The sequence below is a fragment of the Ruegeria sp. AM2 genome (genome assembly GCF_056540685.1).
Genome location: NZ_JBQFXE010000009.1, coordinates 115,344 through 171,415, shown reverse-complemented (window position 1 = coordinate 171,415; position 56,072 = coordinate 115,344). Strand labels below are relative to the sequence as shown.

Below are 56,072 nucleotides of genomic sequence, written 5' to 3'. Positions count from 1 at the left end.
CTGATGCGGCACAAACGCCTTTTTCTTTCGGGCATTATCTACATCCGATTTGGAGCAGGGGATGCCAAAACCATCATTTAGAATTTCCGCCAGTTGCTGCGCCCTGAGCTTGTAGGTTGGGAATATCTTCTTGTTCCCCATTGCGTGTGGCTTAAGCTCATGCGTACCCGCTTTCCGCAGCTTGTGCGCTATGATCAGGTCTCGACGCAGGCGTTTCAGAATACCATCTTCTTTAGCGATGTAAGCACCAGCCGGACCCTGAGCGGCCAGCTTGCCCTCAAAGTACTCCGCCCATGCTTGGTAGTCGTTCACAGTTTTCAGACAATGCCCAGCCTGCTTATTGTAGTCTGCCCAGATCGCCCGAGTGGTGTTGAACTGATCCACTGTGTCCCACGGCTGCGTCGAAAATGCCAAGTGCGTTTGGGTCTGGCCGTCTTCGGTTGTTACAGCGACATCACCAGCAGCTTCTGGCCTGCGCTTCCAGTCGAACTCCATGGACAGACGTTTGGTCATCGTCTTGTCAACGAAGTCCATACCCTGTTCGTACATCTCCCGAATGCCAGCCCCCATTGTGACGGTCAGCGTGTCGGTCGGTTTGCGGTCAAAGAACAGATCGACAATTTTGTTGTTCTGCTCAGCCTTCGACAGGATGGCGTCCAGTTTAATACCGCCCTTGGCCAGTACAACCGTCTCATCCTCTTTGGGCACCATGCCGGTTCCTTCCCAGTCTTCGGGTGCGGACGACACCAATGTGGCCTGCCCCCGTGTACGCCAGCCAACAGGCTGACGGATGATATGCTTGACCTCATAGATGCTCCACTGCGCGGCCAACCCAATTCGGGAGTTCAGGTACTTCCGGCCCAGCGTTCCTTTTGCAGCCTCCCGCATTTGCCCATCCGTGGCGGTCGTCAGAAAGCCATCGGTCGTGACACTGAAGATTTGCACGTCCCGAGGCAGAGCATTCATAATCTCACTCAGCACCCCTCGGCAGAAGGCCGTGATGAAGGCAGCATAGACCGGGTTGGTGATTGGGCTGGGCTCTAAGCGTTTGGTGTCGGCATCCCGTAAATCGTATATCCGGCGCTCCCGCAAACCCTGAGCGGTCTTGCCGTATGTTGAATTGACCAGTTCCTTCCAGAACAGATTGTGCAGGGTCTTCTTCGGATGTTTGGCACGCTCCTCGATGCAGTGACGGGCAAACTTCAAAAACGGTTTCTCAGCAGGGCCATATTCCCTGCCACCATCTTCCCTACGGCTGATAACACGGTCAGAGTTGATCCGCCGCCCCTCCACCAGTTCGATCTTTGCCCCCAGTTGCTTGGCCAGAAGGATTTCACTGATATGGGTGGTGCTGTTGCCCTTGCGGGGGAACAACAATCCATTCTCCGTACGCACCGGCAGAACCGGATATTGCACGTCATCCGGAAACTCAAAGTCTACATTGGCAAAGGCTAGGTCTTCGACAGTCAATCCACCGCCAAGCAATTCATCAGTACTGGTGATGTGCGTGATCGTATCCCAATCCGGTTCACCGATGAGCGCCATTGCCGTTGGATACGCACTGGTCAGATCGTAGTCATACCAGACACCCTCGGGTGCTGGACCAAACCAAAACTGCTCATTGCGGCCACCGTGATAGCATTCCGTGAAGAAGTCTTCGCTCCAAAACAGTTTTTGAACCGTCTTGGCTTCAGTTTTTGTCACATAGCGACTTCGTTTCTTGCTCCAATACTTCTCAGTCACGTTCTCCTTCCCGACGATTTCCAGCGGATCGAGCCCTTGGGACAGCCAATGCTTTTGAATCAGGTCAACACCAATCGAAGTCAGTGTGACGGGCAGCTTGAACTTACCCGTCTTCTCAAAATAGAGCCGGATCATGAGAACCGTGTATTGCGCACAGACCTCCGCATCACGAATGGCATAGGCTCGGAACAGCGGCCAGTTGGAGTTCAGAAGCTCCCCCATATGTTCCTTGTAGTACTCTTCCTGCTTGGGATCGTCCGACAGCTTCATCTTCTCATAGCCAAGGATTTCTCCCAGCTTGGCAAGACTTTTGGCTCCTGCGGGGGCCAGTGCAACCGTGTCCCGGATTGCCACATGCAGCTTGATTGGCCGGAGCTTGTCACCGCGCTTCAGATTGACCTTGATGTCCTTTTCGACATTCATGAACAGGTTGCGGACATTCTCCAGATTCATGGCTTTCCGGGTCTTCTCCTCCTTGAAGTCAGAGAACCCCGGCACGTCTGCACGAGTGAAGTGAGCGACCAGATAAACATTCACTGGTACTTTCAGATTAGGGTGCTGGGTAAACCCATCCCGCAGCGCATGTTCCACAAACCCGGCCAAAGTCAGCCGGTCGTCATCTGCTGGCCCTTTTGGCAACACAATGCCTGACCAGTTCTGTTCATCCCCTTCGTTGTCCGGCGTGATGACGTGACAGCTATATTGGTAGGACAGGACCTGATTGCGAACCTCGGCAAGCCCGTCGCCGTTCACAATGGCCTCCCGCTGGTACTCCGTGTCAAAGCCAATGACGAGGTAACGAGGCGAAGGCATGCCCTTTCTATTCTGAGGATAAAACTGATCAGGTCGAAAAGTGAGTTTGGCTTGCATGGAACCCCAAGTTCAGATCAAAATGCTGGAACGCGCCACGCTGCCATAGCGGCAAAAATGGTAATTGTTAATGCCCAACACCCATACGGTACTTTTACTATTTTTCCCTGTCACCAATTCAAATTGATCAACCAATCCTTGACTGCTTTCACTGACACACGGTGCGCATGATCGCTGTGGGACAACAGCCAAACATCCCTTACCATCGCAGCGGAAACGGTTGGCGTAGCAATCAAACGAAAACGGCTATCTCCTTCGCAAGCTATTTTCGGCAGTAGTGATTTTCCATATCCATTTGCCGCCGCTTCAAGTGCTGACTCGAGGTCCGAAACACGTAAATTACTCAATCGTCCACCGGATTGACGTCGGAGTGCTTCTGTCCAAGTGGCCTGCGGAAGCGATGCTGTGGCATCGTCATAACCAATCCAATCCTGTGTTTCTTCTTCGTCGGGTGAAATACAAGATGCACAGAACACAGCAAATTCAAGCTCGGCCAGTTTTTGGGCCTTTGTCGACAACCCACCCTGCGCAGGTCGTGAAAACCTGACAGCAAGATCAGCATCACGTTTGGTCAGATCAATGTTACGAGCCTCCGGCACCAGTTCAACAATCAGATGAGGGTGCTGTCTCCTCAACTCTGCAAGACCGGACAGAAGGATGCGCTGTATGATCACGGGGACGGAACTAACCCGCACTGTCCCTGCAATACGGTCAGACACCTGACCGATACTATCCAGCAAGGCCACGTTTTCCCGCTCCACCGCCTCAGCGTGATCAAGAATAAGCTGCCCCGGCTCGGTCAACTGGTACTTTCCAGCGTCGTTTCTGATGAACAAACATATACCAAGCGAACGCTCCAGACGCTTCACCCGCCGAGCGACGGTTGTTTCGCTTACACTGCTTCTTCGACCGGCTTCGGACAAAGTCCCTGCCCGCTGCAGAGCAAGCAAATACTTGAGATCATTCCAATCATACTCCTGCATAATTGCAGTTTAGATCGACAAAATTGCTGGGACAAACAGCAATTTTGCTGTGGCATGTTATTCTGGAATCCACAAATTGAGGAATTCCCATGAAGTTTATCATCCTGTTTGAAGACGCTGCGGACGCCGATCCCGATGTTCGAAAAAAGCATATGAAAAAACACCTCACGTTCCTTGAAGCAAATGCAGCATTCATTGATGCCGCTGGACCACTCAATGACACAGAAGGAAGAGGCCGGGACGGATTGTGGATTGTGGATGCGAAAGACGAAAACCACGTGCAAGAATTGATCCGACTGGACCCATTTTGGCCAACAGGACTCAGAGCATCATTTTCGATACTTCCGTGGAAGCAGGTCTTTCGTGACGGGAAGCGATTGATCCACCCATGAGCATTCAGGTGGAGCGACGAGGGGTACGAATTACCCAAGCGGGTCGGTCGCTCTAAGCATATCCATACTTGCAAAATGTTCCCACCAAGCATTGAGGGCAGGATATTGCAAAAGCAATGCCTGCCCTTCATCAGCCCGAACAAAGTAATCGACCACCGGAGCCAGATGACAATCCGCCAGTGTAGTGGAGTACCCAGCCAAGACTTTCCCTTCAGCAGCAATGTTATTCAAAGCCATCAAAACCCGTTTCGAAGCCTCCACACCCGACGCAACTTCTTCCTCGTCAGGGGTCTCTCCCTCAAAAGGCCGAAACACACGTTGAGCAAAAACCTGACGAACCATTGGCCAATAAGCATAGTTGTCGATTATCGAGATAACCTGATCCATCCGAGCCAACGCACTTGGGTTTTTGGGTTGCAACGGCACCCCATCAAATGAACGATCAACATATCGAGTTATTGCCCCGATTTCGTAAAGGCTGAACGATCCGTGTGTTAGTACCGGGACACGACCGAATGGGTGAAGCTTCAAATACTCTTTCGGAGTGTCTTCGAACGGATTAATCTCACGGGTATCGTACTCAACATCTTTGCAATGCAGAGCCAGTCGTGCGATCCGATTGTATACGCTGTACCGATAACCATGTAATTGTACTTGCTTATTCATCGTTTCCGTCCAGCATCAGTTTGCGGCGTAGGGTATTGGGAACAGCCAACTGACACAATGACGCTGGGTGCCATCAGACATGCTGAGCGGCGCTAGAGAAAATAGTAATTGTTATTACCTCACACCCATACGGCACATTTACTATTTTTTTTCTGATACCCGACTGCACGGCTGTGGGAGAATTTGCCCCGATTCCCGTAGGACGTGGGACACTCTCCCTAATTTGCTATTAGCCCGTTTTAATTACGATTTCACGATCAAACATCGATCTGTGCCCCCTAAATAGACCATACGCAGACACACACCGCACACGACAATACACATCGCCACAATGAACACAGCTCGTAGCTCTCTTGCATCAGGAACGCGATGCAAACCACATATAGACAGCCCGAAGCGTCATGCGATCAGAAGGTAATTTCCGCCGGATGGTGACGAACCGAATTCAGTAGGCCAGCAGACATGACGTCATCGAATAGTAGGGTCAGGAAACAGCGAAAGCGGGGGAAGGATGAAAGCCCCCATAAGAGAGCCAGAGCAAAGTAATTGTCATCACGAGACGGGGAAGTGCCGTCGCCGAGCTAGTCAAGCTGCCGTCCACGCAAAGCTAGCATATCGGTCCGCTGTTTAAGCAGCACGTAGGCTGAGACCGGATAACCGCCAGCCGTGCTTTGGGAAAGCAATCGTGTGTGGATGGTATGACAGAACCAACGGGTTCGTCGGACTTCTCCTCAACGGATAGGAGAAGTATGTCCAAAATCCAAATTGACCAAAAAGGGATTAACATTCGCGAAGCGAATGTCTTGCAAAGCAAGCGATTGATCAATCATTGCCCGACGATAGCCAACAGATAGCCACCTGCTTCACTGCGTGAAGTGCTTCGCATGTGCTAGCTTGTTTCAACCGGTTGGTTGGGCTGGCCGGGGAAAGTATTTGGCTCCATGGCGTTCAATCTGGTGGCTGTCAGGACCATGATGGAGTGATGATTGCTACCTATTGCCATCCACCAGCAAATGGATAGCCATCAATTTCACTTCGTGAAATGCTTCGCATGTACTTGGTGATCTTGGTTCGACCATTGGGCCGTATGGTTGATCTTGTTGATCCCATTGCCATTCATATTGGACCTGACAGACCTCGATAGGATCAACACTTGCCACTCATTGCCAGCAGCCAGCAATTGATTGGCTATCAACTTCACTTCGTGAAGTGCTTCGCATGGTTTTGTCGCTCGTGGTTGACACAAATCAGAAAGCAATAGGTCCCATCGCGTTCAATCCGAACCCAACGGGACCATGTGAGGGTTCCAAAAAACCGGCTGATGTCACTTTCCGAACCGGCTGCGGATGGCTGTTGCAGCCGTCTCAAGGACCGCATCCAACTTGCCATCACTCGTGAGGGTTTTCAGCTTTTCGAGGTTTTGCACCACGTCTTCTGCATCCGTGCACTTGATCGCCGACAGGCCCGGAGCCAGTTCGAGCGCAGCTTTGCCGTACCTCGGCGAGATGAACCACTCCCCTTTGCTTGACTGCCAGACCCAAGTGCTTTTCGCTGGGTTGCTGCCTTCCCCTGCCACCATTCCGGCCAACTGCTTGTCGATGGCGGTGATGAACTTCTGACGACGCTGATGGGATGGCTGGGTCGTCTTGGGCTTTTCCGCTGCTTCCAGATTAAATTGCTTCTCAAGTGCCATTGGGATCTCCTTTGCTACTCCAGTGGCGTCCCTTGGTTCACGATTGTAGACAACGGTTTTGGAAGTTAACTTTTGGTTTCTTGCTGATACTTCTAGCTTTGACGATACTCAGGACAGGCTTACTTCGCGAATAGGAGACGCAGCTTGTGAAGGTCAAAGCATACTTAGGCTTGGGAAGCCGCTACTCGTATCTCGCATCAACACAACTTGACCGAATTGCAGAGAAATGTGGCATTAAATTTGACTGGATACCCATAAATTCAATTGATTTGATAAGACGTGCCAGAACCGACGGCTCGCCATTTGACCAGCAAATATTGGCTGGACAATACGATCCCGAGTTCAGAGAACGAGACGCAAAACGATGGGCAGTGCATTATCATGTAGCGTTCAATGAGCCTGACTTATCTTCACTCCCTCCCAATGCACTGGCGCTAACTTGCTGGTGTCAGCCGGACCCGGACCTACGGCAAAAACTTATGGAAGATATTTTCAGTGCCATTTTTTCCGAAAGTGAGACGATGACCATCAACTCTCTAGAACTTGTTGCCAGAAACTATGATGTGTCACCCGCCGAAATTGCAGATGGTCTCAACGGCGGTGAAGCTGCTTCATTGCACGAGCTAGCGATCCAGAATGCCCTTAAAGACGGTGCGTTTGGAGTGCCAACTTTCGTTGTAGATGGGGAGCTATTCTGGGGAAATGATCGGTTGCCACTGTTGGAAACCTACCTCGAGGCACTTTGATTTCGCCATGTATTAGACCCTGAACAGCAACTTCACCGCTGGGTCGATCAGCTTGTCTCGACCAAAACTCACTCCCTGTGCTGCAAGTTCTCAATGAGTTCTTTCGTGGGAGCCATGTTCCTCAGATAGAACCGCTCCAACTGGTCAACCGACGTTCCAGCATTCTTAGCCAAGATGTAGTGTCCTACCTTACCGTTAGACGACCTCAACCTAGCTTGGAATGCATAGTGCCGAAGTGAATAAGGTGCTAACTTTTTATCTTGGTCTACCAGACCGGCTTTTTCCAGAATATGGTCGAAGACAAAGCGAGCTTTGTTTATCGCTGTTTGTCGATTTGGATATTCAGGCATCCAAACATAGTCGTCTCGGTCAGGTTTCTCATCACCATTGAAAGGAAGCGTTGACAGATAAAGCGGCACCGCAATGGGCATAGTCACACTGACACGTTTCCCAGTTTTTCCACTTCGTATGTTCAACTCCAGATACGAAGGGTCGGTCCGAACCTGAACATCCTTGTGCTTTAGCCCGAATAATTCACCTCGGGTGGGACGAAGAAAGCTATGGACAGCGAACCGAAACATCTTAGCGTGATGACCGGTGATCGTGACACCTTGAACCCTGTCGCCACGTCTAACACACTCACCGGCGGCTTTAAGAAAGCGGCGATATTCCTCATCAGTGAAAGCGTGCCGGGGTGAATCAACTGTTTTTTGTCTTGGCAACACTGGCAGCACATTCAACAAGCCATCTTCTACGGCCAGCGTAAGTACCTTGCGGATGATGATTGTGTGCTTCGCTTTGGTTGACTCAGCCAACGGCTTCGACCGGTTCTCGTCTAGATGAATCAGATAATCCCGAACCATCCCCGTGGTAATCTTGGTGACATCGTATTTCCCAAAATAGCAAATCAGCCCATCCTTGGATCGGTTCAGCAGTTTGTTGTCACCATGCGACCACTTGGACTTGCCCTTTTGCACAGCCATCAGCTTTTTGGCGTAATGCTCGAAACTCGTTGCCTTCTTCTTGGCGTAGTCGCTGTTGGCTTTGCTTCGGAAGGTTTCAGCAAATTCCTCAGCCGCCTCACGAGCTTCGACCCGTGATGTTTCTTTCGTTGAACGTAGAACATAACCACCCTTTATCGGGTCTCGAAGACGAACATACCAATAGGGGCTTCGGGCATACATTAGGATGGCCAGCCCTTTTCGCAGATGTTTTATTTTGAGTATTCGATTTTTGGAATCTTTGGTCATGTCAGAACCGTTCGAGGAGTGCATACCCGTGCATAGCTTTTACGGTCGAAAATCCAAAGGCTCAACGATCAAAATTCATCAAGCATTTCAGTGAGTTAATGGTGCCCGGGGGCGGAATCGAACCACCGACACGAGGATTTTCAATCCACTGCTCTACCCCTGAGCTACCCGGGCACGGGAACGGCGACTGCCGTTGGGTGGAGGCGTTCTATGACTTGCCACCGGTGGTGTCCAGAGGCTTTTTGACATTTTTTCAGTGCGGTCGCTGCAACTGTGTTTCTTCTTCGGAAACGTCCGTGTCGGTGTCCTCTTCCCGCTGGGACGCAACCGCATAGGACCCGTTCAGCCACTTGGCCAAATCGATGTCCGCACAGCGCTTTGAGCAGAAGGGGCGGTACTTGGCCAGAGGGTTCTCGCCGCAGATCGGACAACTCATTTCAGCACCTCAGACAGCGGAAGACGGGCGCGTTTTCGCTGCAATTCGAAATGACCCAACGGGGTCCACCCGGCCAGCGTTGTTTCAATTGCGTCGGACTTGAAAGCCGATCGTAAGGCAGCCTCGAACCCCTTGCGATCCTTTTTTGGCATTGGGGCAAGGTCCAGGGTCACCTGCCCGCCCAAACCCCGAACGCGTAACGCGCGGGCAAGAATTTTGGCACAAGCGAAATTCGCCTTGGTTCCAGCGGCAAGGGACGTGTCCGCACCCGTATTCACATCTACAGCAACCAACGCGCGGGTTGGTTGAATATAGAGGTGTCCGCCGCCCGGCAACGGTTCGGAAATCCCGCATGCCGTATCCAGTGCATCCAGAACGCCATGGGTTTCGAAACAGCCGTCTCGCGTCACAACCTCGGCGGGTTCCGTCCAGTCGCGCCACGCCAAGACGTGAGGACCGTCACCTTCCAGCAGCAGTTCAGGCTCGGTGCCTGGATCATTCATGACCTGATGGGCATGGGCCAGCATGGCGCTGATATCCTCGGAGATGTCCGCGGCATCCTCACCGGCGCAACAGGATCTCAGGATCAGGCCGTATTCACTGCCGTCCATGGCCTCATGTGCGATTTCAAGCAGGCGGTCGCGCTCATCTTCGTCGCGGATACTGCGCGAGATGTTCAGGCCCGGAGCATCCGGCGTCACTATAGCGTAGCGGCTTTTGAACAGGATACGGTCCGTGACCGGCAGCGCTTTACCCGGCTCGGCATAGCCTGTGACTTGCACCAGCTTTACCGCCCCCGGCGCCAGGCCTTTAACCTGCCGCAGAAACGCGGGTCCGTCGGGTGTGGACAGAAACATCCCACCTTGCCCTTTGACAGGCCGGTCCGCGCGTGCGCGATAGATCGTTCCGGGTGCGGGAGCGTCCGCTGCGATCCGAAAATCGTCAAGCTTTCCGTCCACCATCAACGCCGCCGCTTCGCGGTCGTTGATGTGATCCAGAATGATGGTACGGCCCTTCATGATGCCTCACGGTATAGCGGATATCCGATGCCTTGCAAAAGCGCCGCCGTTTCGGACAGGGGCAACCCTACGATGCCGGTGAATGAGCCGGAGATCCACGGGATAAACGCACCTGCGGGGCCCTGGATGGCGTAGGCGCCGGCTTTCCCCTGCCAGTCTCCGGTCGCCAGATAGGCGTTGATTTCGACATCCGACAGGCGCTTGACTTTGACTTGGGAAACCACGTCGCGTTGCAGGATGCGGTCCCCACGCCGAACAGCGACCGAGGTAATCACGCGGTGCCTGCGCCCGGAGAGGGCGTGAAGGAATTCAGCCGCCTGTCCGGCATCGTCAGGCTTACCAAGTATTCGACGACCCAGAGCCACCGTGGTGTCGGCGCACAGGGTGACATCGTCTCTATCTGCCTGAACTGCCTGCACTTTTTCCCGCGTGATACGGTTGCAATACGGAACTGGCAATTCCCCTTTCAGGGGCGTTTCATCAATGTCTGGAGCGCGGATCGCATCTGGCTGCACGCCAAGCTGCACCAGCAGGTCCAGCCGCCTTGGGCTGCCCGATCCGAGGATAAACGCCATGTGTTTGGCGTTACTTGAAGCGATAGTTGATCCGACCCTTGGTCAGATCATAAGGGGTCATCTCGACCTGAACCTTGTCGCCGGCCAGAACACGGATGCGGTTCTTGCGCATCTTGCCTGCCGTATGTGCGATGATCTCATGGCCGTTTTCCAGCTCGACCCGAAACGTCGCATTAGGCAGGAGTTCCTTCACGACACCGGGAAATTCGAGCGTATCTTCCTTGGCCATGTTGTCTCCACACTTACGTTGCACTCGCAGAATCTGCGAGGATGTGCGCTTAAATGAGCCTATTTCTGCCTTATTTCAAGGCCCCATTCGCCTAAAGGCGGGATATTGTGACTGAATCGACTCGCGGCACTTGCTCATCCCAATGCGCACGGTTCAAAACATGGCCATCGGCGCGAACCTGGGCAATGTCACTCAAGTCAACCTCGGCGTAGGTCCAGCCGGGCTGATTCAATTGCCCTTCAGCCAAAACGCCTGTCGCCGGAAACCCTTTGTCAGGCGGTCCAAAGATACCGCCGGTACCGGTGTTCTTGTCCACCGCTTCAGACCAAGGATTATTTCCGACCAAAGACGCCATCACCGTAACGCATTGGTTTTCCAAGGCGCGTGACATCGCCCCGATCCGCACGCGCCAATACCCCGAAAGAGCCTCGGTGCAGGACGGCACAAGGATCAGGTCGGCCTGCCGCAGGGCGCGACCCAACAAGGGAAACTCGCTGTCATAGCAGATCAGAACGCCGATTTTGCCCAGCTTGGTGTCAAACAGTTTCAGGGGGCCACCTGGGGCAATGTCCCAAATATCGCGTTCGAACCGGGTCATGATCTGTTTGTCCTGATGGTCCTGCCCGCCGTCGGGTGCATACAGAACGGCACGGTTCACAGGGCGACCCGGCCCATTCGCGACCGGGGTCGAGGCACCCAGAATATAGGTACCATGCGCAACGGCCAGTCGTTGGTGCAGCGCTCGCACCTCATCCATCCGCTTGGATACCGCGTGGATCGAGCGTTCCAGATCGCCCGCGACTTCGGCCCCATCCAAGGTCGATAACTCCATCGCGCCGTATTCCGGAAACACCAGAAGTTCGGCCCCCTGCCCGGCGGCTTCGGCAACCCAGCGGTCCAGCTTGTCTTCGTATTGTGCCCAACTATCGAGCCAGTCGAGGTCATAGGCGGCGGTTGCGATTTTCATGCTTAAACCCTCAAGTACCGGTGACGGTCTGACCAAGCATTCCGCTTGGCCTGGACGGTCGCGCACGGATTATTCAGACACCCAAAGCTGCGTTTGCGCATCAATCACCGACTGATCACAGCCCTCTTCCCAAGGAAATAACCCCTGCTGGGCGCCAGGCCACACCAATTGATAAACCTCAGGAACATCAGAATTACCAGTTTCTCTCCAGAACCATCGTGCTGAGACGGCATAGTCAGTAAATAGGTCCGCTCGCGTGGCTTTTCGGCTAATGCAGTCGAACCCTTCCAAAAGACCTTGCCAGCGCATGTTGTCGGCAGGCACAGCACCGTCTTTGATTTGCCGATAAACCTCCCACAACATGGCGTTGATCAGTTCGCGCCGCAAACCAAAAACAATGAATTCCGGCGCATCCAGGGACGTTGAGAAACCGATCGAATATCCAAAGTCTGGTGTTTCACCATCCGGATCAAAAACATACGTAAACTGCCACCCATGCGCTTTGACGTTGGCAAAAAGCTTCGCTTCATAGTCGGAATTCTCTGTCATGGCGGCTGGTCCTCCTGAACATGTTTCAGACACAGATCGACTGGCTTCTCTTCGTCGTATTGGAAAAGGAACCTTACAAATCCCTGATCCAGAATTGCAGAGGCTTCTGGGTCTCGCCCCTTTCCCCGACATCCTTCCACGAAAACTGCGCGATCACACCGGGCAGGGGCGCATAGCCCCGCGCGCGCCAGAATGCGTCAAGCGGGCGATAGGCGGCGGGCTTCATAGGATGATCAGCCGGGCGTTGCACACCGCAAAAGACGCATTTGGAAAAGCCCAGGGCGCGGGCATGGGCCTCGCGCTGGTCAAAAAACCTGTGCCCGACCCCTTGCCCGCGGTAATCAGGCAGCAAGACGGATTCGGCGCAGTAGAAGATTTCGGACAGGTTCAGCCCTGTGCCGTCAAAGGCCGCCGCGAAATCCTCGGCGTGATCTTCAAGCGGAGCCCCGGTTGATGCACCAACAAGGCGGTTGCCGTCAAAGGCTCCGACAACGATTGCGCGGTCACTGTCGCGGTAGGGTTGCAGGTATTTGCGCTCATATTCCAGATCACCGTCATAGAGGTACGGCCAGTCATGAAACACCGCGATCCGCAGTCGCGCCACATCGTCCAGAGCTGCGTCCAGCGCCGCACCGGCAAGGGCTCTGACGGCGGTGACTTCAGCCACCGGACACCTGTTTGGTCCAATCCGCAAGATTATAATAGGTCGTCACGCGGGTGATTTTTCCGTCTTTCAGATCAAAAAACGATCCGGCGGGCAGCCGATAGGTCTGACCGTGGGCGTCAGGCAGGCCGGTATCGGTTTCCAGATAGGTGCCATTGACGGTGAACTCGGCCGCCGCGCGCGCACCGCTTTGGGCTTCAAACACCACAATATCGGTCAGGTTCTCACGGTAGCAGCGGTTCATATGCGCGCAAAACGCCGCAAACTTTTCTTTGCCTACGCGGACCTGGCCTTCGTTAACATGATGGGCCACGTCTTCGGACAGGCAGGCCAGCATGCCCTCGACATCTCCGGCATTGAAGGCCTCGAAATAGGATTTGACGGTCTGGTTCATGCTCACTCCGTTGGATCTCCCCAGCGATCTTTCAGATGGCTGATGATCTGATCGCGGGTCTGTCGGTAGTGAATTAGCTTGTCCGCGCGGGTCTCGCCCAGCCCGGTAGGGTCCATTATTGGCCAATAATCGACATCGAGGTGAAAAATCCGCGTCAGATCCAATGCCCGGCGCTGGCTGGCGGGCGACAACGCGACAATCAGGTCGAAGGAGCTGAGGTCATCGCCCCATTCCTGCATCTCGTCAAACGAGCGCGAGCGGTGGCGCGATAGTTCCACACCAATCTCCTGACAGACCGCGACGCAAAAGCCGTCGATCTCAAGATCGTTGTGAACTCCGGCGGACTGGACATAGGTGCCGGTGCCGTAAAACTTTTTCATGATGCCTTCGGCCATCGGGGACCGGACCGAGTTGTGGTCGCAACAGAACAGAATGGACTGCGGCAGTGGCGTCACCCGTCAGCCTCCGAAATGCAGCACGCAGATCAGCGTGAACAGGCGACGGGCAGTGTCTGTGTCCACATCGGCTTTCCCTTCCAGCCGTTCCTGCAGGACACGACTGCCTTCGTTGTGGATGCCACGCCGCGCCATGTCGATGGTTTCGATCTGGCTGGGCGGCAGGGATTTCACCGCGTCGAAATAGCTTTCGCAAATCTGGAAATAGTCTTTGACCACTTGCCGGAAGGGTCCGAGCGACAAATGGAACTCGGCGGCTTTCTCTTCTGCCTCGGTGGCAATGTCAAAAACCAGCCGTTTGTCGCGGATCGAAAGCTGCACATGGTAGGGGCCATCGGGCACCGAGCGGTCATCGCGTTTGGGCAGGGCAAAGCTGTTGTCTTCCAGCAGATCATAGATCGCCACTTTGCGCTCCTGCTCGATCTCTGGGGTCGGTGGAGGCAGGTTTCGGTCGTCCAGTTCAATATGCGAAATGCGGGTCATGAGCACGTGGTCCCTTCGGGTCGGAACAGACCTATATCAAGGAATTTGGATCGGCAACGTCTGCGTCCTACAGACCTAGCGCGAAGTTAATCATTGAGGCGTTTGAGCCGCGCCGTGACCGACAACCCGTGCGCTTCAAGGCTTTCGGATTGTGCCAGCTGTTCGGCGGCGGGGCCAATTGCGCGCAACGCGGCGGGGGTCATCTGGCTAAGCGTCGTGCGTTTGAGAAAGTCCATAACACTTAAGCCAGACGAAAACCGCGCCGACCGCGCCGTGGGCAACACATGGTTTGGGCCACCGACATAATCGCCAATGGCTTCGGGGGTATACTGCCCCAAAAAGATTGCGCCCGCGTGGATGGTTTTCTGGCTCAGCGCGACAGGATCGGCCACGCAAAGCTCCAGGTGTTCCGGCGCGATGCGATTGGACAGCAGGGCTGCTTCATCCAGATCGCGCACTGTGATCACCGCGCCGAAATCGCGCCAGCTGGCTCCGGCAATCGCGCGGCGCTGCAGGGTTTCAAGGCGTTTGTCGACCGCTTCCGCGACAGCCCGTCCAAATGCGGCATCATCCGTAATCAGGATCGACTGCGCACTCTCATCATGTTCGGCCTGACTGAGCAGATCCAACGCGATCCAATCCGGGTCATTGTCTTTGTCGGCAATCACCAAAATCTCTGATGGGCCTGCGATCATGTCGATGCCCACTTTGCCGAAGACACGCCGTTTTGCCGCGGCGACAAAGGCGTTGCCCGGCCCGGTGATCTTATCCACCGGCATGATGGTCTGGGTCCCGTAAGCGAGCGCCGCAATCGCCTGCGCACCTCCGACACGATAGATCGTGTCAACGCCCGACAACCGCGCCGCCAGCAGAACCAGCGGATTCACAACTCCGTCCGGTGTCGGTACAGTGATGGCCAGCCGTTCAACCCCCGCCACCTTGGCCGGAATCGCATTCATCAAGACCGAAGACGGGTACGATGCCAATCCACCCGGAACGTATAGCCCCGCAGCCGAAACAGCCGACCAACGCCAGCCCAACCTGGCCCCGGCCTCGTCCGTCCACTCGTGATCAGAGGGCAGCTGCTTTTCGTGATAAGCCCGAATCCTTTGGGCCGCCAATTCCAATGCGGCGCGATCTTCATCCGACACTTGTGCGACAGCCGCATCAATTTCGTCAGCCGAAAATGCCAGCGTCGCGGGCGTTAGCTCCAGCCGGTCGAACTTGGCGGTCAGCGCGATCACGGCCGCATCCCCGCGCGCACGCACGTCCTCAATGATGTCTGCGACGGCTGCGTCCACATCCGGACTGTCCTCGCGCTTGGCCGAGAGCAATGCCTGAAAGGCAGATTCAAAGTCGGATGAGGTCGTATCCAGGAAAACGGGCATGTTGGGCACTCCGAGGCATTTCAACCGGACATATCGCCGGGATCAGATGGCCTCAACCCTTCGTCCGCCGGGTGCAGCGATTTGCGCATGGGGTATTGCGCAATGCCGTTCCAATCACCGGGAGCGCCGTCGTCTTGCCATCCAAACCTTCGATAAAACTCACGCGCGGTCGCGGTGGCGTCCAAATGCGCTTCGGCACAGCCTTGGCGGGCCAGTTCTTCCTCTAGCCGCGCAAGCAGCGCCCGGCCAACACCCCGCCGGGAATGCAATGGATCGACGTATAGCAGTGAAACTTCAGATCGGTTGCGCAACCCGCCAACACCAGCAACGTGCTCATTGACCTCAGCCAGCCACAGTTCGGCCCCCGCTTGTATCCATCCCCGGATCGTCTTTGGGTCCTTGTTCGCAGTCCAGAGCGCGACCAGAGCACCATCCCCATGATGGTCCGCGGCACAAAGATGGGTAATGGACCGCAGCAAGACCCGGCTGATTTGAAACACGTCAAAAACAGTCGCGCGCCTCAGGACCAGACCCTTGGGACGCCCTGAGAACGCCTGCGATATGCCGCGTTTATTCCGGATGATGCGGAGCCTGCCCGGATGGGGCCTGATAAGGACGGGTCACATCTTTTAGGGTCACGTCCAACGCCTCGACCGACAAACGGATCGCACCGTCACCGGCCAGGGTCAGCACGATATGGCCTGCACCGTCCTCGCCCGCTTCAAAATCCACCGACAGCAGCGACATGACCATGTCCTTGTCACTTCGGTCGATCCCCTGACTGGCAACAGACAACACCGAGTCGAAGACCAACACCGATTGCACCCGCTCAAATGGTCGTTCACGGCGCGTGGCGGCGTCCTTGTCCTCCCACCGGAACCGGTTCAGTAGCAGACCAAAGCGGCGCTGCGACGGTCGCCAGGTCATCTCGGTGACCGGGAAAACCGCGTCCTGCGTCAAGGTGGCAATGACCTGTAGGTCATCGATATCCTCAGCCCCCAGATTCAGCGGGGCCTCGCGCCCGTCGTGAAAGCTTGCGTCAGTCATAGCCCCTTGATCCGTTCAATCTTTGCGCCCACGCCTTCCAGCTTGCGCACCACATGTTCATATCCGCGATCCAGATGATAGACTCGGCTGACTGTCGTCTCGCCTTCCGCAGCCAACCCGGCAAGGATCAGTGACACCGAGGCCCTCAGGTCGGTGGCCATAACCGGCGCACCTTTCAGGCGTTCAACGCCCGTTACTGTCGCTGTGCCGCCATGCACCTCAATATTCGCGCCCATGCGCACCAGTTCCGGCGCGTGCATGAAGCGGTTTTCAAAAATACGCTCTTCCAGCACCGAGGTGCCTTCGGCAGTGCACATCAGTGCCATCATTTGCGCTTGCAGGTCAGTGGGGAAACCGGGGAAAGGTTCGGTCACCACATCGACCGAGGACACCCGCCCGTTCTTGCGAGCCACTTTCAGGCCTCTCTCGGTTTCCGTGACATTGATCCCCGCGGCGTCCAGCTTTTCGGCAAAACTTTCGACCAGACGCATCCGGCCACCCAGCAGTTCAACCTCGCCGCCGCAGATCGCGGGGGCCAGCATATACGTGCCCAGTTCAATCCGGTCGGTCACGACCTGATGGGTCGCGCCATGCAGCCGTTCGACGCCCTGAATTTCGATGATCGAGGTCCCCTCGCCCGAAATCTTCGCGCCCATCTTGCGCAAGCATTCCACCAGATCGACGATCTCGGGCTCGCGCGCGGCGTTCTTCAGCACGGTCGTACCCTTGGCCAGCGTGGCGGCCATAACGATATTCTCGGTCGCGCCCACAGATGCAAAACGCATCTCATGCACCGCGCCTTTCAGACCCCCCGGAGCGTTGGCGTGCAGATAGCCGTCTTTCAACTCGATTTCGGCGCCCAGCGCTTCCAGCCCTTCGACATGCAGATCCATCGGCCGCGCGCCAATGGCGCAGCCACCGGGCAGCGACACCACCGCCTGCCCGAACCGCGCCAGCAGAGGCCCCAGCACAAGGTTCGAGGCGCGCATCTTGCGCACGATATCGTAGTCGGCCACATGGCTGGTCAGATCGTGGCTGGACATGGCAATCACCTGACCATCCTGCAGCGCCGAGACTTCGGCCCCCAACGATTGCAGCAACGCGGTCATGGTCTTGATATCGCTCAGTCGCGGCGCATTGGTCAGCGTCAGCGGTTCTTCGCTGAGCAGCGTTGCTGGCATCAGCGTCAGACACGCATTCTTGGCCCCCGCAATCGGGATCTGCCCGCTCAGCGGGCCGTTGCCCGTCACCAGAATCGAATCCATCTGCTCTTATCCCTCGTCCTTGCCGGTCTTGTCATCCGAGGCCGCCCGCGCCTTGGCCTGCGCCTTACGCCGCCCCATGTTCGCTTTCAGCGCCGCTTTCAGGCGGTCTTCGCGCGTTGCCCCGGATTTGCCGTGTTTTTTAGGTGTATTTTTGTCTGCCATTGCCTTTCTCTACAGGAGACACAAAAAACCGTCCAGACACCCTTGCGCCGCGTTTCGTTTGAGTCTAATCACCCGCCCACGATGCTGCTGTAGCTCAGAGGTAGAGCACTCCCTTGGTAAGGGAGAGGTCGAGAGTTCAATTCTCTCCAGCAGCACCATCTTTTCGCTTTGAGCTGCGATTTCCTCTAACACCGCAAAAGGAAAGGTTGTTCGGGGAGTTCCATACGCCTCGTTGGGGCAGTATGTGAGTGGCTCTGCAAAGGCCAACCTCAGCACTGTTTGACGCACTGCATGGCTACCATTTTTGTAGATAAGCCAAGGGTTTGCCAGAAATTCGAGCGAGAGTTCCATACATTCGCTCTTGGTCTGTCTTGTCTCAACTGATTTTGAGGTTTTTTCTGAGAGCAGAGCCTTCTCGCGTTCGAGTTTGTCGATGCGCTTTTCCAGGGCACGCGAAACCGTGTCGCTTTCGGTCAGCACGATCTTGTCGAGAGCCTGCTCAATTTGTTTTTCAGTGTCCTTGAGTTGACGCTTCCACTCCGCTTGCTGCTCCTTGGCGGATGCCTCGCGCATCGTCCACGCATCATCGAACATGAGCTTGGCAAGTCCTATCAGCTTTCGGGACGGCGTCAGGCGCTGCATGATTTTATCGAAGCCCGCTTCTAGCTTGGCACGTGGCACAGACTTGCTCTTGTTCTCGCAGCCACGTGTTTCACAGCGGTAGTAGGCGTAGCGACGGTACTTTCCCTTGGACCAAGCAGCGGTCATGGCATTGCCGCAGCTCTTGCAGGTGACAAATCCTCTAAGAGGGAAATCCTTGTTGTAGTCCTTTCGGGCAGCCGGAGCGCGTTTCCTGCCTTCGAGTACGTCCTGAATCCTCTGGAAGGTTTCGAAGCTGATCAAGGCGTCATGCTGGCCTTTGCGCAGGCTCACTTCGTAACGCTCGGACTCTACATATCCCGCATATGTTACCTTCTTCAGCAGCCGGGTGACCGTCATCGGGCGGACGCGGCCATTCGCAACTTTTGGGAAATGCGGGTTTGCCTCTAAGAAGCGCTGCACTTCAGCCTGGCTCGCAAAGCGCCCACTAGCAAAGCCTTCCATTGCCTCTGTAACTACAGAGGCAAGAGGCTCGTCGGGCACGAGGACCTTGCCACCACCGACCGGAGCCTTGATGTATTTGTAACCGTACGGAGCGCGTTTGACTTCGTACCCGGCTTCAAGCCGTGCTTTAGTCTTCTGGAAGTTCTGACGGGCAATTTGTTGGCGCTCGAAATGGCCATGGGAAGCCATAATTGATTCAAAGAACTCGCCTTCCGGTGTATCATCAAATTCAAAGTTTGGACATTTCGGAATGGCACCGCGTTCGCTCAAAGCGTCGCGCAGCTTCCAATAATAGACCCTGTCACGCGAGAACCGCTTCAAGTCGTCAAAAATCACAACATAAGGTTTGCCGCATTGGGCATCGAGATAGGCAAGAAGTGCCTTCATGCCGGGACGGTTCATGTAATCACCGCCGCCGCTGACATCGTCGGGAAAGACTCCGTCGACCTCTAGACCATGATCTGCCGCGTACTGACGACAACGATGCTCCTGCGTGTCTAGACCCGAACCTTGCGTACGTTGTTTGGTTGAGGACACACGGCAATAGATCAGCGCGCTTGGCGCGGAAGTGCTATGTTTTATGGCATTTTTCATGACTCCTCCTTGTCTGGCAGCTAGCGCTCTACTCAGCTGCATTTCGGTTGAAAGTTTCACTCAGGGTGGTTGCCTCGTACTCTAGCAGGGCTGAATCGGAAGCGCCGCTGCTATCTTCGCTTTCGGTGAGTTGTCCACAGGCCTGCTGAAGCGGCGAGATACCGTAACCCAGATCAACAAAGCAGATCATGAACTTGAAGAGCGTTTCGAGGAGCTGTTCTTTCTGTTCGTCTGTCAGGCCCTCGTTATCCAGATATCGCACCCCTTGGAACCCACTCGCACCGTTTGGCCGATGCAACACCAATCAGGGGAGCCTTCGAGCTCCCAACCGATACCCCCATGAGGACTTCATCCAGACCACTTCATGGAGACCAACCGTCCGCCGTTTGGATGCCGCCATGTCATGGAGACGACTTCATCGAGACCAGCTTTCCGCTAGCTGGGGAGCGCCACCTTGCCGAAGGTGGATCACGGTTTTCGTCCGAAAATTCGGCCAGCCTTGGCGCTCAAATAGCACCGAATCGATGCTGTCAGATCGTATGTAGGCTTTAATTTAGCAGATTTATGGCGCTCTCAACTCGTTTTTCAGGGCCTCTGTGACTTGCGTATGGGAAGCTACTCAGCGCAATTAGAATCACAAGAAAAGATACTTTTTGCCAACGGCTTATCCCCTCGTAAGCTCACATTTGCAGCCCTGAAATTTATAGTTTAGCTGCTAAATTACACGCTCTAGCTTGACATATGGGCGTAAAATCCCCAGCTCTAGGATGTCTTAGCCAGCACTGGAGACCCGATAGATGTCCGAGCCAGCCCTCAAAGTCGCCGATGATGCGCAAGCATCAGCCAAAACATCCAAGCGCGAGAAGTTCGTCAAGCTCGCCGAAAGCCGTACAGTGAGTGCGATAAAGGCTATCAGGATCATCGGAAAGCTAGGCAATCGTAATGCATACGACTACGATGATGCGGATGTTCGGAAGATCGTGAAAGCCTTGAACGACGAAATTGAAGCCCTGAAGAACCGCATGAAGACAACCAAGTCTTCTGATGGTGTGGATTTCAAACTGTAAATTATTCCATAGATTGGACCATCCCACATGAGTGATAACCAAAAGCTCTGCACGGCCCTGCTGCATGCTGACAGTGAGGGAGAGATCATCACGCTCCTCAAAAAGCATGGCTACTGGGACAAGCCAGCCCTATGGCGTCACTATGGGGATGTTGAGAATAATTGGGGCCAAAGCGGCAACCAGCAAAGTTTAGCTGAAGCTGCGCTCGCGGAAAAAATCGTCAACTCTGTTGACGCGCGGCTCATCAACGAATGCCGGATGCGCGGAATTGATCCGTCGAGCGCTGAAGCGCCGCAAACGATCCGCGCCGCCGTGGCCCGCTTCTTTGAAAACAGCACAGGCGAGAAGATTGCTACTGGTGGCTATATCGAGGATTGGGGCGCGCAGAAAACCCGCCAGATTGCAGATGGAATTACACTGACGGCAACGGGCACGCGCCCCCAAGGCCTTAACATCACGATTTCGGATTGCGGCGAGGGTCAAAGCCCGGACAAGCTGCCCGATACGATCCTGTCGCTGTCCAAGAGCAACAAGCAGTACATCCCCTTTGTCCAAGGCCAGTTCAATCAAGGCGGCACTGGAGCGCTACGCTTCTGCGGTAAAAATAACCTTCAGCTTGTTATCTCTAAGCGTAATCCTGCTTTCTTGGATGAAAGCGCCAGCCCCCGTGACCACGAATGGTGCTTCACTATCGTCCGCCGGGAATTTCCGAGCGGTAAGCCAGGCGCGCCGAAAAACTCTGTCTACACCTATCTGGCCCCAGTCGGGGTGGGCGAAAGTGCTCAAGATCGCCATGGCGGCGTCTTGTCGTTCGCCGCAGAGAGCTTTGGCATCTACCCGGATGATGAAAGCCCGTATGGCAGACAAGCGCCTTATGGAACAGCCATCAAGATGTTCGACTACAACTTCCTCGGGGAACGCTCGAACATCTTGCGCGGCAAGAGCTTGTTGAGCCGACTTGATCTTCTTCTTCCAGAAATCGCACTTCCTGTGCGTTTCTACGAATACCGCATAAATAAGGCTGGCAAGTATCTGGATGTCGGCAGCCGCCGTACAACAGTTTCAGGCCTTCTTCGCCGGATCAAAGATAGCGACAACGTCGAGGGCGGTTTTCCTGTCCGTATTCCTTTCCAGCCCGGAGGCGAAAAGCTCATCGCGAATGTCTTTGCCTTTGTTCAGGCGGGTTCCACAAAAGAAACGGACGATGATGATGAGGACACGCCCGCAAACGCCAAGAAGCTTGGCGGGGTGCGCGGCTATCGTAAGCGCGAAGGCATCGTCTTCTTGCGCAATGGCCAGACGCAAGGGAGCTTGCCCAAGGACTTTTTCCGCAGAGAGGCTGTGAAGATGAAGCCGCTCGCTGATGATCTTTTGGTCTTTGTCGAGTGTGATGATCTTTCGAGCGTGACGCGCGAAGATTTGTTCATGCCGAGCCGCGACAGGCTAGCTGAGAATGAATTCAAGCACGAGCTTGTCGATTCATTGGAAAAGGCCATCCGTGATTGCCATGAGCTTAAAGAGCTGCGCAACAAGCGCCAGCAAGAGCGCATGCAAGAGCGCCTTCAGGACGATCAACCGCTTACCGATGTCCTGCAATCTCTGATCAAGAGCTCACCCAACCTGACCACGCTCCTAAAGCTGGGCCAGAGGATATCTGCACCGTTCAAGACCGTGAACACGGGCAGCGATCCTAAAGAAGACTTCAAAGGCGAGGTCTACCCGACCTTTTTTAAGAATAAGGGCGTGGAATATGGGGAGACGCTGAGCCGCTCTTGCCCCATCAACAATCGGATGCGCCTTACCTTCGAGACCGATGCGCGCAACGACTACTTCACCCGCGCAGCAGAGCGCGGCGCTTTCGATCTGACTTGGAAAGGTAGCGATGGAGCCGAGTTTAAGGCCAGCCCTGTTGGTCCTAACCTCAAGAACGGCATTGCAAGCGTGATGGTCGATTTGCCAAGCGGGGCCAGCGTGGGCGATGAGATTGAGTTCATCGCACGCACCCATGATGCGCACCGCCTCTTTGAAAACCACATCCAGGTGACAATCCAACCCAAAGCCGAGAAGCACACAGGCGGTGGCGGTGAGCGTAAACCTCCTAAGGATAAGGACGGTGCAGAGCGAGAGCGTCCCAGCGAGCTGGAATCGCCCAACATCAAACGCGTTTATCGCGACGATTGGGAAAAAGAGGGCTTTGATGAGTTCACAGCGATGAAGATTGAATCGCTGGGCTACTCAGAGGATGAAACCTCGGAATTCTATGAGTTCAAGGTCAACATGGACAACATGCCCTTGGAGAGCGAAGCCAAGCTGAAGCGATTGTCCAAGGAGGCCACAGCGCTTCTGCGTGAGCAGTTCATGTACGCCAATGTATTGATCGGCCTGTCGATGATCTTGGAAGACAAGCGCGCCAAGAAGACCGAAAACGGCGATGAGGATGCTCCGTCTGAGACCATTGAAGATCGTGTTGAACGCACATGCCGGGCTCTCGCCCCATTCGTTCCGGCCCTAATCTCGTTGGGCTCAAGCGATCTGGAGACCGATGATGTGGTCGAAGGCCTCGAAGAAAGCGCTTAATTCGTTGCCTTGCGGTGTATCAGAACAACCTCACGCGCTCCCGGCGCGTGGGATTTCTGATGGGCATGCCAGCGCCGCGAAGGAACATCGCGCCAGAGTCTGCCATCCTCATCATCCAAAGGCGTCTCCCACGGGCGATGTTCTTCAAGGCCGCAGTCTTCCATGACTTCCAAATATTTCGGAAGCTGCCAATCTGGTTTCGAGAAGGCCACCATTTGTACGATGGTGGTCTCCTCACCCGAGATAGCAGCCACTGAGTTGAAGGTGGATTTGAGATTGTCGAAGTAGGTCTGAAGGCCGGGGTTCTTGCGATCCCCTAGCGTGTAATAGCTTGATCCTGCCCCATCGAGCTTGCCAGCAATCCAGAACGGCGCGGGCGCTTCTTTGCGGCCATCCACTTGCCAGCGATGATACAGCACATGGATGCCCGGATAAGGCGGCGAGGTTACAACTAACTTTGGCGGGCAGACCTCGGACACGAGGCTTTCGTTTTCCACGCCAGCCGTTGTCCTGTTCAGACTAATCGCTCTTGGCTGCGCTTCTAGTTTGAGGTTCCTAATCTGATCCCGAAATTCTAGCGCCGCATCCAGCATGAGCCCGGCTTGTTTAAACATCTGGGCTTTGAAGGCTTTCACGCTTGGGCGCGTCTTTCGCGAGTCCAGCGCCCATTGTGCGGTTCGCAAGACAACGCAGCGCGCCAGAACATGGGCTTGGCGCAGCCTGATACGCTCGACAGAGCTGAGCGCTTGTTCAATCGCCTTGCGCAAGCGCCAGAACTCTGGACCATCTAGGTTGCGGTAGTAGCCTGCATCCGCGTAATCATCGTGGCGCTCACTCGGAGCGTGCATGTTGATTGTATCGTCAATGCGGCCCATCCATCGCTTGAATGCGCTGACATCTCGATCTTCGAGAATCTGCGTCTTGGCCTCGCACAAGAATGATGAGAGAGAGCTGATATCGATTCCAAGAGCGTTGCGGCCCATGGCCATGGCCTCAACGAGCGTGGTTCCACCGCCCGCAAAGGGGTCCACCACCCAATCGCCGGGCTTGGTGAAAGCTTCTATCGCGCCGCGCACGAATGTGGGCGAGAAGCGCGCCGGGTAACGGTAGAATTCGTGGGTAAGACCTTTGACGCGGCTTTGATCGCGCGCAGCTTCAATAAGGCGTTGTGAGAATCCTGCTTCGAGGCCCAAATTGGGGCTGAAATTGTTCATATTGATCGCCTGTCTCGTGCAGGTAAGCCCTGCTATTGCTTAAGTATATGAATCGAAACACAGAATTGATGCAAGGGGCTTGTCTAAGGCGTTGATACTACCTGGCTATTCCTGGCCGGGCCGGAAGAGCCGCCTTTCAGCGCCCTCAAAATTGATTCGAAAAGCAAGGGAAACGGCTGGCCGGGGCGGCCAACCGCGAGGGTTAGAAGCGCGGGCCGCGTGTGGACAACTCGGCTTCCACAACCTTGAGCGAGGCCATCGCATTGCGGCGCTCATGGGAGCCGCGCGGAGCGGCAGCAAGAGCGTTGAACGCCTGACGCAGCAAACCATGCAGTTCGTCGAGACTGAGCCTGGACGCTTCAGATCGTGTGATAAGTTTCATCGTATCCTCCTTGATGTAAGGAGGCCCCGACCATCGGAGCCTTGATATTCTTCTCGGGAGTAGTTGAGCGGATTACGCAAGGAACGATCCAACATCCCCTTTGGCATCTCCCATCCGTTCTCCAGATAGAGGTCGCGGGATACGTCCATCAGCTTTTGTTTGTAGAAGGACATGTTCTTGGCCCGCATCTCTTCTGAATCGATGCGGCTCCACACAGCATGGGCGTGACGTCGGCCTTCCTTTTCATGGAAGATGATGGCGCGTTGATGGTCGGTCAGCTCTAACTTGCGCTCTATCCGCTCAATAGCCGCTTCAAAATCGTTACGATCCACCTGTTGATCTTGCGGCGGGTTCAAACTTATAGAGAAAAGATGCTTTTGGCACTTTGTTCCCTTGGCGAGGCTTTCTGCTTCTTCAAAAGCCGCTTCCAGATCATCGCTAACGAAGCCGCGTAGCTCATACAGCTCGACATGCTCGTTGTCGCGCATCGAGAGCAGGTACTTTGCGAGCTGAGGGGCATTGCCGCGTTCTTTGGCTTTCAGGATCATGAGCGGCCTCTATTCTGGAGGGCACGCATCAGATCAGAGCGCATAGCCGCAATATCGGCGCAGGCTTGCTTGATCTCGTCTTCGGTTTCCGGCGTTACAGGCAAAGCGCCCATATTGGAGGCCTTGGCGAGCTGGTTCATGTTCTGAGAAAGGCGCGACTTGCCGAGTGCCCCTAGAACACGGCCCAAGGCTTCAGGATCGCTAACTTTTGACTTGCCTGGCCGCACTGGCTTGTGCGGCGCATCATCAAACAAGACAGCCTTGATGTATGCCCCAAGGGGCATATCCCGGTGTGATTACCCGGTGTGATTCCAGTGGGGGCATGTGACGAATGATGCACTTGGTTCAGTCTTGTTGAGAAAAAACATCGGCCAATAAATCGCAGGGTTTCCCAGCCAGTCGCGGCAAGTGCCGAAAATCAACTTTTCTAAGCCTTCAACCCCTCTCTAGATTTTGCAGGACTGTTTGAAATGTCCGCGCGCCTTCCCGGTTCCCTTCATTCCAAACGTCGCGATTTCAGCACCGGTCGGCGCTGTCAGGCTGAGTTTTGCGCCTTGTCGGAATTCTTCCAGTACGAAACCCGACACTACAAAACGACCGACAAACGCCCTGTCCGGAGCAAAATAGTGGCCGTCTATCGGGTGCCGTGCCGTGCGCCCATCCGGCAATTCGATCCACATCATCATGGACTCACTGCCGTCGTCGATGTTTTGCATTCCTTCGAACGGCCCGCCGATAAGGACAAAAAGGAAGTTCGGATCACTCGGCGAACAAGAAATTCGAAGGCTGAATTGCCCTTCCTGGATCATTGTCCACGCGCCGTTGGACGCTTCACCGCTCTGCCATTCAGCCGCCTGCGCTGGCACCATGAACACCATCAGAGCGCTTGCAAGTCCAGAAATCACTCGAAAAATCATCTGACTATCTTTCATCTGAAAAAGAACAGCATAGCACGAACGGGTTTATCCGCGAAATTTCGACACCGCCGAACGCTGCGCGCCCTCGTGCACCGGGACAAACCGCGACAGGCGCACGCCGGTAACCCGGTCGTGTTCCCGAAAGAGGCGGCCGGTGCTGAACCGGGCCATTCTGTTTTAACTGCGAAAAACGCCTCATTCACCCAGTTGAACAACAAAGGAGAGAAAAATTTGTTTTGCCTGTCGCGAGGTGTTTTTGCTTAAATTGGCGGCAGATCGGAATCTACCGTTACATCGAACGGTAAATCAGAAGCCAAAGGTGACATGTATCATTTTTCAACACCTCTGAAGGACCTTGGTCTGGATGCGCGCGAGCGGATAACCTTTGGTTTTCTGACATATCCGGGGTTTCCGATGGCTTGCCTGACCTCAGTGATCGAACCGCTTAGGGCCGCCAATGAGATCGCCGGGCGTGACGTGTTTTCCTGGAAAATCGTTTCCGAAACTGGCGCGTCGATCCTGTCCAGCGCCAAGATCGCTTTCGAATCTGACACGTCCCTGCAAGATGCCTGGGGTCTGGACATGCTATTTCTGTTGTCCGGCCCGAACGGCAGATTTGAAAATCCCACGGCGGCAAATGGAAAACTCAGGTACCTCGCGCGCCACGGGACAAGCATCTGTGCAATCAGCGGAGGGATTTTCCCGCTTGCCCGCTCGGGCATTTTGGATGGGCAAACCTGTTCCGTTCACTGGTGCTACCAGACCGCGTTCGAGACAGAGTTTCCAAATATCAAGACAACGGATGATGTCATCGTTTTGAATCAACGCAGCTGCACCGCTTCTGGTGCCGCTGCAGCCTTTGATCTGGCGCTTCATCTTATCGAGCTGACGTTCGGCGAGACGGTCATGACCGAAGTGGCTTGCTGGTTTCAACACCCGGCCATTCGCAGCCCCGGCGTGCGACAAAAAACTCCTGCGTTCGAAACCGATGACACTTCGGACCAGTTGCCGGGGATCGTGGCCCGAGCTGTCCGGATGTTTTCGGAAAATCTTGAATTTCCTTTGACGACGCGCGAAGTGGCGCGTCGTGTCGGCGTGTCTGCCCGTCATCTGGAACGCAGTTTTCGCCAAGCCACAGGGCAAAGCCCCGGAAGCTACTATCGGATCGTGCGATTGCGGGCCGCGCGACAGCTTGTGCTCTATTCGGGCGATCCGTTCTCAACCATTTCGAACGCAGTCGGGTATACCAACCCGACTACGATGTCGCGAAATTACGCTGAGCAATTTGGCCGTTCTCCCCGACAGGACCGACAAGAGCGCAATCGGTTTCGGATAACCCGAAACGCGCCGGTTATTTAGCGTTCTGACGCGCTTGACTGATTGTCCGGGCGGCCTCGGTCAGTGCGTGATGCAGTGATTTTGCAGAGGATCGCGGACCAAGAATTGAGAATTCTGCCCCAGACCTGCCACACCAAATGTAGCAACCGATGTGGTGGAGCGCGCACCGGGTCGCGTAGTCTGTTTTCATCGCGCGAATATCGACGTTGCAAAGCCGCTCGAACAGGTCACACGCGGCGTCTCCGGTGACGTCGAACCGGCACCATCCATCACTTTGTTCAACCACAGAAGCCGTTTCCTGCAATGCGTCCTTGATGTCGTATGCGATCCTTTCATGGGTCTTGTAATCCGCGTCGATCATCCAACTGTCCGGCCCGATCCAGAACGCTGAAAAAGCAGTGCCAACCGCTGCGCCTCCGGGCTGCGGTAAATCGAACCCAAAAGTGGCGGCTGCGCGCCTGAAAAACTCGGCTTCCTGCCCAAGCCGCATGGATACCGAGGCAAGCGCCCGGTCTGTAACTTCCGCGATCGAAAGATCCGGAAACGTTTCCGTAACCGACTTGGTTGATCCAAGCGGGCTGATGGCTTTCAACTTATGCACGCAGACGGTCTCCCTCCGGGTCAACGAAATGGGCGCTGACAACTTCCACCTCGACGCTTGACCCTTCCAGCGGGTTTGCCAGCCGCAGGACTTCACCCATCCGGTTGGCGCCGTTTTTTAGAAAGGCCAAACCGATGGAAGACATCAGGATGGGCGAGTACGCCGCCGACGTCACATAGCCCTGATCATGTGCCGCATCCACTGGGCCGTTCAAGCTCATCAAATGCCCTCCCGCGGTGACAGCCTGACTGTTGTCAAGCGGTCTCAACCCAACCAGACGCAAGGCATCGTCTTCGTTCAACCCTTCGCGCTTGCTCAGAGTGTTCCCGATGCAGTCTTTGTTCTGGTTCACCATACGACCGAGACCAAGGTTCCCCGCCGTCGTTGTTCCGTTGATCTCATTACCCGTGGCGTGGCCCTTTTCGATACGCATCACGCCAAGCGCTTCGGTTCCATAAGGCGTAACTCCGAACTCTTCCCCCGCCGCCATCAACGCACGGATCATCGCATCACCATATCGCGTGGGAACCGCAATTTCATAAGCAAGTTCGCCACTGAACGAAATCCGGAACAGCCGCGCCCGGCATCCCTGGCACACCGTGATTTCTGCGCAAGCCATGAACGGGAAAGCGTCGTTGGATATGTCGTACTCGGTATCAACCACCTTTTGCAGCAGCTTGCGCGCGTTTGGACCTGCAACGGCAAACTGCGCCCAGGCTTCCGTGGTCGAGATCAGTTGCACATCCAGATCCGGCCACAGGCATTGCCGCGCAAACTCCATCCGGCGGTAGACAACAACCGCGTTCGCCGTGGTGGTCGTGACGACAAAGTGGTCGTCGGCAAAGCGCGCTGCGGTGCCGTCGTCGTATGCGATGCCATCCTCGCGCAGCATCAGGCCGTAACGGACTTTGCCAACAGGCAGTTTGGCGAATGCGTTGGCGTAGATCTTGTTCAGGAACTCTGCCGCATCCGCGCCCTGCACGTCGATCTTGCCCAGCGTGGTCACATCACAAATACCCACCGAATTTCGGGTCTGAAGAACTTCGCGATCCACGGATTGACGCCAATGCGCCTCACCTTTTTGCGGATACCACTGCGCGCGCAGCCAATCGCCGACCTCGGTGAAAACGGCCCCCTGCTCGGTCGCCCATTTGTGGCTAGGGGTTTCGCGGACGGGATGGAATTGCTGACCAACCGCGCGACCGGCCAATGCGCCCAGGGCCACCGGGGTGTAAGGCGGGCGAAAAATGGTCGATCCGGTTTCCGGGATCGACGCTCCGGTCAATTCAGCCATCACGGCCAGGCCAAGCATGTTGGATGTCTTGCCCTGATCGGTTGCCATTCCAAGCGTCGTGTAGCGTTTCAGATGCTCAACTGACACATAGTTTTCCTGATGTGCCTGCTTCACGTCCTTGACGGTTACATCATTCTGTTGGTCGATCCAGGCCCGGCCTGATCCTTCTTTTACGTACCAGAACGGTTGCAGGTTGACCGGCGCGTCCTCGGCGTCCGGCAGCGTGTCTTGCGTTGCCCGGAGACCCAAATCAGATAGCGCTTCGACCGCGCGCGCAGCACCGGTGTGCAGGGCGGCGTGGGTGGACATCGCCCCCGCCGCAGCCCCGGCAACGGTCATGCCAACTGGTAGTGTCTGTCCGGGAACGAAAGCGGCCAGCGTTTCGTCCCATTGCGGTCGGCCCCGCTGATGACAGGTCAGGTGCACATTCGGGCTCCATCCCCCGGACACTGCCAAGGCACCGCAATCGATGTCGCGCGTAAAGCCACCAGCGGTTCGGACCGTGACGGTTTCCAGCCCCAAGCGTCCCTTGCTGCCAATGACTCGCGCCCCGGCGACCAGTTCGGTTCCGTCAACCACCGGCGCATCAGGGCGGGTGTCGATGACAGCAGCAACCTGAACGCCCTTGGCTATTAAATTCGCAGCAGTGCGGTGCCCGTCATCATTGTTGGTGAATACCGCTACCCGATCATGCGGTGTGACCGCCCAACGGTTGGCATAGGCGCGCACGGCACCGGCCAGCATGATCCCGGGACGGTCATTGTTTGCGAAGGCGATGGGCCGCTCGGTCGCGCCAGCGCACAATACGGCGCGTTTCGAATAGATGCGCCAGAATATCTGGCGTGGTTGTGACTGTGCGGGTTCGGGTTTGTGGTCCGCGACCCGCTCGACCGCGCCATAAGTTCCGTGGTCGAACGCACCGACGACCGTAGTGCGAAGCAAGAGGCGAACATTGTCCATTGACGCAAGTTCGGCTGCTGCCTGCGCGGCCCAGTCCGAGCTTTTCCCGCCTCCGATGACCAGGCTTTCGCTGGTCAATCGCCCGCCGCAGACAAAGTCTTCGTCCGCCAGTATGACCCGCGCCCCGGCCCGACCAGCGGTAAGCGCAGCGGACAAACCGGCAGGACCTGCACCAATGACCAGCAAGTCGCAATGCAGAAACCCCTTGTCGTAGGTGTCCGGATCATCTTGGCCTGAAACACTGCCCAGCCCCGCAGCACGGCGTATGACCGGTTCATACAGTTTTTCCCAAAACGCCTTGGGCCACATAAACGTCTTGTAATAAAAACCCGCGGTCAGAAAATTGCTGAACAGGTCATTGACCGCCAGAAGATCCCTGTTCAGAGACGGCCAGCGGTTTTGTGACTTTGCCTCAAGCCCGTCGTACAATTCGGCCACGGTTGCGCGTGTGTTGGGCTCTTGACGTGCGCCAACACGCAGTTCCACAAGGGCGTTCGGTTCTTCCGAGCCGGATGCCAAAGGCCCGCGCGGACGATGATATTTGAACGACCGGCCCATTAGCCGAACACCATTGGCCAGCAGAGCCGACGCCAGCGTATCGCCGGGATGCCCCTGATAGGTTTGCCCGTCAAATGTGAAGCCGAGGGTTCGCCCCTGGTCCACCAGACCGCCCTTCAAACGGTTGACCTGTTTGCTCATCTGCCGCGCCCCCTGCCCCTGGCCACATCGCGCGCCAGGACCACATCCGTAATCTCGTGTGTCAGCGTGTTACGCGTCACGACCAGCCACGAGCGGTCGCCTTGCTCATGATACCAAAGCTCTTGATGCTGGCCCGCCGGATTGTCACGCAGGTACAGATAGTCGTGAAACGCCTGATCGGCATTTTCGGCCTGCCAGTCGGGGCGATCTATCAGGGTGGCATCACCCAGGTAGACAAATTCCTGTGCGTCACGCGGGCCAAGAAGGGGATGGTTGATAATCATCTGGCCACTCGCGATTTGCTGAACCACGCGAACGGTTTCCACTTTTGCAAACAGATGCGCATACGTCCTCCGTCAGTGCAGGTTGGGCTGGGCGCCCATGCCCTTTTCATCAATCATGTGACCGGTCCGGAACCGGTCCAGGCGATAGGCTGTGGCCGTTTCGTGCGGGCGATCTGTGGACAGAAGATGCGCAAAGCACCAGCCCGAGGCCGGCGTCGCCTTGAACCCGCCATAACACCAGCCGCCATTGAAATAGAGACCCTCAACCGTCGTCCTGTCGATGAACGGAGAGCCATCCATCGACATATCCATGATGCCGCCCCATGCCCGCAGCAGGCGCACGCGACCAAGCGCCGGGATCAGCGCAACGCCGCTTTCGATTACATCCTCGATCACCGGCAGGTTCCCTCGCTGAGCGTAGGTGTTGTACATGTCGATGTCGCCGCCAAAGACCAGCCCGCCCTTGTCGGACTGGCTGCAATAGAAATGACCTGCGCCAAAGGTAATCACGCCCGGGATCACGGGTTTGAGACCTTCCGAGACGAAAGCCTGCAGCACATGGCTTTCAATTGGCAGGCGCATGCCCGCCTTTTCCATCACCCGACTGGACGATCCCGCAACCGCAACACCCACCTTTTTGGCACCAATGTAGCCGCGCGTGGTTTCAACGCCGATTACTCGACCGTTTTCGATGCGAAAGCCCGTAACCTCACAGTTCTGTATGATGTCAACGCCGCGCAGATCCGCGCCGCGCGCATATCCCCAGGCCACAGCATCGTGGCGCACCGTGCCCCCCCGCCGATGCAACAAGCCCCCTTTGATCGGGAAGCGCGCATTGTCAAAGTTCAGGAACGGGTACATGGTTTTGACGCCTGCGGTATCCAATAGCTCGGCATCCGAGCCATTCAGGATCATCGCGTTGCCTCGCCGCCGCGCCGCGTCGCGCTGCGCATCGGTGTGAACCAAATTCAGAATGCCGCGCTGGCTGACCATGGCGTTATAGTTGAAATCCTGTTCCAACCCTTCCCACAGTTTCAGCGAAAACTCGTAAAATGGCTCATTACCGTCCAACAGATAGTTCGAGCGTATGATGGTCGTGTTTCGACCAACGTTCCCCCCTCCGATCCAGCCCTTTTCCAGTACGGCAATGCGGGCCTCGCCGAATTCACGCGCAAGGTAGTAGGCCGTGGCCAGCCCGTGACCTCCGCCGCCCACGATGACAAAATCATATTGGCTCTGGGGTTCAGGATCACGCCAGGCCGGTTTCCAGCCTTTGTTTCCTGTCAGAGCTTCCTTAACGATCCGAAATCCCGAATAGCGCATATCTGTCCCGCATCCATTTGGACACAGGCTGCGGTGGAAACAGCGGATTGGCTACTTCAATTTGCGGCGTCGATATGTCTGATTGCGACCAATTCCCCGGGTTTCCGACCCCAGAACGCCGCTTGTGCGGCTCAGGCAAATGCAGATTACCGCGCCTCCAGCGTTGCCAAAGCTAAGTCCGGCTACAGCCGGTTTCCCGGACGCTTCGGCAACCTTGGTCGCCATTTGGGATATTTTTGGATCAATATTTTTCCTTCTGGTTTCGAATTGGTTTAGTGTAGCATTTTGTCGCAGACTATTGAATTTGGTCTGCGATGAACACGCAAGGTCGGGAACCAAGCAGGGTTGGGAACATGGAAGAGCAACTAGCAGAACTGGCGGCCAAGGTCGCGGAACTGGAAGCATCGACATCTGTCACAAATACGATGTTTGCCGAAACCTATTACTACCTCACCATACCTTTGATGGTGATCATTCACGCCGGGTTTCTGGCTTACGAGATGGGCGCATCGCGCCAGAAGAACGTGCTTGCCTCGGGGATCAAGAACATTCTCGCATTCGCGTTCATGATGCCAACCTTCTACTTCTTTGGCTGGTGGGTCTATTGGGGCTTCCCCACCGGGATCACATTCTCGGAAGGTGCCATGGGCATTTCCGGCGCAGGTTATGCCTCATTCGCCCTGCCTTGGTCCGAGAGCGCGGGCCCCAATCTCGACGATCGCTCGACCGGCGTTTTCTGGGGGGCATTCGCATTGTTTGCGGCAACCACCGCGTCGATTTTCTCGGGCGCGGTTATCGAACGGATTCAAGTCGTCGGTTTCGTCATCCTTGCGGTTGTTCTGGGCTCGTTCGCATGGGTCGTCGCAGCGGCCTGGGGCTGGCACGCAGACGGATGGCTTGTCACTCAATGGGGTGTGCATGACTTTGGAGCCGCGGGGCTGGTTCACGCGGTGGCCGGGTTCTTTGCGCTTGGTGTGCTGATCAATCTTGGGCCCCGCATTGGCAAGTATAACGACGATGGCACGGCCAATCATATCGGCGGTCACAACATGCCGTTTACGGTCACCGGTTTGATGCTGATTATCGTAGGCTTCTGGGGGTTCCTGATGGCTTGCGTCATCGTGCCCGGTGAGGCGTGGAGCTGGTACGCAGACAAAGCCACCACCATCTATGGCACCCCTATGACGCTTAGCTCGCTGGCGTTCAACATCCTGATGGGCATGTCAGGTGGTATCATTGGAGCCTGGGCAATCGCACGGGACCCGTTCTTCATGATGTCAGGCGCTCTGGCAGGGATAATCGCCACCGCATCCGGGCTGGATGTTTACGATCCGTCGCTGGCCTTTGTGATGGGTTTTGCTGGTGGTGCTCTGCTTAAGCCTTGCTACACCTGGCTCGAGAACCGGGGCATCGATGACGCCGTTGGTGCGGTCACCGTACACGGTACAATCGGCCTGTTTGGACTGATCATGTTCGGCGTCTGGGGCGCTGGGCTTCCTGCGATTCAGGGCGACGACGTAGCAACCGTTTCGCTGCTGGGTCAAACTGTCGGTGCGGTGGTCTTTCTACTTTTGGGCTTCGTGCCTGGCTATGTCATCAGTTGGGTTCTCAAGAAACTGGGAATGCTGCGCGTCACCGAAGCAGCCGAGATCGCAGGCCTGGACCTGACCAAAGTGCCAATGCAGGCGTATCCCGAAGGCATCTCGCCCTCGGCCACGCCTGCCGAATAATGTGAGTAACAAGGAGACGAAACAATGGGATTTAATCTCTCGAATGTGGATGAAATGAGCGGCCCGATCTTTACGGGTGCCGGCGGTTCCACGCCAATGATCTGGTTCGCACTTGCCGTTCTCATTTGTCTGTACGCGCTTTGGAGCGGGCAAAGACACGAACACGATGCTTACAAGAAACTAAAAGACTAGAGACCTCTAATCTGAACCAAGGGCCGTGCAAATTGTGCGGCCCTTTCTGATTGAGCGCCAATGGATCGATTACTTCCTTTTCTTGACCTTGCGGACCGAGCGTTTTCCACGCGGTCTTCGGAAGTGCTCGCGGCGCGTGAGGCGTCGTGGTGCGCCCGAACACCCTTTGGTTATGCTGTTCTTCGGCACCGCGAGGCCGGTTTGATTCTCCGGGATCGAAGGTTTCGGCAAGGCAGCCATGCTTGGCCCGAAACCGTTGGGATTGAGGGCAGTTTTGCAGAGTTCTGGAAACGCAGTGTCATCTCTTTAGAAGGTGAAGATCACGCAACTTTGCGTAAATTGGCCCAGAATGCGCTGGGACAGGAACACATCCTAAAGTTGGAACCTGCATTTACGGAAAGTGCTGAAGCGCTGTGTGTTGCCCTGCGGGGTTCCGGATCTTTTGACATCGTTGACAGTTTCACCGAACCATTCGCGGGGCAAGCCATTGCCAGGCTTCTGGGTTTGCCAATGCAATTATCCAAATCGCTTGCGGCAGATGCAACTTGCCTTGGGCTCGCAATGGGTCCGGACGCCATCCGCCACCAGGCAAAAATCAATGCAGCCGTGGATCGTTTGACCGACTTGGCAATCAGATTGATCGATGCGCCACCGCGCGACAGTTTCGTAGCCCGCCTTTTGTCGGAAGGGTTCGACGATCATCAGGCGTCAATTGATCTAACGGTAATCTCGATCTTTGGCGGCGTGGATACAACGCGTGCGCAGCTGGCATTTGCCGCATATCTGTTTTCGCAAAACCCACAACAGTGGCGTTGGTTGCGGGATCACCCACAAGCGGTCCCGAACGCCATCGACGAAGTGATCAGAATGCGCCCGACAACAACCTGGGCAACCCGTGAAGCGTTGGAAGATGTCACAATAGAAGGCGTGCCAATCCGAGCTGGTGAAACCTTGCACATATTGGTTCATGCAACCGCGACCGACCCGCAATCCGGCCATGATGGTGCTTTCGACATTCGCACCCGCCGAAGACCCCATTTTGGGTTTGGTGGCGGCGCACATCACTGCCTCGGGCACCTGGTGGCAAAGACAGACATGGCGGCTGCGCTGAACGTCTGGTTGCGGCACTGGGATCGCATAGAACTGGCAGACGAACCGGTTTTTTTGCCCGACAGCGGCAACACCAGCCCGTTGCGGATGTCTGTTTTGCCAACCTGGGTGACCTAATCGCCTGCCGCATGATCTTCTCGGCCATCCACCCAGTGGCGATACCACAGATCAAGCGGCCGCATGAAATGGGGTCGACCGCCAGGGTGAAACCAACGGGAAGAAAGACTTGTGTGCGAATAGGCCGTCTCACCGTCTGGCATTCCTAAAGCTCGAAGCGCTGCTTTGCGGCCCAACCAGGGGGCCAGTACGGTTCCTCCACCAGAATATCCCAATGCATAGTGGATACCGTTCCACTCGCCCACATGCGGCAACTGCCCGAATGTGAAACCTGTGTTGCCTGTCCAAACATGCGATATCCGCACATCGTGCAACCGGGGCCAGATTTCGGCCAGCTTTTGTTTCAACCGGCGCGCCGCCGTAGAAAGGGAGACGTTCACGAGGGCAGCACGGCCTCCGAACAGCACCCGAGTTCCGTCCGGCGAGGCGCGGAAATAGCTGTGATGCCTGCGGGTTTCCACCATCATGCGACGGCCCGGCGCCAATTCCGTGATCACCGCAGGCGCTAGTGGTTCTGTTGCAATCAGAAAGCTTGGCACGGGAAAGACGCGGCGGTTGAACCATCGGAATTCGGTGCCGGTATAGCCGTTCGTCGCTATGACGATCTTGCCAGCGGCGACATCTCCGCCCGGTGTCGAAACGCGCCAGATTGTCCCTCTGTTTTTGATGCCGGTCGCCGGGCAATTGGCGATCACAGCAATGCCGCGACGCAAGACGGCGTTTAGCAAGCCCAGCAGGTATTTTGCAGGATGCACCGCGCCGTGTTCGGGGAACAGAATTGCGCCTTTATACAGAGGTGTTGCAATATCATTCGACACTTGCGCGCGGGTCAGAACGTGACACGGCCCGCCGCCTCTTTCCGTGATCTGAGCGGCCAGCTTCCTTTGCTTTGCGACGTGCCCCGAGGTGTAAGCCAGTTGAACACGCCCGCATTCTTCGAAGTCGCAGGCAATTCCCTCGCTTTTGATCAGGTCCTTAACCCAATTCAGGGCCTCCGAGGCCTCGGCAAACAGCGCGTCAGCCACCGATAGCCCATAGCGCTCGGCCAAAATGTCCCATCCTATCCGTGGGTGAGCCCCCAACATTCCACCGTTCCGGGTTGAGGCCCCTTGCCCCGGCTGGCCTCTGTCCAGGACCACAACCCGCGCACCGGCATGGTGTGCTGCGATCGCCGCAGATAGACCGGTATACCCAGCGCCAATGATAAGAATGTCGGCTTTTTTTGGCGGCCTGTCGGTAACAACTGGCCACTCTACGTCATCCCACCAATATGGGCGTCCGGGAACGGCATCCGCCGCAAACAGGTTCAATCGTAGTTGCCTTTCACCCGCTCTTTTCCCGGGTCGAAATGCGGGAAAGCCACCACCCTGGCCCTGAGCCGTTTTTGCTGACCATCCAACTGGCCGATTTCAATCTCTGTTCCAATTTCGGCATGGGCCGTTGCCACCCGGCCCAATGCAATCACCTTGCCTAGAACGGGCGATTTCACCGCCGAGGTGATTTCACCGACCTGCGCCTTGCCAATGCGCACGCAATCGCCAGCGGACGGCACGGTGCCGCCTTCGATTTCGAAGCCCACAAGCTTTCGATGCGGGTGCGCCTTGCGCTCTTCCAGCGCGGTGCGACCGATGAAATCGTCTTCTTTGGATTTCAGAGGCACAGTGAAACCAATACCGGCCTCGAACGGGTCGGTTGTGTCGTCAAACTCGCTGCCGGCAAAAATCAACCCGGCTTCGATGCGCATCATGTCCAATGCCGCAAGGCCCAGGGGGGCAAGCCCGTATTCCTCACCTGCATCCCAGACGGCATCGAACACCTCGACCGCATCCTTTGGATGGCAGAATACCTCATACCCCAGCTCACCCGAATAACCGGTTCGAGAAATCACGACAGCGGTGCCCGCGTAATCGCCGATACGGGCGATGGTCATGCGGAACCAGGGCAGCTCCTCGACAGAGGGTTGGGTTGGCGGTGTCCAAAACACCTTGTTCAGGATGTCGCGGGAATGGCGCCCCTGCACGGCGATGTTGTGCAACTGATCCGTCGACGGGCGCACCCAGGCGTTCAGGCCCCGCTTGACGGCCTGCTCCTTGAGCCACAGCCCACTTGTATCGTTGCCACCGATCCAACGGAAGTTGTTGTCGCCCAGCCGATAGATCGTGCCGTCATCGATCATTCCGCCGTGCTCATAACACATAGCGGTATAGCTCACTTGTCCGACGCTGATCTTCTTGACGTTGCGGGTCACGCAGGCCTGCAGCAACTCTTCCGCGTCGGGGCCGGTGACCTCGTATTTGCGCAGCGGTGACAGATCCATTATCGCCGCCTTTTCGCGGACGGCCCAGTATTCGGCAATGCTCCCAAGCTTGGGGATCGTGTTGGCCAGCCAATAGCCGTTATATTCAACGAAGTCTTCCGTGTGCCGCGCAAAGCAATCATGAAACGCGGTTTTCTTTGTCTCTTCCACATCCGCCTCCGCAGATTTTCTATAGCCGACGGATCGCCTGAAATCCTCGGTGGCTTTGTATGTGCGAACCTGAATGTCGGTCGGGTTCCATCCATTGGCGGGATCGACATCGCAGGGGCATGCGGTGCTAACGCACACCAGATCGGACAGCGCGCGCAACAGCACATAGTCGCCGGGCCGCGACCACGGATCATCCATCCCGATGGCGTTGGTGTCGTCCAGCATCGTGTTGAAAAAGAAATTGATCGCAGGCCAGCCGCCGCGCGGCCGTACATCAAAACGGGCCAGATCCGCATTCATGTTATCGGAACAATTGATGTGGCCCGGATAGCCCAGATCTTCGTAGTATCGCGCGGTGCAAGCCAGACCAAACGTGTCGTGCCGCCCGCATGTGTCCTGAACGATCTCGACCAGCGGCTCTTGATCGACGGACCAGTATTTCGAGAATATGCCCGGATTTGGATACAGGCTTCCCATCAGGCTGCGGGTCGTGGTTGGATCGATTTCACGTTCCAAACCCTGATCGAGCGCACGCAAAGAAAAGGCCTGAAAATCCGAGCACTCTCGGCCTTTTACGTCCAGGATCTGGATATACTCACCTTTCTTGACCTCATATGCCGAAGCATGCCCCGGCTGGATATTCAGATCCTGCAGCGGGTCAGCAAGGGGATCAGGCGGCCCCAGCGCATCTTTGGCCTGTTTTGGATCTGCACGTCGGATATAAAGCTGCAAGTCGGTCGGCGCGTTTTGTGCTTCGGGGCTCATGGGCTTGCCCGGTGCGGCGCAGATCAATAAACCGTCGCATTCTGCCGCAAAGTTCACCGTGTCGCCGGGCTTTGATCCGTCGGTGAACACACCGATTGCGTCCCCCGTTTCGATGGCGAACCCCGACGCGGCCAGCGCCTTGAGCACATTCGCGCCAGAGCGTGACCCATTGGCCAGGGTTTCAATGGTTGCTGTGGGTCGGCCCCGGCCAACGCCCCCGATCATCGAAGCGTCGGATGTGCGATCAGGGGCAAAGAACACCAGTTCACCTTGCTGCAGGCCGTCCTTGTCGACAATACTGATCTCGTCCCCGCGATAGACCGGTACGGCGCGCGACCCACCGCCCGGTATTGGATGTCGTTCGACCCCATGGGGCAGGATCGGCAAACCGGGCGCAATGATTCCGCGTCGTTCCCAGGGATGTTCAATAAAATCGGGCTTGTTCATGGCGTCACCCAAGCCCCAGCATCTTTTTACGCTTTTCCGCCCAGGCCATGACGGCAAGATCGAACGTCAAAGCCATGAAGGCAACATTCAGACCCAAAACGATGTTTTTACCAAGTTCGGTTCCGGCCAGCGTCCGTTGCAATTCCTGCCCCAGGTCCTGAGTGCCAATGAACGCGGCAATGATCACCATGAAAAAGGCAAACATGATGGCCTGATTGAACCCAACGGCCAATGTCGGCAGCGCCATCGGCATCTGAACGCTCCATAGCTTCTGGCGACGTGTCGCCCCTGACATATCTGCCGCTTCGGTGATTTCCGGCGGAACGGTCCGAAGCCCTTCGATCGTATAGCGCGTCAACGGGACGGTGGTGAAAATGACGATGGCAAAAACAACCGCTACATCGTTGACGCCAAACAGCATGATCGCCGGGATCAGGTAGATGAAGCTTGGAAAGGTCTGCGCCGTGTCGCAAGCCAGCAGAATACGGCTCGACCATTTAGCCGACCGCGCGGCAAATATACCGAGTGGGATGCCGATAAGCATCGAGATGATGACAGCGGATATGACCGTGTAAAGCGTGATAACTGACCTGTCCCACCATCCGGACAGCGCGACAATAGTAAAGAAAATCAGCCCATAGATGGCTGGTCGCCGACCTCCAAGCCAATAGGCCAATGCTGTCACCAGCAAGATAAATGCGGGCGTTGGAACCCACAGCAGCGAGTTGCGGAACGGGATCAGGATTTTGACATTCAAAAACCAGCGCAACCACTCGGTCACGGCATTGACAGCATCAATGGCCAGAAACCCCTTGATGACGACATCGATTTCTTTGCCTTTCGAGAAGGACTGCCGCCTGCCGATTTCGGCAAAGACGTCCACGAATTGCGCCAGCACACAGAATACGAAGAACACGGCCAGACCCGCCAAAAGATAGGCGTGCTGTTTCCACCACGGCGTGCCTTTCTCGAAATGCTCGGGCTGCTTAACAACCCAGGCCTTTGACAGACGGTCCAGCATGATTGCGAACAAGACGATGGTCACGCCGATCTCGAACGAGCGGCCCAGCTTGAAACTGCCCATCATGGCCAGCAGCTTGGCCCCCAATCCCGGCATGCCGATGAACGCGGTCAGAACAACCATTGCCAGGCACAGCATGATCACCTGGTTCACGCCCACCAGAATTTCCGTCCGGGCCGCGGGCAAATAGACACGCGTCAGCATTTGCCAGCGCGTGCAGCCGGACATTTTGCCCGCTTCGACCACTTCGGGGCTGACTTTTTTCAAGCCCAGCGTTGTCATCAAAATCATCGGCGGAATGGCATAGATGATCGTCGCGACCGCCCCCGCAGTTGGACCGACTTTGAAAAAGATAACGGCCGGAAGCAGATAGGTGAAAAACGGCAGTGTCTGCAGGACGCTGAGGATGGGTTTGATCATCCTGTCCACCCACGCGTATTTCCAGGCCGCGATACCCAACAAAAGCCCGATCAGAAACGCAATCGGCGCCGCAACAACCAAAACCGACATGGTTTGCATTGCGATGTCCCATTGTCCGATCAGCGCCGTCCAGACAAAAGTTCCGCCGGCCAAAGCCGCAAGCCGCCATCCGCCCAGATAGAATCCCAAAACGGTCACTGCGGCAGCTATCGCGGTCCATGGGATCGGCCCAAGCATGGGCCAGCGCCGCTTGCCATAGAGCAGGTTTGCTGTTGCATCCAAAAGAAACTCAAGCGGCCCCTCGGCGATGAATCTGGTCACATAGATCAAACCCAGATCATTTTGAACAAAGGCAAAAACAGCATCCAGCACTTGGGCTGTTGGCGGGATCATCGCCTCGGGGACCCGTTGCAGCCATGGCGGCAGAATGCCGACGGCATGCGCCAGCATCAAAACGACCGCTGTGCCGACAAGCGCCAGCAAAACCGGATCCCGGCCGCCACCTGCGTGGGCGCGCGCGCCGACGTCGGAGGCGTGAGCCAGAGTCATCCGTCAGCCCCCAACAGCAAGTCGAGCGCTTCGGACCGGTGCATCACGCCAACCACCTTGCCGGAGGCATCAGCGACCGGTATCGCTTCGCGTGCCTCGTTCACCAATTGACGGGCAAGATCCTGGATCGTCGCCTTGGCGTCGACCGGATCCCCCTCCAGCGCGGCACCGTTGACCGGACGCGACAGGCCACGGGCGTGCACCACGCGGGCCTTGTCGATATCTTCGGTGAATTTCCGAACATATTCGGTTGCCGGGTTCATGACGATTGCGTCCGGCGTATCGCATTGTTCGATTGCGCCGTCCTTCATGATTGCGATGCGGTCGGCCAGCCGCAGCGCCTCGTCAAAATCATGCGTGATGAAGACAATCGTCTTGCCCAGCATCTCCTGCAGCCGCAGAAACTCATCCTGCATTTCGCGGCGGATCAGAGGGTCGAGCGCCGAAAACGGTTCGTCCAGGAACCAGATATCCGGCTCAATCGCCAGCGATCTGGCGATGCCGACGCGCTGCTGTTGCCCGCCCGACAGCTCGCGCGGGAAATAGTCTTCGCGGCCTTCAAGACCAACCAGTCGAACGACTTCCAGCGCGCGTTCGCGTCTTGTGTATTTGTCCTGTCCGCGCATCTCTAGCGGAAAGGCAACATTTTCCAGAACCGTACGATGCGGCAAAAGACCAAAGGACTGAAACACCATGCCCATCTTCGAGCGGCGCAGCTCAATCAGGTCTTTTTCCGCAAGCGACATGATGTCCTGACCGTCCACCTCAATGGTGCCGCCGGTAATGTCATGCAACCTTGAGAAACAGCGAACGAGAGTGGATTTTCCGGAACCGGAAAGACCCATGATAACAAGCATTTCGCCCTGATCGACATCTACAGAAACATCTTTGACCCCGGCGATGTACCCGTCGGCACGAATGTCGTCGAAGCCATGGCTGTCCGGCATCGAACGCAGGTATTTTTCCGGATGAGCCCCAAAAAGCTTCCAGACATTTCTGGCCGAAATTACCGGTGCCATGCCATTCCCCTGTCGTACAGTCACCTGCCCCGCATGGTCTCGCGGGACAGGTGCATTTGTCAAATCAGCTCAAGTTAGCCCGAGCACTCCTGGATCCATGGATCGACAGTGCCACGGTTTGCAGCCAGCCATTCAACTGCGGCCTCATCCGGTTCCAACTCGTCTGTATCCACCAGTTTCGCCATTTCGGCTATTTGAGGATTCGTGAACGAGATCTTGGTCAGCACGCAATACGCTGTTGGCCATTTGCCTTCCATTCCGTCCCAGGCCGCCTTTTTGAGGTAGCCAGTGGCGGGGTTGCCGCAGTCGTACAGAGCGTCCGGATTTGGCCCAACGGAAGGATCGGTGTCGCACCCGTCCACCCACGCAGGAAACTCAACGAACTCACCCGGCCATACGGCTTCGGCAAAGTTGGGCGTCCAGTTGAACACAACAACCGGCTTCTTTTCAGCTTCTGCTGCACCGATTTCCGCCCAAAGCGCCGCGGCCGAACCGGCATTCACGACAACAAAGTCCATGCCCAATGCCTCGACACGTTCCTGCCCGTGTTTCAGCCAGTCCACCGGACCGTCCAAGTACCGGCCTTTGTCGCCTGTTTCAGCGGTTGCAAAAACGGCTGCACAATCGTTCAGCGCTTGCCAATCCGGCAGGCCGGGGCACGCTTCTTTGGTCCACATTGGATACCACCAGTCTTCGCGGGTGACCGCGTCGTGGTCGCCTGCATCATGCAGACCGCCTTTTGACAGGGCTTCGCGGAATGACGCTCCGAACGCGCCTTCCCAGACTTCCAGTTCCAGTGCGACATCGCCCAGACGCACCGACTCATAGACGGCCTGGCTGTCTGTGGTGACGTATTCAACATTCAGATCCATCTCTTCGAACATCTGACCAACCACATTCGACATCACGATCTGGCTTGACCAGTTGTGGATCGGGATCACGATCGGATCATCGCTGTCAGCGGCATGCGCCGACACAGCCATCGCTGCGACCGCACTTGCAGAGGCCAATAAAGTCAGTTTTTTCATCTTCAGTCTCCCTGTTGTTTTCGGCGGTGGCCCGACGCCCGGTCAAGGCGAGGGGTCACGCGCCCTGTTCAAGTCTTCAGGTAATCCTCAAGACTGTCGTCCAGCGCATCCTTCCAGACCGTGTGGTGCGGGGGCGCCTTTGTGCCGGTCATTGGGCTGGTATAGCCATGGTCCCGGAATTCCATAATTCCCTTCTTCTTGTGCTTCTTCCACTCGTAGAATGCCTGATTGGCCGCTTCGATATCGAACGAGGGATAGTCGGTCTCGGCGATCAGTTCGGCGGTATATGCGCCCTGATACGCGATGCAGGCATAGTCATCCTCCAACGCATCTTCGTCGGCCTGCCGCTTATGCCAGTCTGCCTCCATCGTCGCGGAATCGGGCAAGCCGATGCGACCCATAATCACGTCCCGAACCCACCAGGCCTGTGCGTCGAACATATTGAACGTGTACCACTGATCCTGCATCCCAAGGTAAAACAGATCAGGGTTCCCGGTGTATACGACGCCCTTGTACAGATCGTTCGCCGCCAGCCGGTTCGCCGTTTTCAGCCGCAAATCATCGGGCAGGAACGGGAAATGATGCTTGTAACCGGTACACAGAATGATCGCATCGACATCGCGCGAGGTTCCGTCCGCGAAATAGGCGGTTTTACCGTCGACCTTCTCAAGCTGCGGCACTTCTTGCCAATTGTCTGGCCAGTCATACCCCATCGGCGCGGTTCGGTGCGCGACGGTGATCGATTTGCAGCCGTATTTCCAACATTGCGAACCGATATCCTCGGCCGAGTAAGAGGTGCCCAGGATCAGTATATCTTTGTCCTTGAATTCGACCGCGTCCCGGAAATCATGCGCATGCAGGATGCGGCCCTTGTAGGATTCAAACCCCGGATAGTGCGGCACGTTCGGGAAACTGAAATGCCCGCTTGCAACGATGACCTGATCAAAGATGCTCTGATCTTCGGTGTCGCTGACGGCATCCCGAACCGTAACCTCGAACCCGCCGTCAACGGTGCGCACATCCCGAACGACCGTGTTGAACCGGATGTATTTTCGCACGTCCGCCTTGTTGACCCGGCCTTCGATGTAATCAAACAGCACCGCTCGCGGAGGGTAAGACGCTATGGGCTTTCCAAAGTGCTCCTCAAAGGTGTAATCCGCAAATTCCAGCCCTTCTTTCGGCCCGTTTGACCACAAATAACGATACATCGAGCCATGGCAGGGATTGGAATGCTCATCCAGACCGGTCCGCCACGTATAGCGCCAAAGCCCGCCCCAATCGGCCTGTTTTTCGTAACAAACGATCTCGGGGATATCCGCGCCCTTTTCAGCAGCAGATTGAAAAGCCCGCAATTGCGCAAGCCCCGAGGGGCCTGCCCCGATGATACAGATACGTTTGGTCATGCTACCCCCTCGACAATTGTCTGAACGCTGCTGGATGCGGACATTCGAAGTGCTTTGGCTTCTGCGTAGTCAGGCGAATGGTACCAGTCCTTCGCCGCCTGAAAGCTCGGGAACCGGATGACAACATGCCGATCACCATGTGGCGTGCCTTCGTGGCTTTCACTGCGCCCGCCACGCACAAGAAACTCGCCGCCGAATTTTTCAATGATCTCCTGAACCATCGCCACGTAGCACGGATAGGTCTCTGCGTCTGTCACGCGGATCTGAGCGATTACATAGCCCGGCACCATGTCAGCGCGCCTCCGATTCCGATGAACTGGCACTCCAATCCGGCTCGAAACCCAGAACTTCGGTGTCTTCTGGCAAACCTGGGTTGAACAGGCGGTTATGCGCCATGGTCGCCTGATAGAGCGGGTTATGAGGGGCCAGCCGCCAGACCTTGCAGGACAAATCGAACACCTGCATATACGCCTCGAACCGCAGGCGGACCGTGCCCGCTTCGCGGATCGATGCGGCTCCTGGAGAACCCGGCGGGAATGTGGCCGTCAGAATATCGGAGAACTCCGCCGCTTTTTGATAGTATGTGGCCGAAAAAAACCGGATCGCCTGATCCCGTCGCTGTGCGGGATCATTTGTCTTTTTGGCCATGTGCAGAAGTTCCGGGGTGACCGAGTATCCGGGCGATTTGTTCAACACTGTGATGATGTGTCCAAGCGGATCATCCTGCCCGGGCAGAAACAGAGTCGGGGTAATCGCGTCGTCGGGGCGACCGTGACTATCCCGCATGGCGATCTGACGCACCCGGCACTGCCATTTGAGAAAAGCCAGCCGCAGAGGCGAGGCAGAATAGCTTTCTCCGAGGACCGGACCCAAGGAACTCATGCGACGTCCTTCTTTTCTGAAACTCCGACATGATACGGCCTGTCGTGCAGCAGGCTGGGGATCCGCGCCGCGGTTGCCTGAACCAGATCAAGGTCCAGTTGGGCATGGATGACGCCGGGGATGTCACCGCCGTCTGCCAGAACCTCACCCCAAGGGCTAACCACGAGCGAATGCCCATAGCTGGCACCGCCACCCGGGACCGGGCCGACCGCGCAGGGTGAGACGATGAACGCCGTATTCTCAATGGCGCGCGCCCGGTTGAGCACGTGCCAATGCGCCTTGCCGGTCGTTTTTGTGAATGCAGCCGGACAGCACAGGATTTCCGCACCATTCTGGGCAAGATCTCTGAACAACCCCGGAAAGCGAAGGTCATAACAAATCGTATGACCGACTTTGCACAACGACGTGTCGTAGACGCGCGCGCGATCGCCCGGCGCCACGGTGTCGCTTTCGCGGTAAATGGCCCCTTCGGCCAGATCCACGTCGAACAGATGGATCTTGTCGTAGGACCCAAAGATATCGCCGGACGGATCGAGCATATAGCCGCGGTTGATGATTTTGCCATCTGACCCATCCACCGCGATGGAGCCCACATTCACCCAAACGTTTCGCTCGGCTGCGAATTGGCGCAGTTTTGCCAGAACCTGATGCTCGGGCTCGGGCTGAGAAGGCGGGCATAGCTGCGCACCCTCTGACGCCAGCCCGCCACAATATTCGGGCAGGAATAACAACTGCGCGCCCGCGCGAACCGCCGCCTCGGCCATCGGCAAAGCCTCGGCCAAGGCACTCTCCATTGTCGGCATTGGCCGCGTTTGGAGGCAAGCGATATTAAGCGGGCGCGGCATGGTTCAGAACTTTTTGTAAGCCTTTCTGAGCATGACCAACGGATGACGGTCAGACATCTGGAACTTCAACAGCAGCTCGCGTGCGATCATGTCGCGATCCTGCTGATTGTCCGGCAGATCGATACTGTCGGGGATGCGGACCCAGCCGTTGATGTTGCGGTCAAAGACGGCGGGCTTGCCCTCTTCATAGCCCATGTGGATGTCTTCGAGCCAATTGAGATCATCCCATCCCATGAACTCAATGTAGTCCTTGAGGAAGGGCGTGATCCGGTTGTAATCCGGCACAAGGTTGACGTCATAGCGATAGCCAATGTGCTGGCCGATCTCTTTCTCTCGTTCGGACTCCAGACCATCCGCATCGTTGATGAACTGGTTGACGTCCTTGATTTCAGACCCGCGGTACTGTGTTCCGGCCATGTCTCAGCTCTCCTTACAGATGGTGATAGTCTTCGACGCCAACAGTGTGGCTTGTCCCTGCCAGAGGGACGCCGGCCATCGCCGAGGCTTCCATGGTCAAGGCAGCCAGGTCTTCGGGCTCCAGCGAATGCAGGTGGGTCTTGCCGCAGGCGCGGGCAAACAACTGTGCCTCGATCGTCAGGGTATGCAGGAAGTTGTAGACGCGTTCGGCCGCTTCATCAGGGTCAAGCCGTTGGCGCAGCAGGGGGTCTTGTGTTGCGACACCTACAGGGCAGCGGCCCGTGTGGCAGTGGTAGCAATAGCCTGGCTCCGCCCCGATCTCTTCGGGGTAATTGGCCTCGGGGATATCTTTGTTGCAGTTCAGCGCCATCATCGCCGAATGCCCGATTGCGATTGCGTCTGCGCCCAAGGCGATGGCCTTGGCCACGTCTGCCCCATTTCGGATGCCACCGGCGTAGATCAAAGTGATGTCGCCGCGTTTCCCAAGGTCATCGATGGCCTTGCGCGCTTGACGAATGGCAGCCATGCCAGGAACGCCGGTGTCTTCGGTCGCAAGGTGCGGGCCCGCGCCGGTGCCACCTTCCATACCATCGATATAGATCGAATCCGGGTCACATTTCACGGCCATCCGAACGTCGTCATAGACACGAGCCGCGCCCAGTTTCAGCTGGATCGGGATCTGCCAGTCCGTCGCCTCGCGGATTTCCTGAATTTTCAGCGCCAGATCGTCCGGACCCAACCAATCGGGGTGACGGGCTGGCGATCTTTGGTCGATGCCTGCTGGCAATGACCGCATTTCGGCGACCTGATCCGTCACCTTCTGCCCCATTAGGTGACCGCCCAGACCAACCTTACAGCCCTGGCCGATAAAGAACTCGCAACCATCTGCAAGCACCAGATGATGCGGGTTGAACCCATAGCGCGACTGAATGCACTGATAGAACCATTTCGAGGAATACCGGCGTTCGTCAGGGATCATCCCGCCTTCGCCCGAACAGGTGGCGGTGCCTGCCATCGTGGCACCACGCGCCAGCGCGGTTTTGGCTTCATAGGACAAGGCGCCAAAGCTCATGCCCGTGATATAGACCGGGATATCCAGCTCCAGCGGCCGTTTGGCACGCGGGCCGATCACCGTTTTGGTTTCACACTTCTCGCGATAGCCCTCGATCACAAAGCGCGTCAGGGTGCCGGGCAGAAACGTCAGATCATCCCAATGCGGTATCTTTTTGAACAGCGAGAAGCCCCGCATCCTGTACCGGCCAAGTTCCGACTTGATGTGGATGTCATCCATGACCCGGGGCGGGAAGATAAAGCTGTCCCCGATCCGGTTCACATCGCGATCAAGGAGTTTTTTGGTTGGCGGGTTTCCGTCTGCCATAGTTTTTCCTTTCAAAGGGTTATCGGGCATCCCTGTCGCGCAGGGCGGTCCCTCAGAGGATGAGTTTCTTCTCGTTCGGTTCGAGGTTGTCGTAGTTCCACAGCTGCTTGCCCGCGACGACCTTGGTGAAATGGTCCACGCCCTTGTCCGGCATCAGGCCGTATTGGGTCAGCTTTCTGGTCAACCACGCCTTGTCGAGATCGGTCAGCTCTGCCTCGACCGCGTCAACGCCCAAAGACTGGATATCGCCGCCGATGTAGATCGTGCCGTCATACATCGAGTCGCCCAGATTCTTGCCGGCATTGCCGCAAACGACCATCCGACCGCGCTGCATCATGAACCCAGAAAGCGCACCCGTATCACCGCCCACGATGATCGTACCGCCTTTCATGTCGATGCCGGTACGTGATCCGACAGAGCCCCGGCACACAAGGTCACCACCGCGAATGGCCGCGCCAAAGGTGGATCCGGCGTTCTTTTCGACGATCACCGTGCCTGACATCATGTTTTCACCACAGGACCAGCCGACACGGCCATTGACCCGCACGTTCGGGCCGTCAATCAGGCCAACGGCAAAGTAACCGGTTGAACCTTCGACGATCAGGTTCAGCTTGTTCAGAATCCCCACGCCAAGGCTGTGCATGCCGCGCGGGTTCTTGATGACGATCGAGCCGAAACCCTTGTCCATCAGCGCCCGGATGTTCGAATTGACCTCGGTTGCGGTCATCTCGTCGCAATCCAGCTCGGTCCGCTTGTTGAAATCAACGTCAGGTGCCCAAGGATAGGCGAACCGTTCGGTCGCATCCGGGTCGAATTCCATATACATGGACCGCCCGGTCAGCTGGTCCGTTGTCATGCCCAAGGCTTTGACCCGTTCTTCCTGGGTCATGCCTTTCAGGTCTGCATCGCTTACGCTTGCCATACGCGAACCTCCTCATCATAGGGGTCGGTTGTGTCGATTTCATGCGGCAGGATCGCCCGGATCGCGACCTCTTCCGAGGCCATTGCGATCAGGTCGTCGCTTTCGTAAAGAACCAGCGGTTTGGCGGCCATCGTGTCCTTGGCCATGCCCAATTGATCCTTGGTGCAAACAAGGTAGGTAAACACCCCGTCGATCTCATCAATCGAACGCCTCAGGCTGTCTTCCAGTGTGACGCCGTTCGCAAGGTTATGCGCCGTGTAGACCGCCAGCAATTCGCTGTCACAATTCGACATGAAGCGATGACCTTTTCGCTCCATCTCACGCCGCATGATCCAATAGTTTGTGATCTGCCCGTTGTGGACGACCGAGACGTCGTTATAGGGAAACGCCCAGTACGGGTGGGCCGATTTGATATCGACGTCGGATTCGGTGGCCATTCTGGTGTGGCCGATCCCGTGCGTGCCGCGGAAATCATCCAGACCATAGGCTTCGGCGACCACGGATGCGTCACCAAGGTCCTTGATCAGCTCAAGTCCATTCCCAAGCGACAGGATCTCCACATCTTCGATCTCTTCGATGTGTTCCGCCATCTCGCCGGTGTTGCCGTCATGGGTCAGGACATAGCGCAAGGCATAGGGGCGCACGCGCTCCTTGTCTTTTACGTTCGCGCCGTGTTCCGCCAGAATGGCATCGACCTGCGCCATCCGTTCTTCCAGGACATCGTGAATGCCGCGTCCGCGATCCATGTCCTCGGCCTCGGCGATCTTGACCCGCATCACGTAGTCTTCTGCATTCTCACGATAGACCGCATAACCGGTTGAATCCGGCCCCCGGTGCTTCAGTGACTGAAGCATTGCTGTCATCTCGCCGCCGACGTTTGACGCGCCTTTGAGATGAATTAATCCAACAATTCCGCACATTTGACCTGCGCTCCTCCTACGAATTCTTCAATCTGGCGTAGTACGATGACTTGGCGGATGTCCTGATCCATCCGCCAAAGGCCTGCGGTTAGGGCAGACACTCCATGTACGTTTCATTGTCCCACTCGGTGACAGTGGACATGAAGCGCGCAAACTCATCGCGTTTGTATTCTTCGTACAGACGGTACATCTCGCCCGGCATGCCGCGCTTGACGACTTCGTTCCCGGCCAGATGGTCCAGAGCCTCGCCCAACGACATCGGAAGCTTTTTGACCTCTTTGCCTTCGGCCATCGCCTCGTAGATGTTGCGCTCTTCGGGCGCACCGGGATCGAGGTTGTTGTCGAGCCCGTCATCCATTGCCGCCAGCAAGGTTGATCCCATGATGTAAGGGTTCACCATCGAGTCGACCGATCGGTATTCAAACCGTCCGGGTGCCGACACCCGCAAGCCGGTCGTCCGGTTCTGGAACCCCCAGTCGGCAAAGACCGGTGCCCAGAACCCGGTATCCCACAAGCGGCGATACGAGTTCACAGTGGAACACCCGATGGCCGTCAAGGCCTGAAGGTGCGTGACCACACCACCAATGGCTTTCAGCCCCTCTTTGCCCGGCATCTGCGGATCGTCCGTGTCGGGCATGAATGTGTTTTCACCACCCTTCACGTACATGTAGTTTTCCTTCATTCCGGGCAAATCGCCAGGATCGTTGCCGACCGGAACGAACTCATCCTCACCACCTCTCCAAAGGCTCATGTTGTGGTGGCACCCGCTGGCCGACACGCCCATGAACGGCTTGGTCATGAAACATGCAAAGATACCGTTTTCACGCGCCACCTGCGCACAAATCTGGCGATAGGTTGTCAGACGGTCGGCGTTGCGCAGCACGTCGTCAAACATCCAGTTCAGTTCCAGCTGACCGGGCGCGTCCTCGTGATCGCCCTGGATCATATCCAGCCCCATCTGGCGCGCATAACGGATCACCTGCATGGACACAGGCCGCAGGCTTTCAAACTGGTCAATGTGATAGCAATACGGCTTTGAGAACCCGTCACGCGGCTTGCCGTTCTCATCGAATTTCAACCACATCATTTCGGGTTCGGTGCCGATCCGAAGCTTGGTTCCGTGTTTCTTGGTGAATTCCTCGTGCAGCCGGCGCAGGTTCCCCCGGCAGTCCGACGTCAGATAGCCACCGGGATTTTCTTTTTCCTCGCGGTTGCGGAACAAGGTGCAATAAAACCGCCCGATCGTCGGGGCCCAGGGCAATTGCATAAAGGTTTCAGGTTCCGGAATACCCACAAGCTCGGCGGCTTCGGGACCATATCCAAGATAGTTGCCGGCGCGGTCCGTAAACAGGTTTACCGTCGCCCCGTAGACAAGTTGAAACCCCTTCATGGCAACGGTTTCCCAGTGATCGGCCGGGATGCCCTTGCCCATGATCTTTCCGGTCACCGACACGAATTGCAGGTAGAGGTATTCAATGCCCTTCGCATCGATCATCTCACGTACCTGCCTGATTTTTTCATCGCGCCCCGGCGCGTCTACAAATCTTTCAAGATCGGTGGCCACTTTCAGTCTCCTTGCTGGCTTGAGGGGAGCACTCTTCCGGCGCTCTTCAATGCGAACTTGGTAATTCTAACTCCACGGATATGGGCTGTTGGATACAGGGTGCAGTTCGCCCTTGGCGAAGCGATCAAATCGGAACGGCTCCAGAAGCTCTTGCCGGTCGCCCAATACTTCGTCGGCGATCAGGTGACCCACACCCAGCATCTTCCATCCGTGGTTGCTGTCGGCGATCACGGTCACGTTTTCCCGGAAATGGTCGAACACCGGAAAGCTGTCCGCTGTGAAACAGCCAATCCCGCCGGATGCTTCCTTGTGGTACTTTGGCATCATGCCTTCATAGCGCGCCTGACAATGGGCCAGCGCACTGACCCACATATGCGCAAATTCGTGGCTCGAGACGAATTCGGGCGAAGACGGCCCATAGGGGTCGATCTGCACCTTGTCGACCGGCGTATCCACCTTGTACGGGCTCGCGCCGCCCTGAATGCCGCCGAAATGCCAATCGGGCTTATAGTAAATGCCCCACATCTCTTCGGTGATGGTTGACCCATCGACAGTCGATTTCAGGGTCGCATCCGTGTCGACATGTATCACCGGCGCAAGGCTGCCATCATCGGCGCGCCCGATATCCGGGTCGATGTCCAACACGCCTTCCTCAAGCTGCCAGAACCGCCACATGTCGACGCCTTCATGGACCTCGCCCTGCAGGTCTTTGACAGTGATTTGGCTGGGCAGGTCCAACATCGACCAGAAATCACGCACCCACGGACCGGCCCCGATGATGACGCGCTCGCAGCTCAGACTGCCCTTGTTCGTTTCAACGGACCGGATCGCGCCCGAGCCGTTCATGGCCTCGAACCCCAAAACCTCGACCCCGGTGATGATCCGCACACCCAGCGCCTCGACCTTTTCGGCCAGCGCATACATCGTCTTGGTTTGATTGGAGAAGCCGCCGCGCTTTTCGTGCAGAACCGACGTGATGTTCTGCGCCTGCCAGTCGCCGAAATAGCCGCGCATATATGACGTACATGCGTTTTCGCCCTCGATGAAGACGCTTTCGTATCCGATTTCCTGCTGTTGCGCGTAAATCGAGCCCACATCATCGCGCATGCTTTCGGACGAGATCTGCATGTACCCCACCGGGTGGTACGACAACCCCTCAGGATCGGTTTCCCAGACATCGACCGAATGGGCCATCAACCTGCGCATCGCCGGCTGAAAATAGTTGTTGCGCACCACGCCGCATGCAATTCCGGACGCCCCGGCCGCAATCCCGCTTTTGTCCAGAACGACGATGCGGCCCTCAACGGTTTCGCCGCGCTCCTGCAATCTTTCAGCCAGCTTCCAAGCTGTTGAAATGCCATGGATGCCTGCGCCAACAATCACGTAGTCTGCGTGCTGAGGGAATGCCATCTGTTTCCTCGACAATTGGTTGTGGCTAAAAGAAGAGCCACACACCGAACCAAAATCAACAATTTTTAATCCAAAAATTGCCTTTTGGACCATTATTTGTATAATTGGTTCATCTTTGGATTATTTGATGGATCAAAAATGGCCCGACGAAGTTTCTCTGACGTGGCAAGCGAATTGCGTCTTTCGATCGAAGAGGGTGAATTCCAGCGATTCGAGCGTTTGCCACCGTCCCGTGATTTGGCGGAAAAAATGGGAGTCGCACGAAACACGTTGCGCGATGCGCTGTACCAACTTGAAAAGGAAGGTTTGCTGGAAACGCGGGCCGGTAGCGGCACTTACGTAACGGCTTTGCAAAAAGATGTCGTACCTTCTGCCGTAGAAGAGGCAACGCCTCTGGAACTGATCGACGCCCGCTTTGCGCTTGAGCCGCACATTTGCCGACTGAGCGTTCTGAACGGCAGGCGGGAAGACTTCGAAGCGCTTGAGGCCTGTTGCGCCCAAATGGAATCCGCCCAAAACGAACCGGCCGTGTTTGCCGAAGCCGACACTGCGTTCCACCGCAGGCTGGCTGCATCCACGCGAAACAACTTGTTGATCTGGCTGATCAGTCAGATCAACACGGTGCGATCGCTGGATGAATGGACCCGCATGCGGCATCTGACACTCGAAGAGCAAATTATCCAACAATACAATGCGCAGCACCGCGAAGTCCTAAATGCGCTGCGGTCGCGGGAACCAGAGCGGGCGGCAGTCAAAATGAAAGAGCATTTGGAAACCGCGCGTTTGTCTCTGATGCGTGCGGCAGAGGCATAGTGGGTTTCGCAGGACTACAATCCGGACTGCACCGCGCTGTCTGTGCCGGGGTATTGTTTGTCCTACCCGGGGCCGTGATAGCGGCAGCGTGCGATGTCGTGGATACACTGGACCGTTTTGCCGCCTCGGGCACGCCGCCCTTGGGCGCTGTTTGCTCATCCTATCTAACGTCTTCGTCAACCACCGGAGCATCCTGTTTCTGGGACCACCCTTATCGCAGCATTTCGGCACGCAATCAGGCATCCGCGTTGTGGCGCACGTTGACGAAATGCCGAGACGGTCACCTAAACGAACCTGATGGGCGGGTGAACCATCCCGATAGCTACGATCTCAGAGAGTGGGCGCACGAAGGTGGCACTTATGCAATCTCGGTCAAGGACAAGGGTGCGCAAAACCGAACCCTCGTCTTCTTTCGGATTGAACCCGGTCAATCGCCACCAACTGACTGATCACCGAACCTGCGCCGAAGTCTGCATCCAATTGATATAGAGCCGTTCTGCCATGCTGTTAAACTCGGGCAAGTGCGTCGCAACTTCGGCAGCAAGGCGGCCAGTTGCGTCGTCACCCATGGCAGCTTCCAATGCCGACTGGTACTCGGGGATACCGGCCCAATTGGCCACCGTGTCGCCCTCAACCTCGATATGGAATTGTGCCGAGTATGCCCGGGTCCCCCATTTCATTGCCTGAACGGCGCAAGCTGCCGAGGTGGCAAGACAAGTTGCGCCCGGGGGCATCTGCTTAACCTCTGCCGAGTGCCACTGAAGGCATGGGAAACGATCCGGCAGCCCATCCAATAATACACCGGATGCGCCCTCCTCCGTAAGCTGCACATCCATGACCCCGATTTCTGGCGTTTCGGATGGGCCTACACTTCCGCCTAGGGCCTCGGCCAGCAGCTGATGACCCAGGCACAACCCCAGGAATGGCAGACCTCTGACCTCGACGGCCTCGCGAACAAAGGCCTTTTCATCCTTCAGCCAAGGGTGGGCGTCTTCCTGCCAAACATCCATCGGCCCGCCCATCACCCAAAGCCCGTCATACCCGTCAAGCGACGGCAGCGGTTGATGCTGATCCAAATCGACCACGTCATAGCTGTGGCCATCTTCCCTAAGAAAGTTGCGAAAGACGCCGGGATGTTCGACGGCCGCGTGCTGCAATACAAGAAGCTTCATAGCTCTTCCCTTTTCATTTCCCGTCGAGTGTAGGGCGATTTGGTTCCATTTCGAAAACCAATAACCATCTTCAAGGCGCGCGCAAAGATTATGTCAGTGATGAACCTGCCCCAAAGATAACGGCTGGCCAATTGGCAAAAACCTGCGAAGATCAGACATGCGTGGGCTTTCTGTCTTTCTAGTGTGTTTCTTTTTGCTGCAACCGGCACTTGCCCGCGCCGAGCCTTGCCGATTGGCCCTTGTCCTGGCATTGGATGTTTCCGGATCCGTGGACGAAGCAGAATATGCACAGCAGCTGAATGGTCTATCTTTTGCTCTGGACAGCACCGAAGTGCGGGCGGCAATTTTGGATACGCCTGAACATCCGGTGCACCTGGCCGTTTTCGAGTGGAGTTCGCAGAACCATCAGTTTCTGGTTCAACCCTGGACAGTTTTGGACAGTCATGCCGCGATCGACATCGCCGTTGATCGCATTCGAGCCTATCGCAAGAAACGAGCAGGCCTGAAGACCGCGCTCAGCACGGCGATGCTCTTTGCGGGCGAGTTGCTCGAACAGAAGAAAACGTGTTGGCAGAAGACGATTGACGTTTCGGGCGATGGCAA

The 56,072-nt window shown here is 56.3% G+C and carries 57 protein-coding genes, 2 tRNA genes and 1 pseudogene (2 of these 60 cut by a window edge); 12 read left to right on the top strand and 48 right to left on the bottom strand.

What is annotated here, in order from left to right:
• Positions 1-2,556, bottom strand: partial view of a DNA polymerase gene (locus tag ACR0CR_RS16090; protein WP_480600942.1) — the 5' portion only. 192 nt of this gene lie to the left of the window's left edge; the window shows 2,556 of its 2,748 coding nt (coding positions 1-2,556); it begins with the start codon at positions 2,554-2,556; its stop codon lies beyond the left edge, outside the window.
• 167 nt (positions 2,557-2,723) lie between these two features.
• Positions 2,724-3,596, bottom strand: a complete 873-nt coding sequence (locus tag ACR0CR_RS16085) for a LysR family transcriptional regulator (protein WP_480600940.1) — start codon at positions 3,594-3,596, stop codon at positions 2,724-2,726.
• An 89-nt stretch (positions 3,597-3,685) separates the two neighbouring features.
• Between ACR0CR_RS16085 and ACR0CR_RS16080 the strand changes: the two genes are divergently transcribed.
• Positions 3,686-3,988, top strand: a complete 303-nt coding sequence (locus tag ACR0CR_RS16080; RefSeq protein ID WP_480600937.1) for a YciI family protein — start codon at positions 3,686-3,688, stop codon at positions 3,986-3,988.
• Positions 3,989-4,018: 30 nt separating this feature from the next.
• On the opposite strand, the gene ACR0CR_RS16075 is transcribed toward ACR0CR_RS16080, so the two are convergent.
• Entirely contained in the window at positions 4,019-4,654 is a 636-nt protein-coding gene (locus tag ACR0CR_RS16075) for a glutathione S-transferase family protein (RefSeq protein ID WP_480600935.1), read from the bottom strand.
• Positions 4,655-5,978: 1,324 nt separating this feature from the next.
• Complete coding sequence (locus ACR0CR_RS16070) at positions 5,979-6,347, bottom strand: hypothetical protein (protein WP_480600932.1); 369 nt, start codon at positions 6,345-6,347, stop codon at positions 5,979-5,981.
• 146 nt (positions 6,348-6,493) lie between these two features.
• Here ACR0CR_RS16070 and ACR0CR_RS16065 point away from each other — a divergent pair, with 146 nt between their 5' ends.
• On the top strand, positions 6,494-7,093 hold the full coding sequence (locus ACR0CR_RS16065) for a DsbA family protein (protein ID WP_480600929.1): 600 nt from the start codon (positions 6,494-6,496) through the stop codon (positions 7,091-7,093).
• A gap of 68 nt (positions 7,094-7,161) precedes the next feature.
• On the opposite strand, the gene ACR0CR_RS16060 is transcribed toward ACR0CR_RS16065, so the two are convergent.
• From ACR0CR_RS16060 to ACR0CR_RS15980, 17 genes are all read right to left on the bottom strand, one after another.
• Positions 7,162-8,343: a tyrosine-type recombinase/integrase gene (locus ACR0CR_RS16060; protein ID WP_480600926.1), complete on the bottom strand. Its 1,182-nt coding sequence runs from the start codon at positions 8,341-8,343 to the stop codon at positions 7,162-7,164.
• Positions 8,344-8,442: 99 nt separating this feature from the next.
• Positions 8,443-8,517: transfer RNA gene (locus tag ACR0CR_RS16055), tRNA-Phe, on the bottom strand.
• Between the two features lie 79 nt (positions 8,518-8,596).
• Entirely contained in the window at positions 8,597-8,779 is a 183-nt protein-coding gene (locus tag ACR0CR_RS16050; RefSeq protein WP_480600924.1) for a DNA gyrase inhibitor YacG, read from the bottom strand.
• Positions 8,776-9,798: a ribonuclease E/G gene (locus ACR0CR_RS16045; RefSeq protein ID WP_480600921.1), complete on the bottom strand. Its 1,023-nt coding sequence runs from the start codon at positions 9,796-9,798 to the stop codon at positions 8,776-8,778. The genes ACR0CR_RS16050 and ACR0CR_RS16045 overlap by 4 nt, the downstream gene beginning before the upstream one ends.
• A complete protein-coding gene (locus ACR0CR_RS16040) occupies positions 9,795-10,373 on the bottom strand; it encodes a Maf family protein (RefSeq protein ID WP_480600919.1) in 579 nt (192 codons plus the stop codon). Before ACR0CR_RS16040 ends, ACR0CR_RS16045 begins: the two co-directional genes overlap by 4 nt.
• Before the next feature lie 10 nt (positions 10,374-10,383).
• The gene (gene infA, locus ACR0CR_RS16035; protein WP_005978431.1) at positions 10,384-10,602 is read right to left on the bottom strand and encodes a translation initiation factor IF-1; all 219 of its coding nucleotides are present in this window, start codon (positions 10,600-10,602) and stop codon (positions 10,384-10,386) included.
• Positions 10,603-10,693: 91 nt separating this feature from the next.
• Positions 10,694-11,569 (bottom strand): carbon-nitrogen hydrolase family protein, encoded by an 876-nt coding sequence (locus ACR0CR_RS16030; protein ID WP_480600916.1) that lies wholly within the window; start codon positions 11,567-11,569, stop codon positions 10,694-10,696.
• A gap of 69 nt (positions 11,570-11,638) precedes the next feature.
• Positions 11,639-12,118 (bottom strand): DUF4262 domain-containing protein, encoded by a 480-nt coding sequence (locus ACR0CR_RS16025; protein ID WP_480600914.1) that lies wholly within the window; start codon positions 12,116-12,118, stop codon positions 11,639-11,641.
• Between the two features lie 73 nt (positions 12,119-12,191).
• Entirely contained in the window at positions 12,192-12,785 is a 594-nt protein-coding gene (locus ACR0CR_RS16020) for a GNAT family N-acetyltransferase (protein WP_480600912.1), read from the bottom strand.
• Positions 12,778-13,176, bottom strand: a complete 399-nt coding sequence (locus tag ACR0CR_RS16015; RefSeq protein ID WP_480600910.1) for a ketosteroid isomerase-related protein — start codon at positions 13,174-13,176, stop codon at positions 12,778-12,780. Before ACR0CR_RS16015 ends, ACR0CR_RS16020 begins: the two co-directional genes overlap by 8 nt.
• Positions 13,177-13,178: 2 nt before the next feature.
• Complete coding sequence (locus ACR0CR_RS16010; protein WP_480600907.1) at positions 13,179-13,631, bottom strand: arsenate-mycothiol transferase ArsC; 453 nt, start codon at positions 13,629-13,631, stop codon at positions 13,179-13,181.
• A gap of 3 nt (positions 13,632-13,634) precedes the next feature.
• Positions 13,635-14,114, bottom strand: coding sequence for a UPF0262 family protein (locus ACR0CR_RS16005; RefSeq protein WP_480600905.1), 480 nt, complete (start codon positions 14,112-14,114; stop codon positions 13,635-13,637).
• Positions 14,115-14,200: 86 nt separating this feature from the next.
• On the bottom strand, positions 14,201-15,502 hold the full coding sequence (hisD, locus tag ACR0CR_RS16000) for a histidinol dehydrogenase (protein WP_480600903.1): 1,302 nt from the start codon (positions 15,500-15,502) through the stop codon (positions 14,201-14,203).
• 20 nt (positions 15,503-15,522) lie between these two features.
• Positions 15,523-15,981, bottom strand: coding sequence for a GNAT family N-acetyltransferase (locus ACR0CR_RS15995; RefSeq protein WP_480600900.1), 459 nt, complete (start codon positions 15,979-15,981; stop codon positions 15,523-15,525).
• Positions 15,982-16,072: 91 nt separating this feature from the next.
• Positions 16,073-16,549 carry a DUF2948 family protein gene (locus tag ACR0CR_RS15990; protein ID WP_480600897.1) on the bottom strand — a complete coding sequence of 159 codons (477 nt, stop codon included), beginning with the start codon at positions 16,547-16,549 and terminating at the stop codon, positions 16,073-16,075.
• Complete coding sequence (murA, locus tag ACR0CR_RS15985; RefSeq protein WP_480600896.1) at positions 16,546-17,814, bottom strand: UDP-N-acetylglucosamine 1-carboxyvinyltransferase; 1,269 nt, start codon at positions 17,812-17,814, stop codon at positions 16,546-16,548. Before murA ends, ACR0CR_RS15990 begins: the two co-directional genes overlap by 4 nt.
• A 6-nt stretch (positions 17,815-17,820) precedes the next feature.
• Entirely contained in the window at positions 17,821-17,976 is a 156-nt protein-coding gene (locus ACR0CR_RS15980) for a hypothetical protein (protein WP_480600895.1), read from the bottom strand.
• Positions 17,977-18,059: 83 nt separating this feature from the next.
• Between ACR0CR_RS15980 and ACR0CR_RS15975 the strand changes: the two genes are divergently transcribed.
• Positions 18,060-18,134 (top strand) — tRNA-Thr (locus ACR0CR_RS15975).
• A gap of 511 nt (positions 18,135-18,645) precedes the next feature.
• Here ACR0CR_RS15975 and ACR0CR_RS15970 read toward each other — a convergent pair.
• Together ACR0CR_RS15970 and ACR0CR_RS15965 are read right to left on the bottom strand one after the other, a co-directional pair.
• Positions 18,646-19,674: pseudogene (locus tag ACR0CR_RS15970) on the bottom strand (recombinase family protein); the annotation flags it as partial.
• Between the two features lie 28 nt (positions 19,675-19,702).
• A complete protein-coding gene (locus ACR0CR_RS15965) occupies positions 19,703-19,936 on the bottom strand; it encodes a hypothetical protein (RefSeq protein WP_480600894.1) in 234 nt (77 codons plus the stop codon).
• A 535-nt stretch (positions 19,937-20,471) separates the two neighbouring features.
• Here ACR0CR_RS15965 and ACR0CR_RS15960 point away from each other — a divergent pair.
• Positions 20,472-20,741 carry a hypothetical protein gene (locus tag ACR0CR_RS15960; protein WP_480600893.1) on the top strand — a complete coding sequence of 90 codons (270 nt, stop codon included), beginning with the start codon at positions 20,472-20,474 and terminating at the stop codon, positions 20,739-20,741.
• Positions 20,742-20,768: 27 nt separating this feature from the next.
• Positions 20,769-23,318, top strand: a complete 2,550-nt coding sequence (locus ACR0CR_RS15955) for a hypothetical protein (protein ID WP_480600891.1) — start codon at positions 20,769-20,771, stop codon at positions 23,316-23,318.
• Here ACR0CR_RS15955 and ACR0CR_RS15950 read toward each other — a convergent pair.
• From ACR0CR_RS15950 to ACR0CR_RS15930, 5 genes are all read right to left on the bottom strand, one after another.
• Positions 23,315-24,532, bottom strand: coding sequence for a DNA methyltransferase (locus tag ACR0CR_RS15950; protein WP_480600889.1), 1,218 nt, complete (start codon positions 24,530-24,532; stop codon positions 23,315-23,317). The two genes, ACR0CR_RS15955 and ACR0CR_RS15950, sit on opposite strands and share 4 nt — an antisense overlap.
• A 202-nt stretch (positions 24,533-24,734) precedes the next feature.
• Positions 24,735-24,914, bottom strand: coding sequence for a hypothetical protein (locus ACR0CR_RS15945; protein WP_480600887.1), 180 nt, complete (start codon positions 24,912-24,914; stop codon positions 24,735-24,737).
• On the bottom strand, positions 24,911-25,462 hold the full coding sequence (locus ACR0CR_RS15940) for a relaxase/mobilization nuclease domain-containing protein (protein WP_480600885.1): 552 nt from the start codon (positions 25,460-25,462) through the stop codon (positions 24,911-24,913). The genes ACR0CR_RS15945 and ACR0CR_RS15940 overlap by 4 nt, the downstream gene beginning before the upstream one ends.
• Complete coding sequence (locus tag ACR0CR_RS15935; protein ID WP_480600883.1) at positions 25,459-25,716, bottom strand: hypothetical protein; 258 nt, start codon at positions 25,714-25,716, stop codon at positions 25,459-25,461. The genes ACR0CR_RS15940 and ACR0CR_RS15935 overlap by 4 nt, the downstream gene beginning before the upstream one ends.
• A 192-nt stretch (positions 25,717-25,908) precedes the next feature.
• Positions 25,909-26,379: a hypothetical protein gene (locus ACR0CR_RS15930; protein WP_480600881.1), complete on the bottom strand. Its 471-nt coding sequence runs from the start codon at positions 26,377-26,379 to the stop codon at positions 25,909-25,911.
• 324 nt (positions 26,380-26,703) lie between these two features.
• Here ACR0CR_RS15930 and ACR0CR_RS15925 point away from each other — a divergent pair, with 324 nt between their 5' ends.
• Positions 26,704-27,738 carry a GlxA family transcriptional regulator gene (locus tag ACR0CR_RS15925; protein WP_480600879.1) on the top strand — a complete coding sequence of 345 codons (1,035 nt, stop codon included), beginning with the start codon at positions 26,704-26,706 and terminating at the stop codon, positions 27,736-27,738.
• Here the strand turns inward: ACR0CR_RS15925 and ACR0CR_RS15920 are convergent.
• The 4 genes from ACR0CR_RS15920 to ACR0CR_RS15905 all read right to left on the bottom strand — a co-directional run bounded on the left by ACR0CR_RS15920 (position 27,731) and on the right by ACR0CR_RS15905 (position 32,878).
• The gene (locus tag ACR0CR_RS15920) at positions 27,731-28,318 is read right to left on the bottom strand and encodes a sarcosine oxidase subunit gamma (protein WP_480600876.1); all 588 of its coding nucleotides are present in this window, start codon (positions 28,316-28,318) and stop codon (positions 27,731-27,733) included. The two genes, ACR0CR_RS15925 and ACR0CR_RS15920, sit on opposite strands and share 8 nt — an antisense overlap.
• Entirely contained in the window at positions 28,311-31,271 is a 2,961-nt protein-coding gene (locus ACR0CR_RS15915) for a sarcosine oxidase subunit alpha family protein (RefSeq protein WP_480600873.1), read from the bottom strand. Before ACR0CR_RS15915 ends, ACR0CR_RS15920 begins: the two co-directional genes overlap by 8 nt.
• A complete protein-coding gene (locus tag ACR0CR_RS15910; protein WP_480600871.1) occupies positions 31,268-31,555 on the bottom strand; it encodes a sarcosine oxidase subunit delta in 288 nt (95 codons plus the stop codon). Before ACR0CR_RS15910 ends, ACR0CR_RS15915 begins: the two co-directional genes overlap by 4 nt.
• 72 nt (positions 31,556-31,627) lie before the next feature.
• Positions 31,628-32,878 (bottom strand): sarcosine oxidase subunit beta family protein, encoded by a 1,251-nt coding sequence (locus ACR0CR_RS15905; RefSeq protein WP_480600868.1) that lies wholly within the window; start codon positions 32,876-32,878, stop codon positions 31,628-31,630.
• A gap of 353 nt (positions 32,879-33,231) precedes the next feature.
• Here ACR0CR_RS15905 and ACR0CR_RS15900 point away from each other — a divergent pair, with 353 nt between their 5' ends.
• Genes ACR0CR_RS15900 through ACR0CR_RS15890 form a run of 3 tightly spaced genes read left to right on the top strand, consistent with a single transcriptional unit; the run spans position 33,232 to position 36,027 of the window.
• Complete coding sequence (locus tag ACR0CR_RS15900) at positions 33,232-34,608, top strand: ammonium transporter (protein WP_480600865.1); 1,377 nt, start codon at positions 33,232-33,234, stop codon at positions 34,606-34,608.
• Between the two features lie 24 nt (positions 34,609-34,632).
• Entirely contained in the window at positions 34,633-34,800 is a 168-nt protein-coding gene (locus ACR0CR_RS15895; protein ID WP_480600862.1) for a hypothetical protein, read from the top strand.
• 60 nt (positions 34,801-34,860) lie between these two features.
• Positions 34,861-36,027 carry a cytochrome P450 gene (locus ACR0CR_RS15890; protein WP_480600859.1) on the top strand — a complete coding sequence of 389 codons (1,167 nt, stop codon included), beginning with the start codon at positions 34,861-34,863 and terminating at the stop codon, positions 36,025-36,027.
• On the opposite strand, the gene ACR0CR_RS15885 is transcribed toward ACR0CR_RS15890, so the two are convergent.
• From ACR0CR_RS15885 to ACR0CR_RS15815, 15 genes are all read right to left on the bottom strand, one after another.
• Positions 36,024-37,337 carry an NAD(P)/FAD-dependent oxidoreductase gene (locus tag ACR0CR_RS15885; RefSeq protein WP_480600857.1) on the bottom strand — a complete coding sequence of 438 codons (1,314 nt, stop codon included), beginning with the start codon at positions 37,335-37,337 and terminating at the stop codon, positions 36,024-36,026. The two genes, ACR0CR_RS15890 and ACR0CR_RS15885, sit on opposite strands and share 4 nt — an antisense overlap.
• Complete coding sequence (locus ACR0CR_RS15880; protein ID WP_480600855.1) at positions 37,334-39,706, bottom strand: trimethylamine N-oxide demethylase; 2,373 nt, start codon at positions 39,704-39,706, stop codon at positions 37,334-37,336. Before ACR0CR_RS15880 ends, ACR0CR_RS15885 begins: the two co-directional genes overlap by 4 nt.
• A gap of 4 nt (positions 39,707-39,710) precedes the next feature.
• Positions 39,711-41,696, bottom strand: a complete 1,986-nt coding sequence (locus ACR0CR_RS15875; RefSeq protein WP_480600852.1) for an ABC transporter permease — start codon at positions 41,694-41,696, stop codon at positions 39,711-39,713.
• On the bottom strand, positions 41,693-42,715 hold the full coding sequence (locus ACR0CR_RS15870; RefSeq protein ID WP_480600850.1) for a quaternary amine ABC transporter ATP-binding protein: 1,023 nt from the start codon (positions 42,713-42,715) through the stop codon (positions 41,693-41,695). The genes ACR0CR_RS15875 and ACR0CR_RS15870 overlap by 4 nt, the downstream gene beginning before the upstream one ends.
• 74 nt (positions 42,716-42,789) lie before the next feature.
• Positions 42,790-43,743: an ABC transporter substrate-binding protein gene (locus tag ACR0CR_RS15865; RefSeq protein ID WP_480600847.1), complete on the bottom strand. Its 954-nt coding sequence runs from the start codon at positions 43,741-43,743 to the stop codon at positions 42,790-42,792.
• Between the two features lie 68 nt (positions 43,744-43,811).
• Positions 43,812-45,146 carry an NAD(P)-binding domain-containing protein gene (locus tag ACR0CR_RS15860; RefSeq protein ID WP_480600845.1) on the bottom strand — a complete coding sequence of 445 codons (1,335 nt, stop codon included), beginning with the start codon at positions 45,144-45,146 and terminating at the stop codon, positions 43,812-43,814.
• On the bottom strand, positions 45,143-45,436 hold the full coding sequence (locus tag ACR0CR_RS15855; protein ID WP_480600843.1) for a DUF1330 domain-containing protein: 294 nt from the start codon (positions 45,434-45,436) through the stop codon (positions 45,143-45,145). Before ACR0CR_RS15855 ends, ACR0CR_RS15860 begins: the two co-directional genes overlap by 4 nt.
• A 1-nt stretch (position 45,437) precedes the next feature.
• On the bottom strand, positions 45,438-46,028 hold the full coding sequence (locus ACR0CR_RS15850; RefSeq protein ID WP_480600840.1) for a hypothetical protein: 591 nt from the start codon (positions 46,026-46,028) through the stop codon (positions 45,438-45,440).
• On the bottom strand, positions 46,025-46,873 hold the full coding sequence (locus tag ACR0CR_RS15845; protein WP_480600837.1) for a carbon-nitrogen hydrolase family protein: 849 nt from the start codon (positions 46,871-46,873) through the stop codon (positions 46,025-46,027). The genes ACR0CR_RS15850 and ACR0CR_RS15845 overlap by 4 nt, the downstream gene beginning before the upstream one ends.
• A 3-nt stretch (positions 46,874-46,876) precedes the next feature.
• Positions 46,877-47,290: a hypothetical protein gene (locus ACR0CR_RS15840; RefSeq protein ID WP_480600834.1), complete on the bottom strand. Its 414-nt coding sequence runs from the start codon at positions 47,288-47,290 to the stop codon at positions 46,877-46,879.
• 13 nt (positions 47,291-47,303) lie between these two features.
• The gene (locus tag ACR0CR_RS15835; RefSeq protein ID WP_480600832.1) at positions 47,304-48,668 is read right to left on the bottom strand and encodes an FMN-binding glutamate synthase family protein; all 1,365 of its coding nucleotides are present in this window, start codon (positions 48,666-48,668) and stop codon (positions 47,304-47,306) included.
• A 52-nt stretch (positions 48,669-48,720) separates the two neighbouring features.
• Complete coding sequence (locus tag ACR0CR_RS15830) at positions 48,721-49,590, bottom strand: GltB/FmdC/FwdC-like GXGXG domain-containing protein (protein ID WP_480600829.1); 870 nt, start codon at positions 49,588-49,590, stop codon at positions 48,721-48,723.
• Positions 49,578-50,444, bottom strand: a complete 867-nt coding sequence (locus ACR0CR_RS15825) for a class II glutamine amidotransferase domain-containing protein (RefSeq protein ID WP_480579998.1) — start codon at positions 50,442-50,444, stop codon at positions 49,578-49,580. Before ACR0CR_RS15825 ends, ACR0CR_RS15830 begins: the two co-directional genes overlap by 13 nt.
• A 154-nt stretch (positions 50,445-50,598) precedes the next feature.
• Positions 50,599-52,074 (bottom strand): glutamine synthetase family protein, encoded by a 1,476-nt coding sequence (locus ACR0CR_RS15820; protein WP_480600826.1) that lies wholly within the window; start codon positions 52,072-52,074, stop codon positions 50,599-50,601.
• Between the two features lie 66 nt (positions 52,075-52,140).
• Positions 52,141-53,484, bottom strand: coding sequence for an NAD(P)/FAD-dependent oxidoreductase (locus ACR0CR_RS15815; protein WP_480600824.1), 1,344 nt, complete (start codon positions 53,482-53,484; stop codon positions 52,141-52,143).
• Positions 53,485-53,622: 138 nt separating this feature from the next.
• On the opposite strand from ACR0CR_RS15815, the gene ACR0CR_RS15810 reads away from it, so the two are divergent.
• Entirely contained in the window at positions 53,623-54,297 is a 675-nt protein-coding gene (locus tag ACR0CR_RS15810; RefSeq protein ID WP_480600822.1) for a FadR/GntR family transcriptional regulator, read from the top strand.
• Positions 54,297-54,746, top strand: coding sequence for a hypothetical protein (locus tag ACR0CR_RS15805; protein ID WP_480600820.1), 450 nt, complete (start codon positions 54,297-54,299; stop codon positions 54,744-54,746). Before ACR0CR_RS15810 ends, ACR0CR_RS15805 begins: the two co-directional genes overlap by 1 nt.
• On the opposite strand, the gene ACR0CR_RS15800 is transcribed toward ACR0CR_RS15805, so the two are convergent.
• On the bottom strand, positions 54,747-55,469 hold the full coding sequence (locus ACR0CR_RS15800; protein ID WP_480600818.1) for a type 1 glutamine amidotransferase: 723 nt from the start codon (positions 55,467-55,469) through the stop codon (positions 54,747-54,749).
• Between the two features lie 157 nt (positions 55,470-55,626).
• Here ACR0CR_RS15800 and ACR0CR_RS15795 point away from each other — a divergent pair, with 157 nt between their 5' ends.
• On the top strand, positions 55,627-56,072 hold the 5' portion of the coding sequence (locus ACR0CR_RS15795) for a DUF1194 domain-containing protein (RefSeq protein WP_480600815.1). The gene runs 292 nt beyond the window's last position; only the first 446 of its 738 coding nucleotides appear in the window; its start codon is at positions 55,627-55,629; its stop codon lies off the right edge, out of view.

What these genes read in the sequence shown, in the direction of transcription:
- ACR0CR_RS16085 (WP_480600940.1), bottom strand. Translation starts at nt 3,596, where the DNA reads ATGCAGGAGTATGATTGGAATGATCTCAAGTATTTGCTTGCTCTGCAG.
- ACR0CR_RS16080 (WP_480600937.1), top strand. Translation starts at nt 3,686, where the DNA reads ATGAAGTTTATCATCCTGTTTGAAGACGCTGCGGACGCCGATCCCGAT.
- ACR0CR_RS16075 (WP_480600935.1), bottom strand. Translation starts at nt 4,654, where the DNA reads ATGAATAAGCAAGTACAATTACATGGTTATCGGTACAGCGTATACAAT.
- ACR0CR_RS16070 (WP_480600932.1), bottom strand. Translation starts at nt 6,347, where the DNA reads ATGGCACTTGAGAAGCAATTTAATCTGGAAGCAGCGGAAAAGCCCAAG.
- ACR0CR_RS16060 (WP_480600926.1), bottom strand. Translation starts at nt 8,343, where the DNA reads ATGACCAAAGATTCCAAAAATCGAATACTCAAAATAAAACATCTGCGA.
- ACR0CR_RS16050 (WP_480600924.1), bottom strand. Translation starts at nt 8,779, where the DNA reads ATGAGTTGTCCGATCTGCGGCGAGAACCCTCTGGCCAAGTACCGCCCC.
- ACR0CR_RS16045 (WP_480600921.1), bottom strand. Translation starts at nt 9,798, where the DNA reads ATGAAGGGCCGTACCATCATTCTGGATCACATCAACGACCGCGAAGCG.
- ACR0CR_RS16040 (WP_480600919.1), bottom strand. Translation starts at nt 10,373, where the DNA reads ATGGCGTTTATCCTCGGATCGGGCAGCCCAAGGCGGCTGGACCTGCTG.
- infA (WP_005978431.1), bottom strand. Translation starts at nt 10,602, where the DNA reads ATGGCCAAGGAAGATACGCTCGAATTTCCCGGTGTCGTGAAGGAACTC.
- ACR0CR_RS16030 (WP_480600916.1), bottom strand. Translation starts at nt 11,569, where the DNA reads ATGAAAATCGCAACCGCCGCCTATGACCTCGACTGGCTCGATAGTTGG.
- ACR0CR_RS16025 (WP_480600914.1), bottom strand. Translation starts at nt 12,118, where the DNA reads ATGACAGAGAATTCCGACTATGAAGCGAAGCTTTTTGCCAACGTCAAA.
- ACR0CR_RS16015 (WP_480600910.1), bottom strand. Translation starts at nt 13,176, where the DNA reads ATGAACCAGACCGTCAAATCCTATTTCGAGGCCTTCAATGCCGGAGAT.
- ACR0CR_RS16005 (WP_480600905.1), bottom strand. Translation starts at nt 14,114, where the DNA reads ATGACCCGCATTTCGCATATTGAACTGGACGACCGAAACCTGCCTCCA.
- hisD (WP_480600903.1), bottom strand. Translation starts at nt 15,502, where the DNA reads ATGCCCGTTTTCCTGGATACGACCTCATCCGACTTTGAATCTGCCTTT.
- ACR0CR_RS15990 (WP_480600897.1), bottom strand. Translation starts at nt 16,549, where the DNA reads ATGACTGACGCAAGCTTTCACGACGGGCGCGAGGCCCCGCTGAATCTG.
- murA (WP_480600896.1), bottom strand. Translation starts at nt 17,814, where the DNA reads ATGGATTCGATTCTGGTGACGGGCAACGGCCCGCTGAGCGGGCAGATC.
- ACR0CR_RS15980 (WP_480600895.1), bottom strand. Translation starts at nt 17,976, where the DNA reads ATGGCAGACAAAAATACACCTAAAAAACACGGCAAATCCGGGGCAACG.
- ACR0CR_RS15960 (WP_480600893.1), top strand. Translation starts at nt 20,472, where the DNA reads ATGTCCGAGCCAGCCCTCAAAGTCGCCGATGATGCGCAAGCATCAGCC.
- ACR0CR_RS15955 (WP_480600891.1), top strand. Translation starts at nt 20,769, where the DNA reads ATGAGTGATAACCAAAAGCTCTGCACGGCCCTGCTGCATGCTGACAGT.
- ACR0CR_RS15950 (WP_480600889.1), bottom strand. Translation starts at nt 24,532, where the DNA reads ATGAACAATTTCAGCCCCAATTTGGGCCTCGAAGCAGGATTCTCACAA.
- ACR0CR_RS15945 (WP_480600887.1), bottom strand. Translation starts at nt 24,914, where the DNA reads ATGAAACTTATCACACGATCTGAAGCGTCCAGGCTCAGTCTCGACGAA.
- ACR0CR_RS15940 (WP_480600885.1), bottom strand. Translation starts at nt 25,462, where the DNA reads ATGATCCTGAAAGCCAAAGAACGCGGCAATGCCCCTCAGCTCGCAAAG.
- ACR0CR_RS15930 (WP_480600881.1), bottom strand. Translation starts at nt 26,379, where the DNA reads ATGATTTTTCGAGTGATTTCTGGACTTGCAAGCGCTCTGATGGTGTTC.
- ACR0CR_RS15925 (WP_480600879.1), top strand. Translation starts at nt 26,704, where the DNA reads ATGTATCATTTTTCAACACCTCTGAAGGACCTTGGTCTGGATGCGCGC.
- ACR0CR_RS15915 (WP_480600873.1), bottom strand. Translation starts at nt 31,271, where the DNA reads ATGAGCAAACAGGTCAACCGTTTGAAGGGCGGTCTGGTGGACCAGGGG.
- ACR0CR_RS15910 (WP_480600871.1), bottom strand. Translation starts at nt 31,555, where the DNA reads ATGATTATCAACCATCCCCTTCTTGGCCCGCGTGACGCACAGGAATTT.
- ACR0CR_RS15905 (WP_480600868.1), bottom strand. Translation starts at nt 32,878, where the DNA reads ATGCGCTATTCGGGATTTCGGATCGTTAAGGAAGCTCTGACAGGAAAC.
- ACR0CR_RS15900 (WP_480600865.1), top strand. Translation starts at nt 33,232, where the DNA reads ATGGAAGAGCAACTAGCAGAACTGGCGGCCAAGGTCGCGGAACTGGAA.
- ACR0CR_RS15895 (WP_480600862.1), top strand. Translation starts at nt 34,633, where the DNA reads ATGGGATTTAATCTCTCGAATGTGGATGAAATGAGCGGCCCGATCTTT.
- ACR0CR_RS15890 (WP_480600859.1), top strand. Translation starts at nt 34,861, where the DNA reads ATGGATCGATTACTTCCTTTTCTTGACCTTGCGGACCGAGCGTTTTCC.
- ACR0CR_RS15880 (WP_480600855.1), bottom strand. Translation starts at nt 39,706, where the DNA reads ATGAACAAGCCCGATTTTATTGAACATCCCTGGGAACGACGCGGAATC.
- ACR0CR_RS15875 (WP_480600852.1), bottom strand. Translation starts at nt 41,696, where the DNA reads ATGACTCTGGCTCACGCCTCCGACGTCGGCGCGCGCGCCCACGCAGGT.
- ACR0CR_RS15870 (WP_480600850.1), bottom strand. Translation starts at nt 42,715, where the DNA reads ATGGCACCGGTAATTTCGGCCAGAAATGTCTGGAAGCTTTTTGGGGCT.
- ACR0CR_RS15865 (WP_480600847.1), bottom strand. Translation starts at nt 43,743, where the DNA reads ATGAAAAAACTGACTTTATTGGCCTCTGCAAGTGCGGTCGCAGCGATG.
- ACR0CR_RS15860 (WP_480600845.1), bottom strand. Translation starts at nt 45,146, where the DNA reads ATGACCAAACGTATCTGTATCATCGGGGCAGGCCCCTCGGGGCTTGCG.
- ACR0CR_RS15855 (WP_480600843.1), bottom strand. Translation starts at nt 45,436, where the DNA reads ATGGTGCCGGGCTATGTAATCGCTCAGATCCGCGTGACAGACGCAGAG.
- ACR0CR_RS15850 (WP_480600840.1), bottom strand. Translation starts at nt 46,028, where the DNA reads ATGAGTTCCTTGGGTCCGGTCCTCGGAGAAAGCTATTCTGCCTCGCCT.
- ACR0CR_RS15845 (WP_480600837.1), bottom strand. Translation starts at nt 46,873, where the DNA reads ATGCCGCGCCCGCTTAATATCGCTTGCCTCCAAACGCGGCCAATGCCG.
- ACR0CR_RS15840 (WP_480600834.1), bottom strand. Translation starts at nt 47,290, where the DNA reads ATGGCCGGAACACAGTACCGCGGGTCTGAAATCAAGGACGTCAACCAG.
- ACR0CR_RS15835 (WP_480600832.1), bottom strand. Translation starts at nt 48,668, where the DNA reads ATGGCAGACGGAAACCCGCCAACCAAAAAACTCCTTGATCGCGATGTG.
- ACR0CR_RS15830 (WP_480600829.1), bottom strand. Translation starts at nt 49,590, where the DNA reads ATGGCAAGCGTAAGCGATGCAGACCTGAAAGGCATGACCCAGGAAGAA.
- ACR0CR_RS15825 (WP_480579998.1), bottom strand. Translation starts at nt 50,444, where the DNA reads ATGCTTCAGTCACTGAAGCACCGGGGGCCGGATTCAACCGGTTATGCG.
- ACR0CR_RS15815 (WP_480600824.1), bottom strand. Translation starts at nt 53,484, where the DNA reads ATGGCATTCCCTCAGCACGCAGACTACGTGATTGTTGGCGCAGGCATC.
- ACR0CR_RS15810 (WP_480600822.1), top strand. Translation starts at nt 53,623, where the DNA reads ATGGCCCGACGAAGTTTCTCTGACGTGGCAAGCGAATTGCGTCTTTCG.
- ACR0CR_RS15800 (WP_480600818.1), bottom strand. Translation starts at nt 55,469, where the DNA reads ATGAAGCTTCTTGTATTGCAGCACGCGGCCGTCGAACATCCCGGCGTC.